The organism is Acidovorax sp. A1169 (assembly GCF_030704685.1).
Classification (GTDB): Bacteria; Pseudomonadota; Gammaproteobacteria; order Burkholderiales; family Burkholderiaceae_C; genus Acidovorax.
The window spans coordinates 57,438-115,108 of the sequence record NZ_JAUZDX010000008.1 but is presented as its reverse complement, the minus strand read 5'-3'; the positions used below and the strand labels follow the sequence as shown (position 1 = coordinate 115,108).

Genomic DNA, 57,671 nt, shown 5'->3' with positions numbered 1-57,671 from the left:
TCAAACTCGTCGTAGACCAGTTGGAACACGCGGCGGCCGGTTTCCGGGTACTGCTCGATCACCTGCACCACCCGGCGGATCTCGGCCTCCAGGGCGCTGCCGTTGATGCTGGTGGAGTCAAAGCCCATCACGCAGGCGCCCATGCGGTCGATCAGCTGGCGCGCGGGATGGTCCAGGTTGCTGAAGAACTCGGGCTCGGCCAGCGCCACGCGCAGCACCGGTACCTGCAGGCGCGCGAACCATACGCGCACGGCGGGCGGGATGCGGTCTTCTGCCAGGATGCTCTGGAACATCAGGGCCACCACCTCGATGATGGCTTTTTCACCGGCGGTGGAGGCCTTGTTCTTGAACTCGGTGGAGCGCTCGCGCACCGCTCCGGCCAGTTGCACCACGGCCGCCGGGCTGTAGTCTTCCATCAACGTGGCGATGCCGCTGTAGTAAGTGTCGGCCTGCACGCGCTGCGCCGACAGGGCGTGCGCCAGGGCGGCCGAAGCCGGCGGCGCCTTGACCATGTCGAAGCCCGTGGCCGGCTGCGTGAGCAGCCGGCGCAACTGGCCCATGACGCCCTGAGCGCGCTGGCGCGCCCGGATCAGCGGCGTCATGCCGGTTGCAAAGCCCATGCCCATGCCACCAGGGGGCATGGGGTAACCCTGGCCTTGGTGCATGCGCGCCTGCATGTGCTGGGGGTGCATCTGTTGCGGGTACATGCCTGCTGCCGCCTGGCGGCCTGCAGCCATCGCCTCGCGCGACTGGGCCAGCGCCTGCGACGCCAGGCCACCGGTACCGGAATCGCCGCCCATGCCACCACCTCCGCCCGTAGCGCCACCGACCGTGCGCTTGACACGCGAGCGCAGGTCGGACGGCACGGCCACGCCCTGCTCCACGTAGAAGGCATTCACGGCCTGGTACTGCTTTTGCAGCACATTCGCCAGCTCGCGCTGCAGGGGGTCGACCACGATGAGCAGGTCGGTGCGCGGCAGCCCCGCCTCCACCCACTGCTGCACCAGCAGAAGACAGATGGTTTCGGGGCGCAGGATGTCATTGCTGTCGATCTCCTGGCCTTCCAGCGACTGGGTGCGCTGGCGCAACGCATCGAACTGAGCTCCCGCCTGTTCGGCCACGGTCAGCGCCATGCGCGAAGCGACAATCTTGTTTTCCACCACGTCGTCGCTGAGCAGCTCGAACGACAGGTTGTTGTTGCTGCCAGCCGAAGACGTCAGGCCAGACCGCGCGCTGGCATGGGGCGCGAGCGCCTCCTGCCAGGCGTGGGTGGTGGCAGACACCCACTTGGCGTGAAGTTGCTGGTACAGCATCCAGGTGTCGCGCCGGGACTGCATCTCGCGCGCCGTGCCGGTCTGCGCGATCAGGGCGCCCAGGAAATCAGCGACGGTCTTGTCCAGCTCCGCCATCCCTGCACCCATCCCCTCGACGAACCGCTGGCGTGCCAGGCGTGCCAGGCGGCGCTGCGGCGAGGGAGCAGGGGAGTTTTGCATGCGCCGATATTAGCGGTTCAGACGGTGGCCCCGGCGTTGGGATCGTTGGGATCGCCGTCCTTTTTGGTGGTGGTGGTCTTGATCAGGTCTTCGCGCTTGACGCCCAGCCACATGGCGATTGCCGCAGCCACGAACACCGACGAGTAGATACCGAACAGGATACCAATGGTCAGCGCGAGTGCAAAGTAATGAAGGCTCGGGCCACCGAAGAAGAACATCGACAGCACCATCGCCTCGGTGGAGGCGTGGGTGATGATGGTCCGGCTCATGGTGCTGGTGATGGCGTGGTCGATCACCTCGTGCGTCGTCATCTTGCGGTATTTGCGGAAGGCCTCGCGGATCCGGTCGAAGATCACGACCGACTCGTTGACCGAATACCCCAGCACGGCCAGCAAGGCGGCCAGCACCGACAGCGAGAACTCCCATTGGAAGAACGCGAAGAACCCGAGGATGATCACCACGTCGTGCAGGTTGGCGATGATGGCCGCCACCCCGAACTTCCACTCGAAGCGGAAGGCCAGGTAGATCATGATGCCCACCACCACCATGCCCAGGGCCATCAGGCCTCCATGCACGAGTTCCTCGCCGACCTGCGGGCCGACGAATTCGGTGCGGCGCAGCGTCACCTCGGCATCGGCTGCCTTGAGGGCCTTCAGAACGCCCTCGCTCTGCTGAGCCGAGGTCACGCCCTTTTGTACGGGCAGGCGGATCATCACGTCCCGTGCGGAGCCGAAGGTCTGCACCTGCACGTCCGGGTAGCCCAGCGCCGAGACCGTCTCACGCACCTTGGACAGCTCGGCCGGCTGGCTGTAGGCCACTTCCATGACCGTGCCGCCCGTGAACTCCACCGACAGGTGCAGCCCGCGCGTGAGCAGGAAGAACACGGCCAGCGCAAAGGTGATGAAGGAGATCGCGTTGAAGATCAACGCGTGCTTCATGAAGGGGATGTCTTTTTTGATGCGGAAGAATTCCATGGCCTTTGCCCCTTAATTCGTTTTGGCCACAGCGGTATCGGCGTCCGGCTTCCAGATCTGGCCGATCGATACGCTCTTGAGCTTCTTCTGGCGCCCGTACCACAGGTTCACCAGGCCGCGCGAGAAGAACACGGCAGAGAACATGCTGGTCAGGATGCCGATGCAGTGCACCACGGCAAAGCCGCGCACCGGGCCGGAGCCGAAGGCGAGCAGCGCCAGGCCGGCGATCAGCGTGGTCACGTTGGAGTCCAGGATGGTCGCCCAGGCGCGCTCATAACCCGTATTGATCGCTGCCTGCGGCGACATGCCGGCGCGCAGTTCCTCGCGGATGCGCTCGTTGATCAGCACGTTGGAGTCGATGGCTACACCAATGGCCAGTGCCATGGCCGCAATGCCGGGCAGTGTGAGCGTGGCCTGCAGCATGGACAGCACGGCCATCAGCAGCAGCACGTTGACCCCCAGCGCAATGCTGGAGAACACGCCGAACAGCATGTAGTAGAAGCACATGAAGGCCGCGATGGCCGCCAGGCCCCAGACCACGCTGTGGATGCCGCGCTCGATGTTGTCGGCGCCCAGGCTCGGGCCGATGGTGTATTCCTCAATGATCTCCATGGGCGCGGCCAGCGAGCCGGCGCGCAGCAGCAGAGCCGTGTCGTTGGCTTCGGCCGTGGTCATGCGGCCCGAGATCTGCACCCGGCCGCCGCCGATTTCGCTGCGGATCACGGGGGCCGTGACCACTTCGCCCTTGCCCTTTTCGAAGAGCACGATGGCCATGCGCTTGCCGATGTTTTCGCGCGTGATGTCGCGGAAGATGCGCGAGCCCTTGGCGTCGAGCGTGAGGTTCACGGTGGGCTCCTGGGTCTGGCCGTCGAAGCCGGGCTGGGCATCGGTCAGGTTTTCGCCGGTCAGGATGACCTGCTTCTTGACCACCACGGGCTGGCCGTTGCGCTCGGGGTAGCGCTCGGAACCGAACGGCACCGGGCCCCGGCCCGATTCGGCGGCGCGGGCTTCGGTGCCCTCGTCGACCATGCGCACTTCGAGCGTGGCGGTGCGGCCCAGAATGTCCTTGGCCTTGGCCGTGTCCTGCACACCGGGCAACTGCACCACAATGCGGTCCAGCCCCTGCTGCTGGATCACGGGCTCGGCCACGCCCAGTTCGTTGATTCGGTTGTGCAGCGTGACCATGTTCTGCTTGAGCGCCTGCTCCTGCACGCGGCGCGTGGCCTCGGGCTTGATGGTGGCGCGCAGCTTGAATTCGCCGCCGTCCGGCACGCTGGTGCTCACCAGGTCGGGAAACTGGTCGCTGATGAGATTGCGGGCGGCCGTGAGCGTGGCTTCGTCGCGCAGGCGCACTTCGACGGTCTGGCCATCGCGGCTGATGCCGCCGTGGCGGATGCTCTTATCGCGCAGCAGGGTGCGCAGGTCGCCGGCATACGACTCGGCCTTCTTGGTCAGCGCCGCCTGCATGTCCACCTGGAGCATGAAGTGCACGCCACCGCGCAGGTCCAGGCCCAGGTACATGGGCATGGCGTGGATCGAGGTCAGCCACTTGGGGGACAGCGAGAACATGTTCAGCGCCACCACGTAGGAGACGTCGGACTCATTGGGAACCAGGACCTTCTGGATCGCGTCCTTGGCCTTGCCCTGCGTCTCCACCGAATCGAGCTGCGCCCGCACGGAATTGCCTTCCAGGCTCACCGACACCGGAGTGATGTTGGCCGCCTTGAGCGCCTCTTCCACGCGCTGCAGTACGGAGGTGTCCACCTTCACGGCAGAGGGTTTGGCGGACGACACCTGCACCGCAGGCGCCTCGCCGAAGAAATTGGGCAGGGTGTACAGGGTCCCCACCAGCAGCACGATCACCAGGATCGCGTACTTCCACACCGGATATCGGTTCATGATCGCGCTCTTGCCTCTTGGAAAGCTTCAGGGGGCGCCGCCCTTGCAGGCCGGGACGCCCCGGATACAGGGGGCTTGAAGGCCTTACTTGACCGAGCCCTTGGGCAGAACCTGCACCACGGCGCTGCGCTGCAGCTGCACTTCGACGCCGCTGGCGATCTCGATGTGCAGGAAACCTTCGGACAGGCGCGTGACCTTGCCCACGATGCCACCGGCCGTCGCCACTTCATCGCCCTTGGCAATGGCGTCGATCATGGCGCGGTGCTCCTTCTGTTTCTTCATCTGGGGGCGGATCATGACGAAGTACAGCACCACGAACATGAGCACCAGGGGCAGCATGCCGGTGAGCGAGGACATCATGTCACCACCGCCCGCAGCGGCGGCGGGAGCAGTCTGGGCAAAAGCAGAAGAAATAAACACGGACGAAACTCCACAACGGATGGTCAAAACACACTGAAAACCGCCTGCAGCGAGCGCCAAGGCGCGCGCTGGGCGCAACAGGACATTGTATGCGGGCCCTTGCCACGCCCCCAAGGGGTATGACCCAAGCCGGCAGCGGGTGTTTGTTGCCTGCCACCGCCCTGCCGGGCACCGCTACCGCAATCTCCAGCGCAATGGCGTTTTTAGCAAGCCAGCACTGGAGTTGAAGCTACATTTCTGATAGCAAAAAGCCCGCGCAAGCGCGGGCTCTGCGAGAAAGGTGCGGCCACGCCGCCCAACTTCAAGCGGCCTGGCGCTCGGACCGCACGGCACCGCCCTGGCGCCATTGGGCCATCAGACCGTCCCACTTGGGGCGTGCCGTGGCCAGGTGGCGCTCCTTCACATGGCCATAGCCGCGAATGTCTTCGGGAATGCGCGCGATGTCGACGGCCAGCCCCAGGTTGTCGGCCGTCAGGCCCTGCAGCAGCTCGTCGATCGAGGCGCGGTATTCCACGATCAGCGCACGCTCCATGCGGCGCTCTTCGGTACGGCCGAACACATCGAACGCGGTGCCGCGCAGGCCCTTGAGCTTGGCCAGCACGCCGAAGGCGCTGCGCATCCACGGGCCGAACGGCTGCTTGACCAGCTCGCCGCGGTCGTTCTTCTTGGCGGTCATTGGGGGCGCCAGGTGGTGCACCAGCTTGTAGTCGCCTTCGAACATGTTCGCGATCTTGTCCGTGAAGGCCTTGTCGGTGTGCAGACGCGCCACCTCGTACTCGTCCTTGTAGGCCATGAGCTTGAACAGGTAGCGGGCCACCGCCTCCGACAGGCGGGTGCCGGCGCCCAGCTTGCCCTCGGCGGCCCGCACCTTTTCCACGAAGGCCGTGTACTCGCAGGCGTAGGCGGCATTCTGGTAACCCGTGAGGAAGTCCACACGCTTGGACAGCATCTCGGTGAGCGACGGCTTCTTGACGAACTCAATCACCTGCGCGGCCTGGAACAGCGACTGCACGGCCTTGAGGTCATGGGCGCAGCGGCGGCCCCATTCGAAGGCGGCCTTGTTGTTGTCCACCTGCACGCCGTTCAGCTCCATGGCACGCATCAGCGAGGCGAACGTCAGCGGCACGCGGCCCTTCTGCCAGGCATAGCCCAGCATCAGCGGGTTGGTGTAGATGCTGTCGCCCAGCAACTGGGTGGCCACCTGCTCGGCATCGAAGCTGCCCACGCCGCCTGCGCCCACGGCGGCCGCGATGGCGCTGTCGCAATTGGCACCGGGGAACTGCCAGTTGGGATTGGTCACGAAGGCCGCCGTAGGCGTGCCGTGGGTGTTGAGGGCCACGAAGGTGCGGCCCGGCTGCATCACGGCCAGGGTGTACTTGTGCGCAGCGACGATGGAATCGCAGCCGATCACCAGGTCGGCCTTGGCGGTGTCGACCTTGGTGGTGTAGATGGCTTCGGGGCGGTTGGCGATCTGGATGTGGCTCCAGGTGGCGCCGCCCTTCTGGGCCAGGCCACCGGCGTCCTGGGTGATGACGCCCTTGCCATCCAGGTGCGCTGCCATGCCCAGCAGCGAGCCGATGGTGATCACGCCCGTGCCGCCCACGCCGCCGACCACGATGCCCCAGGCCGTCTCGGCCACCGGCAGTACCGGATCCGGGATGGCTGGCAGGCTGGCCAGATTGCCCTTCTTTTCCTTCTTGGGCTTTTTGAGCTGGCCGCCCTCCACGGTGACGAAGCTTGGGCAGAAGCCGTTCACGCAGGAGTAGTCCTTGTTGCAGGTGCTCTGGTTGATGCGGCGCTTGCGGCCGAATTCCGTCTCCACCGGCTCCACGCTCAGGCAGTTGGACTTGGTCGAGCAGTCGCCGCAGCCCTCGCACACCAGGTCGTTGATGACCACGGTCTTGTCGGGCGTGGCCAGGGTGCCGCGCTTCCTGCGGCGGCGCTTTTCGGTGGCGCAGGTCTGGTCGTAGATGATGACCGTGCAGCCCTTGATCTCGCGGAACTGGCGCTGCAGCGTATCGAGCTCGTCGCGGTGGTGCACCGTCACGCCTTCGGCCAGCGCCACACCGTCGTACTTCTGCGGCTCATCGGTCACGATGATGAGCTTGACCACGCCCTCGGACTTCAGGCTGTTCATGATCTGCAGCACCGAGTGGCCTTCGGGCCGCTCGCCCACCTGCTGACCGCCGGTCATGGCCACGGCGTCGTTGTAGAGCACCTTGTAGGTGATGGTGGTGCCCGCGGCGATGCTCTGGCGGATGGCCAGCAGCCCGCTGTGGAAGTATGTGCCGTCGCCCAGGTTGGCAAACACATGCTGGTCGGTGGTGAACGGTGCCTGGCCCACCCAGGTCACGCCCTCGCCACCCATCTGCGTGAAGGTGGAGGTGTTGCGGTCGGGCATCCAGTTGGCCATGTAGTGGCAGCCGATGCCGGCCACGGCGCGCGAGCCCTCGGGCACGCGGGTACTGGTGTTGTGCGGGCAGCCGCTGCAGAACCAGGGGGCGCGCTCGCCCGTGTCCACCTTGAGCTCGGCCATCGCGCGCTCGCTGGCCTCGATGACGGCGATGCGCGAATCCATGCGCGCGATGATGTCGCTCGACACGCCCAGCTTCTTGAGGCGCTTGGCAATCGCCTTGGCGATGATGGCGGGCGTCAGGTCGGCCTTGGCGCGCAACAGCCAGTTCTGGCTGGGGTTGGGCATGGACCATTCGCCGCCCGTGGCATCGCCCTCGGGCTCGTCGAACTTGCCCAGCACGTGGGGGCGTACGTCCGAGCGCCAGTTGTACAGCTCTTCCTTGAGCTGGTATTCGATGACCTGGCGCTTTTCCTCGACCACCAGGATCTCCTGCAGGCCCTGGGCAAAGTCGCGCGTGATGGTGGCTTCGAGCGGCCAGACCACGTTGACCTTGTGCACGCGGATGCCGAGCTGGCGGCAGGTGTCGTCGTCCAGCCCCAGGTCCACCAGGGCCTGGCGCGTGTCGTTGTAGGCCTTGCCGCTGGCGATGATGCCGAAGCGGTCGTTGGGCCCCTGGATCACGTTGTAGTTGAGCTTGTTGGCGCGCACATAGGCAAGGGCTGCGTACCACTTGTAGTCCATGAGGCGCGCCTCCTGCTCCAGCGGCGCGTCGGGCCAGCGGATGTGCAGGCCGCCGGGCGGCATCACGAAGTCCTCGGGCATCACGATCTTCACGCGGTCCGGGTCCACCGAGATGCTGCTCGACGACTCGACCACTTCCTGGATGGTCTTCATGCCCGACCACACGCCCGAAAAACGGCTCATGGCAAAGGCGTGCAGGCCCATGTCCAGGATTTCCTGCACGCTGCTCGGAAAGAACACCGGCGTGCCACAGGCCTTGAAGATGTGATCGCTCTGGTGCGCGGCCGTGCTGCTCTTGCTGATGTGGTCGTCGCCGGCAATGGCGATCACGCCGCCATGCTTGGCCGTGCCGGCCATGTTGGCGTGCTTGAACACGTCCGAGCAGCGGTCCACGCCCGGGCCCTTGCCGTACCAGATGCCGAAGACGCCGTCGAACTTCTTGCTCTGCGGGTACAGGTCCAGCTGCTGCGTGCCCCATACGGCCGTCGCACCGAGCTCCTCGTTCACCCCGGGCTGGAAGACGATGTTGTTCGCCGCCAGGTGCTTCTTGGCCGCCCACAGGGATTGGTCGTAGGTACCCAGGGGGGAGCCGCGATAGCCGCTGATGAAGCCGGCCGTGTTGAGCCCCTCCATCGCATCGCGCTGGCGCTGCAGCATGGGCAAGCGAACGAGGGCCTGCACCCCGCTCATGAAGGCCCGGCCACTGTCTAAGGCGTATTTGTCATCCAGAGTGACAGTTTCTAGGGCCTTGCGGATGTGCTCGGGCAGTGGGGCGTTCATGGCTATGTCTCCAATGGCTTTTTTGTGGGGTACGCCCTTTGTGAGGGCGGTGTTCACGGCCGCGCCGCACGTTTAGTGCAGCGCCTCCAATGTGAGATAAGTGTATGCCTGCTCCGCTGATAAGTCTTTGCGTTGTGTGCCGTATTTGGGCTATTCTGAGAAAGGATCTTTCTCAAACTGGCCATTTTGTGAACACTCTCGACAAATTCGACATTGCCATCCTCAACGAGCTGCAGACCGATGCCCGGCTGACCAATGCCGAGCTGGCCCAGCGCGTGGGCCTGTCGGCCGCGCCATGCTGGCGCCGCGTGCGCGCGCTGGAGGAGGAAGGCTTCATCAAGGGCTACCGCGCCGAGATCGACCGTAACAAGATCGGCCTGGGGGTGCTGGCCTTCGTGCGCCTGGACGCCGACCGCAGCACGGGCAACCTCACGCGCGAGATGGAAGACGCCATCGCCCAGATCCCCGAGGTCGTGGCCTGCCACTACATCAGCGGCACCGGCACCTTCGAGTTGCAGGTGGTGGCGCGCGACCTGGAGAGTTTTTCGCAGTTCGCGCGCAACGTGCTGCTCAACCTGCCGAATGTGAAAGACATGCACACCAGCTTCTCGCTGGGCGAAGTCAAGGCCAGCGGGGCCTTGCCGCTCACCCACCTGGCTCGCCCTCGCAGCTAGTCGTGCTATACATTCAATAGCAAATTCTGCCCATGCCCGAGCGCGGGCCTAGGTTGTCGGACGACCCGCCGGCACTTGGCAGCCGTCCCGCGCACAATAGGGGTGCATGCCACCATTGCCGTCCCACGAAAGCACGCGCAGCGTCGCACCCGAGTCCTCCCCCACCAGCGAGAGGGCCAGCGCCGCGCAGGGAACGGAGGAAAGCGCAGCCACCCCGCCCGGGCCGACGGCCGAGCAACGGGCCTCGCTGTCCACCCTGGCGCCACTTTCGGTGCCAGTGTTCCGCATGCTCTGGCTGACCTGGGTGGCGGCCAACACCTGCATGTGGATGAACGACGTGGCGGCCGCCTGGCTCATGACCTCGCTCACCACCTCACCGATCCTGGTGGCGCTGGTGCAGTCGGCCTCCACCCTGCCGGTGTTCCTGCTGGGCCTGCCCAGTGGCGCGCTGGCCGATATTCTGGACCGGCGGCGCTACTTCATGGCCACGCAGTTCTGGGTGGCTGCCGTGGCGCTGGTGCTTTGCGCGACCGTGCTGGCCGGTGGCATGACGGCGCCGCTGCTGCTGGCGCTGACCTTTGCCAACGGCATCGGGCTGGCGATGCGCTGGCCGGTGTTCTCTGCCATCGTGCCCGAACTGGTCAGCCGCGCCCACCTGCCTGCGGCCCTGGCCCTCAATGGCATCGCCATGAATGCCTCGCGCATCATCGGGCCGCTGGTGGCTGGCGCCATCATCGCCAGCGCCGGTAGCGCCTGGGTCTTCGTGCTCAACGCCGTGCTGTCGGTGGGCTCGGGCCTGGTGATCATGCGCTGGAAGCGGGACCACGTGCCCAGCCCCCTGGGCCGCGAGCGGCTGCCCAGCGCCATGCGCGTGGGCCTGCAGTTCGTGCGCCAGTCGCCGCGCATGCGCGCCGTGCTCTGGCGCATCTCCATCTTCTTCCTGCACGCCACCGCCCTGCTGGCCATGCTGCCCCTGCTGGCCAAGGGGCTGGAGGGCGGCGGCGCGGGCACCTTCACGCTGCTGCTGGCGTCCATGGGCGCGGGGGCCATCGTGGCCGCCATGTTCCTGCCGCGCCTGCGCCAGGCCATGCCGCGTGACGTGCTGGTGCTGCGCGGCACCCTGCTGCAGGCAGCCGCCACCGGCGTGATGGCCGTGGCCCCCAATGTCTACGTGGCCGTGCCTGCGATGCTCGTGGGTGGCATGGCCTGGATCACCACGGCCAACTCGCTCAGTGTGTCGGCCCAGCTGGCACTGCCCAACTGGGTGCGGGCGCGCGGTATGTCCATCTACCAGATGGCCATCATGGGCTCCACCGCCCTGGGGGCCGCGGTGTGGGGCCAGGTGGCCACGCTCACCAGCGTGCACACCAGCCTCGCACTGGCCGCCGTCACGGGCACCATTGCCATGGTGGTCGTGCAGCGCCTGGTGGCCGACCGCAGCATCGAGGAAGACCTGAGCCCCTCGCAGGCCTTCAAGGCCCCCGTGGCGCCCACCCCGCCCGAACGCGGGCATGTGGTGGTGACCATCGAATACTTCATCGACCCGGCGCGCGCCACCGACTTCCGCGCGCTGATGCAGGAAAGCCGCCGCAGCCGCCTGCGCCAGGGCGCGCTCTCGTGGCAGCTGCAGCACGACATCGCCGACCCGGCCCGCTACATGGAGCAGATCGAGGACGAATCGTGGACCGAGCACCTGCGCCGCTTCGACCGCGTCACCACCTCCGACGTGGCGCTGCGCGAACGCAAGCTGGCCTTCCACCTGGGCGACGCCCCACCTGTGGTCTCGCGCTTCGTGGTGGAGCGCTGATCTCTCGGTCTGCTTGCGGCGCTATGCCCCGCCCTGCGCAGCCGGCCTGAAACTGCGCCGCAGAACCCCTAGCAGCATGGAGCGCAGTAGCGGCAGCAAGGGGTCGGCCGGGGCAGAGCCGGCCTTGAGCGCCCCATCCAGGGATGCGCCGTGCACTGCCACGGTTGCCGTCACCTCGGCACGCCAGCGTTCCGCGAGCTGCCTAAAATCCTGCATCGGCACGCGGGCCTGGTGCGCGATGACCAGGTAGCGGGTGCAGGCCGCTTCGGCCAAATGCAGCAACACCTCCTCGGCCGCGCCTTTCTTCTGGAAACTGCGCAACACCCAGGCGGTGGTGCCGCCGAGCAGCGCCCCCAGGGCCGTGCCGACCCCCAGCGTCATGCCGCCAGAGCCTATGTCGATCAGCGCTCCAACCTTGGCACCCGCCGCAGCGCCTGCGGCGGCGCCGGCGGATGTGCCAAGGACCATCGCCGTTCCATCCGCTTTGCGCGCCGGCACCCCGTGGGGGCCAGAAGGCGCCGGCCCTTGTGGCACGGCACCATGCCCATGGAGCGACCACAGCACGGCATCGAGCGCCTGCACCTGCTGCGCATAGCGCGCGGCGTGGTCATTCGCGCCCCCACCCCCGCTGAGGCTGGCAGCATCGCGCAGGTGCTGCGCCAGGGCCTGCAGCGATGTTTCAAAGCGCTCTTCATTGCGCGCCACCCAGGCCTGGCAAAGCCTCCCCAGCGCCGGCTGGTGCCGGGGCAGCAAGGCGCCCAGGCGGTCGAACAGCGCCGGCTCCAGCACCCAGCTCTCGGCGAACTCCTGCCAGCGCAGTTCCAGCACGGGCGCTGCCTGCCAGGCAGGGGGAACAGGTGCGCCGCCCGGCGCGCTGCCCCAGGCCAGTACCGCATCGACCGGCTGGCTGTCGGCGGTGCCGGCGGCGTCAACGAAGCGAAGGCGATCACCCTGCGCACTGTGCACCACCCCCTGCTGCGCGTGCCAGGCCACAATGCCGTGCAGGGCGGTGGCTTGCGTGGCGTCCGAGGACTGCAGCCCGACAAGGATGTCGCTCGGCATCCCCTGGCGCACAGTGTCGAAGGCAGTGTCCTGCGGGTCGATGCGCAATGACCGGGTCAGCCGGGCCTGTTGCCAGCGCGCCCAGGCCACCAGGGCCAGCCGAGGCAGCACCACGACGAGGGCCAGCAAGCCCACGTACATCCACACCCAGCGGCTGCCTGCGACGCCTTCGCCCGCAAAGTCCTGGGTGGCGGCGATGTCTTGCAGCGAGAACGGCGCCAGGCCGACCAAAGCGGTGAGCGGCCAGAAAAGCACCGTGACGATGGCGTGCACATGCCCGGCATCGAGGAAGGTGCTTTCCCAGCCGAACTGGTAGCGAACGACCAGACCCCGCAGCAGCAGCGAGGACGCGATGCCCGCTGCCCAGGCCGCCGCACACAGGTGCAACACGCCTGAAGTGCGCTGCGCGAAAAGTCCTGCGGTGTGGGCGAACCATCGCTGGTGGAATTGCGCCGCGATGCGGGCCGTCAGGCTCCGCCGCCCCGTGCGTGCGCTGGGCGCGCATACCCAGTGGCACAACGCCGGCATCGCCCGCATCACCCGCTCGCCATCGACCGGTGGACGCGCGGCACGGTAGGCAAGCAAGCAATACAGGGCCAGGTTCCAGGCAAGCACCAGCAGCAGCGGGGGCGAGAGCAGGTCCACACGGTGCGCGTTGGCAATGCGGTCGATGGCCAGCCCCAGCAGCAGGGCGGCCAGGGGCAGGGCGCGGGCCAACCACTGCAGGCGCACGCTGGGCCGCTCCAGCGCCGCAATGGCGGTGTCCCTGCCACTGGCACGCGAGACGATGGCGGCAGTCCGGTCGAGCACAATGTCGCCCACGTCCACGCGCTGCACGCCACGCTCGCGGGCCGCAGCGATGGCGCTGCGTGTGGCATCGTCGATCTCGGCCTGACCGATGAGCGTGCGCTCGGTGTCGACATGCTCGATCGCCTGGGCCAGCACCACCGTGCGCAGTTGCTGCCCGGTCACGCGCATGCCGCTGTATCCCCCTTGGTTGGAGCGGGGCAAGGCATGGAGATGCCTATTTTGGCCAGAGCACCCACAGCCGCAGCCCCTGCTTGAGCCGGCCGGCGATGTCGCCGGCCTCCTGCCCCCAGCCCGTGAAGTAGTCGGCCCGCACGGCGCCCAGGATGGCGCTGCCGGTGTCCTGCGCCAGCACCAGCCGGTTCAGTTGCACCTGCGGCCCCGTGGAGGCCAGCCACACGGGCGTACCGTAGGGAATGCTCTGGCGGTCCACCGCGATCGAGCGGCCCGGCGTGAGCGCCACCCCCTGCGCGCCCTTGGGGCCGAAGCCGGCTTCCATGCCGTCGAGCGTTTCTTCGCGGAAGAACACGTAGCGCGGGTTGGCCCAGAGCAACTCGTTGGTGCGCTGAGGGTTCTGCGCCAGCCAGGCGCGGATGCCAGGCCAGGTGGCGTCGCGCGTGGCTCCCTGGTCCAGCAGCCAGCGGCCCACGCTCTGGTAGGGCTGGTCGTTGGTGCCGGCGTAGGCCACGCGCACCAGGGTCACCGAGCCATCGGGCTCGGCCACGCGCAGGCGGCCCGAGCCCTGGATGTGCAGCACCATCGATTCGACCGGGTCGCGCAGCCAGGCGATGGCACGGCCCTGCAGCGCGGCCTGCGCCTCGGGCAGGGTGTCGATCTGCTGGCGCGTGTACCAGGGCTTGCGCGCACCATGCCCCGCCGGCAGGCGGTACACCGGCACGGTAAAACCATTGCCGGGCTGGCGCGCGGCGTCGATCATGGGTTCGTAGTAGGCGGTGAGCAGGCCCTCGGGGTTGCCCTCGGCCGACTCCACGCGATAGGGCTGCAGGCGTGCCACCATCCAGGCACGCTGCTCCTCGGGCGTGGCGATGCTCAGCTGGCGCACCTCGCCGCACAGCAGCGTGAACTGCGGCGCGGGGCGCTCGCAGCTCTTGATCCAGGCGTTCCAGGCCTCGTGCAGCGCATCGTTGGCAAAGCCCGGCAGCTCGGCCCAGCGCACCGGGATCCAGCGGCTCTTGGGCTGCGCCATGGCCTGCGGCAGGGGGCCGTTGTCCCCTGGGACGACCACGGCACCAGGCACCGGCGCGGGGAAGATGGCCCCAGGCGCAGAGGGGCTTGTGGGCACCGGCCGGGAGGCGCAGGCGGCCAGCGTTCCTACAATCAGCGCCGTCATCACAAGGCGCAGGAGTGTCAATTTCATGGGTCTGATTTTGCTTGAAGCGCTGCTGGCGCTTGTGTTGCTGGTGGCCATTGTCTGGTGGACCATGTTTTCGGGGCGCCGCAGCGGCGAACTCAAGGCCCCGGAACCGGAGGAAGGCAAGGACGCCAGCGCGCCGACACCCAAGGACTGAACGCGGGTATCAATGCCCCAGGCGCAGCAGGTTGGCCAGCTCCACGGCTGATTTCACCTGCATCTTGTCGAACACCCGCGCGCGGTGCACTTCCACCGTGCGCACGCTGATGTCGAGTTGGTCCGCGATGAGCTTGTTGGGCAGGCCCGCCACCACCAGGTCCATCACGTCGCGTTCGCGCTCGGTCAGGTCCGCCAGGCGCACCTGCAGGTCGCTGCGCTCGCGCAGCGCGGCCAGGTGGGCGGCTGATTGCGCCAGCGCCTGCTCGATGCGGTCCACCAGCGCGTTGTCGGAAAACGGTTTTTCGCAGAAGTCGAAGGCGCCGCGCTTGACCGCATCGACGGCAGTGGGCACATCGGCATGGCCGGTGAGAAAGATCACCGGCATGGTCGCCAGGTCGCCGCGCACGATCAGCAGGTCGAACAGCGCCAGGCCGCTCATGCCCGGCATGCGCACGTCCAGCAGCAGGCAGCAGGGCTGGCGCTGCGCTGGGCGCGACTGCAGCGCGGCATCGAAGGCTTCGGCGCTGTCGAAGGACTCGCTGGGCAAGCGGCGCGAGCGCAGCAGCCAGGCCAGCGCTTCGCGCACGCCCGCATCGTCGTCGACGATGTACACGGTGGCATTGGAGACGGGTTCCATCAGGAGGGTGCAGGTTGGTAGACAGGCAGCGTGAAGGTGAATACCGTACCACGCGGTTCGTTGGCGGTAAAACCGAGAAAACCGCCATGCTGCTCGATGACGGTGCGGCACAGGCTCAGGCCCAGCCCCATGCCCTCGGCGCGCGTGGTAAAGAAGGGGGTGAACAGGCGTTCGGCCACGTCGGGTTCGATGCCGGCACCCAGGTCGGCCACGGAGAACTCGATCCAGGCCTGGTGCGCGTTCGATGCGGCGCGGCGCGCCCGGATCTCCAGCACCCGCTTGGAGATGCCCGGCACGTCCATGGCCTGCATGGCGTTGCGCGCCAGGTTGAGCAGCACCTGCTCGACCATGGTGCGGTCGCACAGCGCAGCGGGCAGCTCGGGCTCCATCACGGTGTGCACCCGCACGCCGATCTTGCGCGCCTGCAGGCTCACCAGCGGCATGATGGCGTCGAGCAATTGCTGCGCCGTGACGGCCTCGCGCGCCTGGTCGCGGCGGCGCACGAAGTCGTGCACGCTCTTGATCACCTTGCCCGCACGCTCGGCCTGGCGCGCAATCTGCTGCATGGCCATGCGCACGTCCTGCAGGCTTTCGGGCGGCGGCACCTCACCTGCGCCAGCGGGTGCCTGCAGCAGGTTCATGGAGCCCGTGGCATAGCTCGATATGGCCGCCAGCGGCTGGTTCAGTTCATGGCTGAGCAGCGAGGCCATCTCGCCCACGGTGGCCAGGCGCGCCGTGGCCTGCAGGCGCTCCTGCGAGGCGCGCGAGAGTTCCTCGATCCGGCGCTGCTCGCTGATGTCGAGAAAGGCGCTCATCCAGCCGGTGTGCAGCCCCTGGGCATTGATCAGCGGCGCCTCGATGATGAGCACCGGAAAGCGCGTGCCATCCTTGCGCATGAACTCCGACTCGAAGCCTTCGCGCGGCGGCATGTAGCCGGCAAAGCGGATGGCCTGGCGCTGCTGGTATTCCTCCACGCGCTCGGGCGGCCAGTAGGGGGCCGATACGCTCAGGCCCAGCAGCTCCTGCGGCGCAAAGCCCACCATGTCGCAGAACGCCGGGTTGACGTAGGTGATGCGGCCCTCCAGGTCGCGCGCGCGCAAGCCCGTGACCAGCGAATCCTCCATGGCCTTGCGAAACGCCAGCGCGTCCCCCAGGTCGCGCTCGGCGCGCAGGCGCCGGCGGTTGTCGCGCACCAGCACCACCATCACTGTGACCAGCGCGATGGACATGGCCGTGACCAGCGCCGTGAGCACGTTGGGGAACAGGCTCGGGGCGCTGTGCCAGGTGTCCATGCGCAGCACCAGGGTGGCGCCGGGCAGGTCCAGCAGGTGCGTGGCGGTGAACATGCGCGAACCGCGCCGCGCCGCGCCCAGCACCGCCAGGCGCGTGCCGTCGGCTTCGGTGAAGGAGGCCTCCTGGCTGCGCGTGAGGCTGTGCCCCACCAGGTCTTCGAGCATGGCGTTGAGCGCATAGGTGGCCACCAGGAAGCCGGTGCTGCGCCCGCCCGAGGTGATGGGCAGGCACAGCTCCATCATCTCCGAGCCCAGCCCGTCGCCATGCGGCTGGAAGTAGCTGCTGGAATACGCCGGCCCGCTCAGCCGGCGCGCATTGGCACAGGCCAGCGAGGCATCGGAGTGGGCGCTCTCGCGCGTGCCCCGGTCCCAGTACACGGGGCGGTACGGTGTCTGCACCTGCGAGCGCAGCCGCAGGCCGGTGTCGCGCCACTCCAGGCGCACCAGTTCGCGGTGGCCGCGCAGCAGCTCGGAAGCATTCACCTCCCAGGCCAGAATGCCCGGGTCATCGGCATGCAGGGCCTGCAGGCTCTGCAGGTTGCGCGTGAGGGCCACGCGCACGTCCGAGACGGCGTCAGCCGTGTCGCGTTCGAGCCGGCTTTGCACCTGGCTGGCTTCGTAGCGCCCGGCCAGCCAGACCACGGTGACCAGCATGGCCACCACCAGGGCCACCAGCAGCGTCCACAGCGACCAGCGCCGCCAGGCACCGCGCCAGCGCTGCCACAGGGTTCGGCGCGGCTTGTTCACAGCACGCGGTGGCCCAGGGCAGGCAGCTGGCTGCGCACCTCGCGCAGGCGCGCCTTGGCCAGCGTGCCCAAGGCGATGCCGGCACCCTCTGCATGCACCGCTGCGATCTCGCCCCAGGGGTCGACCAGCATGCTGTGACCCCAGGTGCGCCGGCCATTTTCGTGCACACCGCCCTGGGCTGGCGCCAGCACGTAGGCCAGGTTCTCGATGGCGCGGGCACGCAGCAGCACCTCCCAGTGCGCCTGGCCTGTGGTGTGGGTGAAGGCGCTGGGCACCAGCAGCAGGTCGGCCCCGGCACGGGCATGGGCCCGGTAGAGCTCGGGAAAGCGCAGGTCGTAGCAGACGCTCAGGCCCACGTGCCAGAGCTCGCCCTCGCGCGAGCGCAGCTCGAACTGCACCACCTCGTCCCCAGGCTCGATCACCCGGCTCTCGTGGAACTGGTCCTCGCCATTGTCGAAGTGGAACAGGTGGATCTTGTCGTACCGCGCAACGCAGGCACCCTCGGGGTTGAAGGCCAGCGTGGTGTTGCGCACGCGCACGGGGTCGTTGCCGCGCAGCGGCAGGGTGCCCCCCACCACCCACAGGCCGAGCTCGCGCGCCGCCCGTGCGAGAAAGTCCTGGATCGGTCCCTCGCCAGGCGACTCCTGCAGCGCCAGCTTGTCCGTGTCCTTCCTGCCCATGATGCAGAAGTATTCGGGCAACACGGCCAGCTCGGCGCCCTCGCGCGCTGCCTGCTCCAGCAGGGCCCGCGCGGCGCTCAGGTTGTCGTCGAGGTGGGTGCCGGAAACCATCTGCAGGGCGGCGACTTTCATGAGGGCTCTCCGGTTCGAGGGGCGGGGGGTGGCGGCCCGGTGTCCGCCGCAGTGCCCGACACGCGGGTACGCCGGGGCACGCGCACCACGCGCGGGTCGGACCAGGAGCCATCGATGCGGAACTCCTGGGTCGCCGCCTCGATGAGCGGGCCGCGCAGGAACACCTGGGCCAGGAAGCTGCCCAGGCCGATCACCGGGTTGATGGCGGTCGCCACCAGCGAGGCCGTCATGGCATTGATCTCGGGCACCACCACCACGCGCAGGTCCTGCGTTTCGCGGTCGATGTCGGCACTGCCCTCCATCAGCACGGCGGCGTTCACGCCCTTCATCTGCAGGTTGTTGGTGGTGGCCACGCCCTGCTCGATGCGCAGGTCGCCGCGCACGAAGTCGAAGGCAAAGCCTTCGCTGAAGACATCGCGGAAGTCGAGCGTCAGGCGCCGCGGCAGCGACTGCAGGCTGAGCACGCTGAGCAGCTTGGCCAGGCCCGGATCGGCCTTGAGGAACTGGCCGGCCTCAATATTCACGTTGACCAGCCCCGTCATCGAGCGGTAGTCGGGGCTGAACGGAGCACCCAGCCAGGCCACCTGGCCTTCCATGCGGCCTTTGCCGCGCCGCAGCACGCCCGGCATGGAAAAGCGGGCCAGCAGGTCGCCCGAATCGCGGATGTCGAGCCGGAAATTGAGCACCGTGCGCCGCTCGCCGGCCCCGCTCCCTGCCATCCGCGCCTGGTTGAGCAGGGCCCAGTTGCCGCTGGCCGTCAGGCTGCCTTCGGGCGAGGTGATGTTGAACTTGGACAGGCGCCACTCGCGCGGCGTGGTGTCGCTGCCCCGGTTCTGCGCCTCGATCTCCACCCGGCCCAGCCGGCGGCCACGCAGTTCGAAGTCGTCGACCACGATGTCCAGTGCGGGCAGCGACCCGGGCTGTTCCTCCAGCAGTGCTTCGACCTGGTTGGCATCGCTTTGCGGCATGTTCAGCCGCGACAGGCGCGCAAACAGCCGCCCGTTGCCCGAGTCGCCCCCCCCGCCCTCGCGGAACTCCACGAAACCGCTGAGCTCGCTGGCGTCGATGTTGCCCTTCCAGACCGGGCCGTCGCGCTGCCCGCCCGCCACCACGTTGTGCAAGGTGCGCCCTTGCGCCGACAGCTCCTTGGCGCGCAGCGCCACGGTGGTGGGCAGGTAGTCGAGCGTGGTGCTGGTCAAGGTGGAGGGTGTGCCTGGGGTGCGTGCTGCACTGCCTGCCGGGCGCGTCGGGCTGAGCAGGTCCTCCCAGGCGTCGATGTCCAGTTTGGCCAGCTGGATGTTGGCCGTCACCCCTTCGCTGGGCATGGGCGCCGACTCCCCGGGCGCCAGCCCCATGCCGATGGCCCCGCGCAGCACGCGCGGCTGGGCGCCGCTGACGTCTCGGTGGTAGGTGGCCGAGCCCAGGGCCCCGAGGTCCAGCGTGATCTGGTCGCGCAGGGGGGGTGGCGTGCCCGCGGCGGTCACCGTGCCGGTCAGCGATTCGCGCGCCAGCGAGTTGTCGTAGCGCAGCGGCAGGGTGGTCTCAGCCGTCTTGCCCAGCGGCGCCGGCAGCGCCAGCGCCATGCCCTGCAGGCTGGTCGTCACCTGCACCTCGGGCACCCCGCGGCGAAAGGCCAGTGCCAGCGTGTAGGGCGCGCTGCCCGTGGCCTGGCTGGCCAGTTGCGACAGCAGCCCCATCTGCGGCGCCTGCTGCAGCCCCTCGGCCGTGGCCGTGCCTTGCGCACGCAGCTGGATGGCGGCCTCCGTGGCCGGGGCATTGGCGGCCAGGGCGCGCATGCCCCCTTCGAGGCGCACATCGCCGCCCAGCGCCCGGGCCTGCACGCCGACCAGCGAAAAACCCGTCTCGCTGAACTGCACCGCGCCCCGCGCACGGCCGAGCATCGGCGTGTCGGGGGTGATGCGCACGTCGTTGCCGGCCAGTGTAATACCGCCCTGCACCCGGGATTTGTCGATGTTGCTGATGGGCAGGGTCAGCTTGAGCTGCAGGTCGGCCTGGCCGGTGCCGCTGGCCTGCGCCAGGGCATTGCCCGTCAGGCGCGAGAGCGGCGAGTTGTTCACCACACTGAGCAGTTCGGACAGCGGCCCGCGCGCGTCGGCATTCACGCCGACCACGGTGTGCGAAAGATCGGGGATGGAGGCCTCTACCCGCGACACGCGCACGCCGGACGTGCCCGCAAAGCTGCCACTGGCGCCACGCACCTGCATGGACGAGCGCTCGAAGATCAGCTCGCCCTGCAGTTGCGTGAGCGCCGGCCAGCGCAGCGGATCGTTCGGGTGCAATTGGGGTGGCACGAAGGCATAGGTCACGTCCTTGACGCGCGCGGCAATGCGGAATTCGCCCAGGCGCGGGTCGTTGAAGGGCAGGTCGTGCAGGTCGCCCTTGACCTTGAAGTCGACCCCGCTGGCCGTACCGGCCACCACGCCGTCGCGCACGTAGTGGCGGGCATCCTCGGGGATGGACAGCGGCAGGTAGCGGTGCACGCGCGTGCCGTCGGCCCGCGTGAGCTTTCCCGACAGGTCCAGCACCCCCGGAAATCGCGAGCGGTGGGGTGGCTTCGTCGCATCGGCGGTATGCCAGGTGGCCCGCGCCTCGCCCTGGGCATCGGCATTGGCGAACTTCACGTCATTGACCTGCACCGCGATGCGCTCGCCCTCCAGCTGCCAGCGCACCTCGGCGCTCAGGCGGTCCAGCGGCAGCAGCGGGTCTTCGAACACACCGGGCAGCAATAGGGCACCGGATTCGATGGCGAGCTGGGCCTTGCCGCCACCCTGCGTCATGTCCAGGTCCACCGTGGCACCGCGCAGCCCCAGGCTCTGGGCGGCTCCGTTGTTCAGCTCCCCCGCCAGCGCCAGGCCCTGGATGCGGCCGCGCACCTGGTACTGCTGCAATGCGTCGAGCGGCCCCTTCCAGGTAGCCTGGATCTCGTTCACCAGGCCCTTGGGTGCGTACTGGCGAACGGCATCGTGCGCCGTGCTGCCCAGGGGCAGGCGGCTGGCGATCTGCGCCAGGGCTGCCAGCTCCAGCCGGTCGGCACGGAAATCGCCCTGTGCGGGCGCCTTGGCCGTGGCATCGGTGTACACCAGCTTCACGTTGCCCCCGGGCCAGCGCAGGCCGTCGTCGGTGGTGAACTGCAGGCCCTGCGTGGAAAACTCGAAGCCGCCCTTGAGCTGGCGCCCGCCCAGGCGCCCGGCAACGGACGGCAGCACCAGCGGCTCCAGCTCCGGCCCCAGGGTGGCGTTCACGTCCGCCAGCGCCAGGTCGGCCGTGCCGCCCACGACCTGGCCGCTCTTCACGTCGGCCCAGGCCCTGAGAGCCCCCCGGCCCTGGGCCACGTCCACCCCCAGGTCTGCATGGAGGCGCAGCCGGGACATGTCCACCCGTGCGAAGTCGGCGTAGACCTGGCCGTTCCAGTGCTGCCAGTTGCCGTCGCGCGCGCGCAGCAACGGCGCGCGGAACAGGCCGACCAGGGTGAAGCGGTCGCCCCAGTCGGGCGGCGGCGTGGCATCCACGCGCATGCGGTGGCTCCAGTTGCCGTTGCGCACCACCAGGTTGACCTCGGTGAGCGCCAGCTGCGGTGCATTGCGCATCTCGTCGGTCCAGCGCAGGGTTCCGCCCTTGATGAGCACCTCGCCCTGCGAGAAGAACCAGTCGGCCGCGCTGCTGCTGTCGCTGCCGCTGTCCTTCATGGCCAGGCCGGCCACGGTGATGCTGCCATCACTGGCACGGCGGATGTCCAGGTCCGGCTTTTCTATATAGAGCTGCTCGAAGCCGAAGTTCAGCAGCGAGCGCGGCGACAGGGCCACCACCACGCGCGGCAGGCGCAGTGCCTCGCGGCCGGCGCTGTCCAGCAGCGCCACATTCACCAGCTCCACGGAGGGGATCAGCCCCTCCGAGCGGGCGCTGATGGCTCCGATGCGCACGGGAACCCCTAGCGCCCGTGCGGCATGCGCTTCCAGCTGCGGGCGGAACTCGCCGATTCGCGGCACAATCCAGCCATGAAGGGCCCCCCAGGCGATGGTCAGCAGCAGCCAGAAGGCCAGCAGCAACCCCAGTGACCACCGCGCAAAGCCTGCCACTGTCTTGAGCAGGCGTGAGGGGTGCGGGGTGGGATCGATCATGGTGGGATTGAATGTGGCAGGAATTATGACCCGCGGTTTCCTTGTGGGTTCAATGAGAACCAGTGTCCTTGTGTGTGCAGCAGCCCTTGGCCCCGTGCCCGAGGCCCGCTGCGGCACCCGCCACACCCATGTCCGTCACCATGCCCCTACCCTGTAACGACCCCTTCCAGTGCGGCGAACCGCTGGCCGGGCATTCCCGCTTCCTGCAGCGCCTGCACCGGCGCTACGGCGGTGATTTGACCCTGCTCCCCGCCGGGGCACCCCGGCGCGCGGCGATGGATGCGGTCTGCGACGCCCTGCTGGCACGCGGCAACGACACCGGAACGGCGCTGCGCGTGCTTCGCCAGCTGGTCATGGAACGCCTGATCCAGCTCGACTGCGATGGCCAGGCGCCGCTGCCCGACATCACCTGCGCCGTCACCGAGCTGGCCGAACTGGCCCTGGACCGTGCCTGCCGGCAGGCCCGCCAGGAGCTCGACACGCGCCACGGTGCGCCCCAGGGCCCCGAGGGCCAGGCCGTGCAGCTGTGGATCATCGGCATGGGCAAGCTCGGTGCGCGCGAGCTCAACGTGTCCAGCGACATCGATCTGATCTACGTCTACGAGCATGACGGCGACACCGCCGGCACGCCGGACGGCCGGGGCAAGATCTCCAACCACGAATACTTTGCCCGCGCGGTCAAGGCCATCTACAGCCTGGTGGGCGACACCACCGAGCACGGTTTCGTGTTCCGTGTCGACCTCGCCCTCAGGCCCAACGGCAACTCCGGCCCGGCAGCGGTCTCGCTGGCGGCGCTGGAGGAATACCTGCAGGTGCAGGGCCGCGAATGGGAACGCTTTGCCTGGCTCAAGAGCCGGGTGGTGGCTCCACGCGACTGCATTGCCAGCACCGAGGTGCAGGCACTGCGCGGCGTGGTGCTGCCCTTCGTGTTTCGCCGCTACCTGGACTACAGCGTGTTCGATGCGCTGCGCCTGCTGCACAGCCAGATCCGCGACCACGCCGCCAAGCGCAGCGCGGGCCATCCTGAGCGCGCCAACGACGTCAAGCTCTCGCGCGGGGGCATCCGCGAGATCGAATTCACCGTGCAGCTGTTGCAGGTCGTGCGCGGCGGCCAGTTCCCCGAACTGCGCCGGCGCCCCACGCTCGACGCCCTGCAGCGCCTGGCCCAGGCGGGCCTGATGCCGCAGCCGACGGCCGATGCCCTGGCGCGGGCCTATGTCTTCCTGCGCCGCGTGGAGCACCGCATCCAGTACCTCGACGACCAGCAGACCCATGTGCTGCCCACGCGCGACGACGACCTGGCCTGGATCGCCCGCACCATGGGCTACCCCGACTGCTGCGCCTTCCTGCACGAGCTCGACGCGCACCGCGAGCTGGTGGCGCAGGAGTTCGACACCCTGCTGGGCGGCAACGGCAAGAAGCAGTGCAGCAAGGGCGGCTGCGGCGGCCCGCGCGCGGCCGCGCCCCCGCCGCCCGAACTGGAAGCCTTGCTGGAGCAGTTGCCCCCCGGTTTCCGCGAGCGCGTGGCCGAGTGGCGCAACCACCCGCGCGTACAGGGCCTGCGCGACGAAACCCGTGCGCGGCTGTTCCGCCTGGTGCAGCGCACCGCCCAATGGCTCACAGAGGGCCGGGTGACCGAAGAGGCCGCCGTGCGCATGGCCAACTGGCTCGAACCCCTGCTGCGCCGCGACAGCTACCTGGCCCTGCTGCTGGAACGCCCCTCGGTGCACGAGCAGATGCTGCACCTGCTGGGCGCCGCCCGCTGGCCCGCGCGCTACCTGCTGCAGCACCCCGGCGTGATCGACGAGCTGGTGGGCGACGCCCTGCTGGCCGAGCGCTTCGCGGTGGCCGATTTCGAGCGCGAGCTGGCCATGCGCCTGGCCTCGATCACATCCACCGGAGAAGACGACGACGAGACCCTCTTGAACCTGCTGCGCCGGGCGCAGCACGCAGAGACCTTCCGCACGCTGGCACGCGATGTGGAGCACCGCATCACGGTCGAGCAGGTGGCCGATGACCTGAGCGCCCTGGCTGACAGCGTGCTGCGCGTAACCGCCCAGTGGTGCTGGAGCCGCCTCAAGACGCGCCACCGCGAGGTGCCGCAGTTCGCGGTGATCGGCTATGGCAAGCTCGGCGGCAAGGAGCTGGGCTACGGCAGCGACCTCGATATCGTGTTCGTCTTCGACGACGACGACGAGCGCGCGCCCGAGGTGTATGCCGCCTTCGTGCGCAAGCTGATCAACTGGCTCACGGTGAAGACCGGCGAGGGCGACCTCTACGAGATCGACACCGCGCTGCGCCCCAACGGCAGCTCGGGCCTGCTGGTAACGCGTTTCGAGGCCTATGCCAATTACCAGGAACGGCGCGGCAGCAACACCGCCTGGACCTGGGAGCACCAGGCCATGACACGCGCGCGCTTCGTGATGGGAACGCCCGCGCTGGAAGCGCGCTTCGACGCCGTGCGCACCGCCGTCATCACCTCGGCGCGCGACCCGGCGCTGCTGCGGGGCGAGATCGTGGCCATGCGCGAGAAGGTGCGCCAGGCCCATCCCACGCGCGACGGGAAGTTCGATGTCAAGCACAGCGTGGGGGGCATGGTGGACGCAGAATTCGCCGTGCAGTACCTGGTGCTTTCGCAATCGGCGGCGCACCCCGAACTGGTGGCCAACGTGGGCAACATCGCCCTGCTGCAGCGCGCCGAGCAGGTCGGCCTGCTGCCGGCCGGCGTAGGGCACGCAGCCGCAGACGCCTACCGCGAGCTGCGCCGAGTGCAGCATCGCGCACGCCTGGACGAAGCCCCCACCCAGGTCACGCCCCCGGCCCTTCAGGCCGAGCGTGACGCGGTGCTGGCGCTGTGGACGGCAGTGTTCGGCAGCGGGCGCTGATCCCCCGGTCCTGGCGGGCGGCGGCCTGTTGCCGATTGTCACGCTAATTTAAACACTTGTTTGAATTATGGTGGTTTAATCCACCGCCATGCGCTCCACCCCGCCCGTTTCCCAGCCTGCCGCCAAGCGCGCAGCGCGCCCCGCCCGTGCCGCGCGCAGCGATGGCGACGACACGCGCGCGCGCCTGCTGCAGGCCGCCCTGCGGCTGTTTTCCGAGAACGGCTTCGCCCGCACCTCGGTGCGTGCCATCGCCGTCGCGGCCGGCACCAACGTGGCCGCCATTGGCTACCATTTCGGCGACAAGGCGCAGCTGTACACGGCCACCTTCTATGAGCCCTTTGACAGCGGCAGCGACCTCATCGAGGTGTTTGCCGCGCCAGGGCTCAGCCTGCAACAGGCCCTGCAGCACTATTTCACGGGGCTGCTGGAGCCGCTCAAGCACGACGATCTGGTCCGGCAAGCCACCCGCCTGCATGTGCGTGAGCTGCTCGAACCCACCCACGTCTGGCCCGAGCTGATCGAGCGCGAATGCAAGGCCCCGCACATGGCGCTGGCGCGACTGCTGTGCGAGCACATGGGCGTGCCCGCCATCGACGACGACATGCACCGCCTGGCGTTCTCGATCGGCGGGCTGGTCATGCTGCTGTGGACCCAGCGCGACGCCATCGCTGCCATTGCCCCCCAACTCGCAGGCCCCGCCACCGCGGACGCCTGGGCCGAGCGCCTGACCGGCTATGCCATGTCCATGATCCAGGGCGAAGTGGCACGCCGCCAGGCACTGCGCGACAAGCGCGGACACAACAACAAGGAGGAAGAGGAATGACATGGTTTGTTCGAACCCTGGGCGTGTGCAGCGTGCTGCTGCTGGGCGCCTGCAGCACCGCGCGGCCGCCCCAGGCGGTCCCGGTGCAAGCGCCTGCGGGCTGGGCCGCGCCCCTGCCGCATGGCGGGCAGATGGCCGACCTGGCCCAGTGGTGGCGCCAATGGAATGACCCGGCCCTGGTGCCGCTGATCGAGGCCGCGCAGGGCATCAGCCCCAGCGTGGCCCAGGCCCGTTCGCGCCTGCTGCAGGCCCGCGCCACGCAGACCACAGCCCGCGCAGCCCTGCTGCCCACGCTCGATGCCCAGGCGACAAGCAGCCGCGGCGCCAACGCGCAGATCGGTGGCCTGGCCACCACCAGCCAGGCCGGCCTGCAGGCCGCCTGGGAAGTGGACCTGTTCGGCGCCGCCGCCACCACGCGCGACGCGGCCAGCGAGCGGCTGGCCGGTGCCCAGGCCCTGTGGCACGAGGCGCGTGTGAGCGTGGCCGCCGAGGTGGCACTGCAGACCAGCAGCCTGCGCACCTGCCTGCAGCAGTTGGACGTGGCCGAGCGCGATGCGCGCTCGCGCTCCGAGACCTCGCGCCTGTCGGCCCTGAGCGAGCGCGCGGGCTTCACCGCGCCGGCCACTGCCGCCCTGGCACGCGCCAGCGCGGCCGAGGCCACGGCCCGCGCCTCGCAGCAGCGCATGCAGTGCGACGTGGAGTTCAAGACCCTGGTGGCCTTGACCGGACAGGAAGAGGCCGCGCTGCGCCAGCTGATCACGGCCACGCCCGTGGTCCCGGCGCCCGACAGCCTGTTCGCCATTGCCGCCCTGCCAGCGCAAGTAATCTCCCAGCGCCCCGACGTCTACAACGCCGAGCGCGAGGTCGCCGCCGCCAGTGCCGAAGTGGGCAACGCCCAGGCCCAGCGTTATCCCCGCCTGTCGCTCAGCGGCAATATCGGCAAGGCCTGGGTCCGCACGGGCGGCACCACGACCGATGTGGACGCCTGGACCCTGGGCCCGCTGGCCCTGAGCCTGCCGCTGTTCGATGGCGGGCGCCGCGCTGCGCAGGTCGATGCGTCCCGCGCGCGCTACGAGGAGTCGGTGGCGCTGTACCGCGCCCGCGTCCGCCAGGCCGTGAGCGAGGTGGAGCAGGCGCTGGTGCGCCTGCAGAGCACGGCCGAGCGCAACACCAGCGCCCGCGCCGCGGCCGAGGGCTACCGCATCTCGTTCGACGCCACCGACGCGCGCTGGCGCGGCGGCCTGGCCAGCCTGGTCGAGCTGGAGGATGCGCGCCGCACGGCGCTGGCCGCACAGAACGCGCTGCTGGCCCTGCAGCACGAGCGCCAGTCCGCCTGGATCGCACTGTACCGCGCGGCAGGAGGCGGCTGGGACAGCTCGGCCCCCGACATGGCGCAGAGCGCCCAGGCCGGCACCCGCTGACCCCGGCCCCCCATTTTCCTGACACCTTCCGGATGAACGGACCCATTTTCATGAACCAGTTCAAGCTCTCTCCTTCCACGCTGGCCGCCGTGGCCGCCTGCGTCCTGGCCGCCACCGGCGTCCTCCTGTTCTCGGGCGCCTCGCGTGCAGCCGACGAGCCCAAGGCCAACCAGCCCCGTCCGGCATTGACGGTGACCACGGCCCAGCCCCAGCGCATCGCCGTGCCCCTGCGCCTGGCCGCCAACGGCAATGTCGCCGCCTGGCAGGAGGCCATCATCGGCGCCGAAAGCAATGGCCTGCGCCTGACCGACGTGCGCGTGAACGTGGGCGACGTGGTCAAGCGCGGCCAGGTGCTGGCCACCTTCTCGGCCGAGACCACACAGGCCGAAGTGGCCCAGGGCCGTGCCAGCGTGCTCGAAGCCCAGGCCACGGCGGCCGAGGCCGCCGCCAATGCCGAACGCGCCCGTTCGCTGCAGGCCTCGGGCGCTTTGAGCCAGCAGCAGATCCAGCAGTACACCACCGCCGAGAAGACCGCCCAGGCGCGCGTGGAAGCGGCCCAGGCCCAGCTCAACGCGCAGCAGCTGCGCCTGAAATACACGCAGGTGGTGGCGCCCGACAGCGGCGTCATCTCGGCCCGCAGCGCCACCGTGGGCGCCGTGGTGGGCGCCGGTACCGAGCTGTTCCGCATGGTGCGCAAGGGCCGCCTGGAGTGGCGCGCCGAGGTCACATCGACCGAGATCGCACGCATCCAGCCCGGCGCCAAGGTCAGTGTGACGGCCGCCAGCGGCACCACCGTGCAGGGCACCGTGCGCATGGTTGGCCCGACGGTGGACCCGCAGACGCGCAACGCCCTGGTCTATGTGGACCTGCCCGCCACGGCGATGGACACACCCACGGATGCCAGGACCTCGCTCTCGGCCATCCTGCCCGGCATGTTCGCGCGCGGCGAGTTCGCCCTGGGCAGCAGCGATGCCCTGACCATTGCGCAGGAAGCGGTGGTGGTGCGCGACGGCTTTTCGTACGTGTTCGCGCTGGGCACTGACCAGCGCGTGCAGCAGCGCAAGATCCAGACCGGCCGGCGCGTGGCCGACCGGGTGGAAGTGCTCTCGGGCCTGGAGGCTGCGACCGCCATTGCCGTGCGCGGCGCTGGCTTTCTGAATGATGGCGATCTGGTGCGCGTGTCGAACGCTGCGCCCGCCGCTGCCGGCGCACCGGCCGCCCCGGCCTCGGCCACCAAGTAAGAAGGAGCATTCACCATGAATGTGTCTACCTGGTCGATCAAGAACCCCATACCGGCGCTGATGCTGTTCGTGCTGCTGACCTTCGGCGGCCTGCTGTCGTTCAACGGCATGAAGGTGCAGAACTTTCCCGACATCGACCTGCCCACCATTTCGGTGACCGTGTCGCTGCCCGGTGCCTCGCCCGCGCAGCTCGAAAACGATGTGGCGCGCAAGGTCGAGAGCGCGATCGCCACGCTGCAGGGACTGAAGCACATCTACACCAAGGTGCAGGACGGCGGCGCCACCATCACCGCCGAGTTCCGCCTGGAAAAGCCCACACAGGAAGCGCTCGATGACGTGCGCTCGGCCGTGGCGCGCGTGCGCGGCGACCTGCCCGGCGACGTGCGCGACCCCATCGTGACCAAGATGGACCTGGCGGCACAGCCGGTGCTGGCCTTCACCATCGCCTCGCGCCGCATGGACGACGAGGCCCTGTCCTGGTTCGTCGACAACGACATCGCCAAGAAGCTGCTGGCCGTGCGCGGCGTGGGGGCAGTGAACCGCGTGGGCGGGGTCGACCGGCAGGTGCATGTGGCGCTCGACCCCATCAAGCTGCAGGCGCTGGGCGCCACCGCGGCCGACGTCTCGCGCCAGCTGCGCCTGGTGCAGACCGAGAGTGCGGGCGGCCGCACCGACCTCGGCGGCAGCGAGCAGCCCGTGCGCACCCTGGCCACCGTGCAGTCGGCCCAGGAGCTCGCGGGCCTCACGTTGTCCCTGTCCGACGGCCGCCATGTGCGCCTGGACCAGGTGGCCACGGTGTCCGATACCTTTGCCGATCCGCGCGCCATGGCCCTGCTCAACGGCAAGCCCGTGGTGGGTTTCGAGGTGGCCCGCAGCAAGGGCGCGAGTGAAGTGGAAGTGGGCGGAGCCGTACAGGCTGCCCTGGCCGAGATGCGCCTGCAGCACACGGACCTGGAGATCACCGAGGCCTTCAACTTCGTGACCCCCGTGCAGGAGGAGTACGACGGCTCCATGCACCTCTTGTACGAAGGCGCACTGCTGGCGGTGCTGGTGGTGTGGATCTTCTTGCGCGACTGGCGCGCGACCTTTGTCTCGGCCGTGGCGCTGCCGCTGTCGGTGATTCCGGCCTTCATCGGCATGTACCTGCTGGGCTTTTCCATCAACGTGATCACGCTGCTGGCGCTGTCGCTGGTGGTCGGCATCCTGGTGGACGATGCCATCGTGGAGGTGGAGAACATCGTGCGCCACCTGCGCATGGGCAAGACGCCCTACCAGGCGGCCATGGAAGCGGCCGACGAGATCGGCCTGGCCGTGGTGGCTACCACGTTCACGCTGATCGCCGTGTTTTTGCCCACCGCCTTCATGAGTGGCATCGCCGGAAAGTTCTTCAAGCAGTTCGGCTGGACGGCGGCGCTGGCGGTGTTCGCCAGCCTGGTGGTGGCCCGCGTGCTGACCCCGATGATGGCGGCCTATATCCTCAAACCCATCGTGGGCGAGCACAAGGAACCGCGCTGGATGGGCGTCTACCTGCGCTGGGCGGCCTGGTGCATCCGCCACCGCTGGATCACCTATGTCGCCACGGCGGCCTTCTTCATCGGCTCGCTGGCGCTGATCCCGCTGCTGCCCACGGGCTTCATCCCGCCGGACGACAACTCGCAGACCCAGGTCTACCTGGAGCTGCCGCCCGGCGCCACGCTGGCGCAGACCCGCACGGTGGCCGAAGATGCGCGCCAGCGCGTGGCGGCGGTGAACCACGTCAAGAGCGTGTACACCACCATCGGTGGCGGCTCGGCGGGATCCGACCCCTTCATGGGCAGCGCCAACGCCGAGACACGCAAGGCCACGCTCACCATCCTGCTGGCCGACCGGGGCGACCGACCGCGCAAGCAGGGCATCGAGAACCAGATCCGCGCCGCGCTGGAGAGCCTGCCCGGTGTGCGCAGCAAGGTGGGCCTGGGTGGTTCGGGTGAAAAATACGTGCTGGTGCTCACGGGCGACGATCCCCAGGCCCTGCAGACGGCGGCCCTGGCGGTCGAGAAGGACCTGCGCACCATCCCGGGTCTGGGCAGCGTGTCGTCCACCGCCAGCCTGATCCGCTCGGAGATCGCCGTGCGCCCCGACTTTGCGCGCGCCGCCGATCTGGGCGTGACCAGCAGCGCCATCGCCGAGACCCTGCGCATCGCCACCGTGGGCGACTACGACGTGTCGCTGCCCAAGCTGAACCTGGCCTCGCGCCAGGTGCCCATCGTCGTCAAGCTGCAGGACGATGCACGCAAGGACCTGTCGCTGCTCGAACGCCTGGCCGTGCCCGGCGCCAAGGGCCCGGTGATGCTGGGCCAGGTGGCCACGCTGGAATTCAGTGGCGGGCCGGCCGTGGTGGACCGCTACGACCGCGCGCGCAACGTGAACTTCGAGATCGAGCTCTCGGGCCTGCCCCTGGGCGACGTGACCAAGGCCGTGGATCTGCTGCCGTCCATCAAGAACCTGCCGCCCGGCGTGCGCCAGATCACCATCGGCGACGCCGAGGTGATGGGCGAGCTGTTCGCCAGCTTCGGCCTGGCCATGCTCACCGGCGTGCTGTGCATCTACATCGTGCTGGTGCTGCTGTTCAAGGACTTCCTGCACCCGGTGACCATCCTGGCGGCGCTGCCGCTGTCGCTGGGCGGGGCCTTCGTGGGCCTGCTGATCGCACAGAAGAGCTTCTCCATGCCCTCGCTGATCGGGCTCATCATGCTCATGGGCATTGCGACGAAGAACTCCATCCTGCTGGTGGAATACGCCATCCTGGCGCGGCGCGAGCATGGCATGACGCGCTTCGAGGCGCTGATCGACGCCTGCCACAAGCGCGCCCGCCCGATCATCATGACCACGCTGGCCATGGGCGCGGGCATGCTGCCCATTGCCGTGGGCTTCGGCGCGGCGGATGCGAGCTTCCGCTCGCCGATGGCGGTGGCGGTGATCGGCGGGTTGATCACCTCGACCTTCCTGAGCCTGCTGGTGATCCCGGCCGTGTTCACGGGCGTGGACGACGTGGGCCAGTGGTTTGGCCGCATGCTGCGGCGCCTGCGCGGCCTGCCCCCCAAGGCCCCGGCATCCAGGCCGCAGGAGGCGCCGGCGATTCCCTGACGGCGGGGGCGCGTACGCCGGCCCCGAATCCCTGCAAAAAGGGCGCCAACCACCCGGGTTTGCGCCCTTTAACGGGGCCGGCACGGCGGGATAATGGCGTACTGCTATGAACCTCGTCACCATCAACGTCGATTCCATCCAGCTCGGCCACCCCCTGCCATTCGCGTTGCGGGGTTCCGACGGCGCGCTGCTGGCCCAGAAGGGCTTCGTGGTGCAGTCGCAGGATGAGCTGGGCACCATGCTGGCCCGGGGCCGGCAGCTGTGTGTGGACGTGGAAGAGTCCGGCGAGAGCTACCGCGCCTACGTCGCCCAGCTGCAGCGCATGCTGCGCCAGGACACCAACCTCGGGCAACTGGCGTCCATCAAGATGACTGCCGGTGCCCAGGCCTCCCCGCGCGAGCGCGATGCCCCGCCCTATGTGGTGGACTGGCCCGCCCTGCAGGACCGCGCGACCCGGCTGCTGCGCAGCCCGCATGCCGCAGATTTTCCGGACCGCTTCCAGCCCCTGCATGCCGAGCTGGCGCGCAACTGCGAACAGTCGCCCGATGCCACGCTGCTGGCGCTGATCTACCTGTCGGCGCAGGAGACGCGCATGTACAGCGGCACCCACGCCATGCTGGTGGCCTGCGTCTGCATGGTGGTAGCCAGGGAAATGCTGCGCTGGCCCCCGGCCCAGGTGCAGGTGGTGGGGCAGGCAGCCCTCTCCATGAACATCGCCATGACCGAGTTGCAGGACCAATTGGCCCAGCAGACCCAGCCCCTGACCTCGGCCCAGATCACCGCCGTGGAGGACCACGCGGCCCGGTCCGAGGCCCTGCTGCGCGACCTGGGCGTGCACAGCGAGTTGTGGCTGGAGGCCGTGCGCCACCACCACCACCGCACCCCGGGCGCGTTCGGCCAGAAGAGCCCCGGCCTGCAGATGGCCCGGCTGATCCAGCGGGCCGACGTCTTCGGTGCCCGCCTGGCGCCGCGCGCCGCGCGCTCGCCCATGCCGGTGACCGCCGCCATGCAGGCCAGCTACTACGACGAGGAACAGAAGGTCGACGAGGCCGGCGCCGCCCTGGTCAAGGCCCTGGGCATCTACCCGCCGGGGGCCTTCGTGAAGCTCGCCAGCCAGGAAGTCGCCGTGGTGCTGCGCCGTGGCGCCAGCGGCACCACGCCACGCGTGGCCGTGGTCACCAACCGGCTGGGCATGCCCACCGGTGAGCTGATCCCTAGGGACACCTCCCAGCCCCAGTGGAAGATCGTCGGCGTGGTGGCGCACAAGGACGTGCGCGTCCAGCTATCGCTCAATCGGCTGCTCCCTCTCGTCTGAGCCTGCGGCGCAGGCCAGCCCCCGCAGGGCCTGCGCGGCCTTGGCGCCACAACCACACCATTCATCCATGGCTGGACGGCAACCCTGCCGAGGTCCACTATGGCTTTCGCCTCCCCCTACCCAGTCCTCTGAGCGCACCGGGCCCGAGCGCACATCCAAATGGCGCCGGGCCGCGTATTACTGTCTACGCAGGCCGTGCCCGCAACACTGCGGTTTTCCCGCCCCTATGCTGGCAAAGCAGAGGGCTCAACTGGAAATTCCACGTAAATACCGATCAGTACAAATAAAAACTTATGTGGACAAAATATGATTCATTGGTTAAATTGACCCCATCCAACTTGGCAGGTGTCCCCATGACCCAATTCCCGCGCTTTCTGGCCCTGGCCCATGCCACGGGTGCCCTGTTGTTTTTCGGCTTCGCTCCATCCGCCTTCGCGGCCCCGCCCGAATCCTGCCCGGCCACGCTGCAGCACACCTTCCCCCGGCTGCAGGATGAAAAGCCGCAATCGCTGTGCCAGTACAGCGGCAAGGTCGTGCTGGTGGTCAACACGGCCAGCTTCTGTGGTTTCACGGGGCAGTACAAAGGCCTCGAAGATCTCTATGCCCGCTACAAGGACAAGGGCCTGGTGGTGCTGGGCTTTCCCAGCAACGACTTCTCGCAGGAAAGCGGCAACAACCAGCAGATTGCGGATTTCTGTGAAAACACCTTCGGCGTGAAGTTTCCGATGTTCGCCAAGAGCGTGGTGACCGGTGCCGACGCCTCGCCGCTGTTCCGCCAGCTGGCACAGATGTCCGGCCCGCCACGCTGGAACTTCCACAAATACCTGCTGGGCCGCGACGGCAAATTGGTGGACAGCTACACCAGCCTCACCGCGCCGGACAGCAAGGGACTGGTCCGGGCCATCGAACAACAGCTGGCCACTGCACCAACTCGGTGAACGTAATGTTTTCTTTACATTTCTTCAAAAAAATGCAGGAGAAGCTCTGGAACTTCTGCAGAACGCCCTTACTCTATCCACAGCAAGGACGTGTTGAGCGTCCCCCCGTTTTAACGTTGCGAAGCCTTTCGGTCCCACGGGTTCCGACTGTTCTCCTGGAGCGCTTCTCCTCCCTCCCTCTCTTATTCGTTTCGGGACGCTTCGCAACTTTTTTATTCAGCCTGCCGGCCAGAGGGAGCCGGCCATGAAGATCGCCATCATCGGGTCCGGCATTTCCGGGTTGGCCGTGGCCCACCGGCTGCGTGGCCAGGCCGACATCACCCTCTACGAATCGGGCAGCTATTTCGGCGGCCACACCCATACGTTGGACGTGACCCTGCCGGGCCCAGACGGCGACGCCGTGCACTGCGGCGTCGACACGGGTTTCCTGGTCTTCAACGAGCGCACCTACCCGAACCTGATCCGCCTGCTGGCCGACCTGGGCGTGGAAACCGCCAAGTCCGACATGTCGTTCTCCGTGCAGGTGCCGCAGGCCCTGGGCGGCGGGCGCACGCTGGAGTGGAGCGGCACGAACCTGTCCACCGTATTCGCCCAGCGCGGCAACCTCGTGAACCCGCGTTTCCTGGGCATGCTCTACGACCTGCTGCGCTTCAACCGGCTGTGCACGCGGCTGGCCGAAGCCCAGGCCGATGCCGCGCTGATGCAGCCCCTGGCCGACTTCCTCAAGGAGCACCGCTTCGGCGACGCGTTCCGCGACTGGTACTTTCTGCCCATGCTGGGCTGTATCTGGAGCTGCCCCACGGACCAGATGCTGCAGTTCCCGGTGGCCACGATGATCCGCTTCTGCCACAACCACGGCCTGATCCAGGTGAGCGACCGGCCCCAGTGGTGGACGGTGGCCGGTGGCGCGCGCCATTATGTGGACAAGATCGTGGCGGGCATCGAAGACAAGCGCCTGGACACCCCCGTGCGCCGCATCGAGCGCGACGCTGCAGGCGTGCGCGTGGTGACTACCGGCAACACCGAGCGCTTTGACCAGGTGGTGCTGGCCACCCATTCGGACCAGGCGCTGGCGCTGCTGGCCCAGCCCACGCTGCAGGAGCGCGCCGTGCTGGGTGCCATCCGCTACCAGGCCAACCGCGCCGTGCTGCACACCGACACCTCGGTGCTGCCCGAACGCCGTGCCGCCTGGGCCGCGTGGAACTACGAACGCGCACCCGAGCGCAGCCGTGAGTCGGCGCGCGTGTGCCTGCACTACCTCATCAACCAGCTGCAGCCCGTGCCCTTCGCGCAGCCGGTCGTTGTCTCGCTCAACCCGGTGGGCCAGATCGCCGCAGACCAGGTGATCGACAGCTACGACTATGCCCATCCGGTCTTCGACCTGGCGGCCATCCGTGCGCAGAAGGGCGTCGCGCAGCTCCAGGGCCGCGAACGCACCTGGTTCTGTGGCGCCTGGACGGGCTATGGCTTCCATGAAGACGGGCTGAAGTCGGGCCTGGCCGTGGCCGAGCACCTGCTGGCCCGCATGCCGGCACCGCTGGCGGAGGCCGCCTGATGGACACCCGCACCGCCGAGCCGCTGCTGGGCTTTGGCCAGGTGCGCCATACGCGCCTGCGCCCCCAGCGGAATGCATTTGCCTACCCCACCTTCTTCCTGATGCTGCCCATGCGCTCACTGCGCGCGCAGGCAGCCGGGCTGCTGGCCGTGAACCGCAGGGGCACCATCAGCTTTCACGATAGCGACCATGGCGATGGCCGCAGCGACGCCCAGGGCGGCGCACTCGCCTGGATCGACGAATTGCTGCGCACCGAAGGCATCGCGGACGCCACGGGCGAGGTCTGGCTGCACTGCTACCCGCGGGTGCTGGGCTACACCTTCAAGCCCGTGAGCTTCTGGTACTGCCACCGCCCGGACGGCAGCCTGCGCGCCATCGTGGTCGAGGTCAACAACACCTTTGGCGAGCGCCACTGCTACCTGCTGGACCAGCCGCGCTACGGCGCCGAGCAGCATGCGCGCAAGGTGTTCCATGTCTCGCCGTTCTGCGACATCAGCGGCGGATACCGTTTCCGCTTCCTGCGCGCGGTGCAGGGCGGGCTGGAGCGCACCGTGGTACGCATCGACCACGACGACGCCAACGGCCCGCTGCTGCAGACCAGCGTGAGCGGCACGCTCTCGCCCATCACCCGCAAGACCCTGCGCCAGGCGCTGTGGGGCTACCCGGCGATGACGCTGGCGGTGATCGCCCGCATCCACTGGCAGGCCCTCCGTCTGTGGGCCAAGCGGGTGCGCTTTCACCGCAAGCCCGCAGCACCCGCCTCCGCCGTGACCCGCTGAGCCCGGCACGCACCGTCCCGAAACCCCTCTTCCATCCGGCCCGCCATGAACAGCACCACCCTCGCACCCGCCCTGCCAAGGGGCACCCCTGCCGCCGCCCGCACGGCCCTGCGCCTGATGCAGCGCCTGCAACACGGCAGCCTCACGGTGCAACTGCCCGACGGCACGCTGCAGCATTTCGGCAACCACCATGGCGACGGGCCGGCAGCAGCCATCACGCTCAAGAACTGGAACGTCTGCAAGGCAGCCCTCAAGTCCGGCGACATCGGCGTTGCCGAGAGCTACATCGCCGGCGACTGGACCACGCCGAACCTCACGGACCTGCTGCGCGTGTTCATCGCCAACCGCCAGCAGGTGGAGGGCGTGATCTATGGCAGCTGGGCCGGGCGGCTGCTGTACCGCATCAAGCACCTGCTCAACCGCAACACGCGCGCCAACAGCCAGAAGAACATCCACGCCCACTACGACCTGGGCAATGCCTTCTACACGCTGTGGCTGGACGACACGATGAACTACTCGTCGGCCTGGTTCGAGGGCGATGCCGGTGGCGACATGCGCATCGCCCAGCATGCCAAGGTGCGCCGCGCCCTGCGCATGGCGGGCGTGCAAGCGGGCGACCGGGTGCTGGAGATCGGCTGCGGCTGGGGCGCGCTGGCCGAGATGGCCACCACCGAGTTCGGTGCCTCGCTGACCGGCGTGACGCTGTCCACCGAGCAACTGGAGTTCGCGCGCAAGCGCATGGTCGCGAGCGGCGTGGGTGCCCAGGCCGATCTGCGCCTGCAGGACTACCGCGACATCACCGACGGGCCCTACGACGCGGTCTGCTCCATCGAGATGATCGAGGCCGTGGGCCGCGAGTACTGGCCGACCTATTTCCAGGCCGTGCGGCGCCTGCTCAAGCCCGGGGGCAAGGCCTGCATCCAAAGCATCGTGATCGACGACGGCCTGTTCGAGCGCTACATCAGCTCCACCGATTTCATCCAGCAGTACATCTTTCCGGGCGGCTGCCTGCCCTGCCCGCGCGAGTTCCGCCGCGAGGCCGAGGCCGCCGGCCTGCGCGTGGTGGACGAGTTCGCCTTCGGCCAGGACTATGCCGAGACCCTCAGGCGCTGGCGCGAGCGCTTTCTGGCCCAGCGTGCGCAGATCCTGCAGCTCGGCTTCGACCAGCGCTTCCTGCACATCTGGGAGTTCTACCTGGCCTATTGCGAAGCGGCCTTTGCCATGGCCAACATCAACCTCGTCCAGTACACCCTGGTGCGTGACTGAGCCATGGCCATGACGCAAGCCGCCATGCTCATCCTGGCCCTGGCATTGCTCTGCCCGGACCTGGCCCTGGCGCAGGCGCCGACTGCAGCGCCGCTGGCCGGCCTGCGCCAGGCCGGCCAGGGCACGCTGCGCTTCCTGGGATTTGAAATCTACAGCGCCCAGCTGTGGGTGAGCCCGGGCTTTGACGCCAGCGACTACACCGCCCAACCCCTGGTGCTCCAGCTGGCGTACAAGCGTGATTTCACGGCCGAAGCGATTGCCGGGCGCTCCATCCAGGAAATGCGCCGCGTGGGCCGCTTCACCCCCGCCCAGGCCACACGCTGGCAACAGGCCCTGCAGGCCGCCCTGCCCGACGTGAAGGCGGGCGACCAGCTCACCGGCATCTACCAGCCCGGGGCGGGCGCCGTGTTCCAGATGGGCGGACAGGTCGTAGGCGAGGTCAAGGACCCCGAGTTCTCGCGCCTGTTCTTCGGCATCTGGCTGTCGCCGCGCACCTCCGAGCCGGCGCTGCGCCAGGCGCTGATCGCTGCACCCTCTGCTGCGGGGACGCCTTGAACGCCGGCGCGCTGCTGCCCTGGCGCCAGGGGCTGGCCTATGGCCTGCTCGGGCTGCCGCTGGCCTTCGTGGCCCTGCCGCTGTACGTGCTGCTGCCCAACCACTACGCCCGTGAGTTCGGCATGCCCCTGGCCACGCTGGGCGGCGTGCTGCTGGCCGCGCGCCTGTTCGATGCCGTCTCGGACCCGCTGCTCGGCCGCTGGGCCGACCGGCTGTTCGAGCGCTCGCCGCTGGCGGTTCTCTCCACGGGGGCGGTGTCGGCCGTGGTGCTGGCCGTCGGGCTCACCGCGCTGTTCTTCCCCAAGGTGCAGGGCCAGGGCGCGCTCGCGGCCTGGGCCCTGGTCTGCCTGTTGGTCACCTACCTGGCCTACAGCCAGCTCGGCATTGCGCACCAGTCCTGGGGTGCGCGCCTGGGCGGTGACGAGCTGCAGCGCAGTCGCATCGTCGCCTGGCGCGAGGGCGCGGCCCTGGTGGGGGTGGTGCTCGCCTCGGTACTGCCCGCGCTGCTGGGTCTGCCGGTGATGCTGGGCGTGTTTGCGGCCGCCCTGGTGCTGGGCTGGCTGGCGTGGCTGCGCGCACCCCGGCCTGCTCCAGTTGCGCCTCTCGCTACGAGCCGCGCGGACCTGTGGCGGCCCTGGACGCGGCCCGCCTTCCGCCGCCTGCTTGCGGTATTCGTGCTCAACGGCATTGCCAGCGCCGTACCGGCCACGCTGGTGCTGTTCTTCATCCAGGACCGGCTGCAGGCGCCGCCGGGCCAAGAGCCGATGTTCCTGGCCGCGTACTTCCTCTGCGCAGCGCTCTCGATCCCGCTGTGGCTGCGCGCCGTGGCGCGCTGGGGCCTGGCCCGCACCTGGCTGGCGGGCATGCTGCTGGCCGTGGCCGTGTTTGGCTGGACGGCTGGGCTCGGAATGGGCGACAGCATGCCCTTCCTTGCCGTGTGCGCGCTTTCGGGCGTGGCCCTGGGCACCGACCTCGCCTTGCCCGGTGCCCTGCTGGCCGGGGTGGTGGCGGCCGAAGGCGACAGCGGCCGGCACGAGGGCGCCTACTTCGGCTGGTGGAACTTTGCCACCAAGCTCAACCTGGCACTCGCCGCGGGCCTGGCCCTGCCCTTGCTCGACGCACTGGGCTACACGCCCGGCACGCGCAGCGCAGAGGGCCTTCAGACCCTGGGCCTGGCCTATGCCGTGCTGCCTTGTGCCTTGAAGCTGGTGGCCGCTGCAGCGCTGTACTTCCTGATCCTGCGGCAACCCCTTGCCGCAGCCATTCCATCCCTCCAAGGCAAACCATGATGCAGCGACGCTTGTTACTCCTTTCGGCGGCCGCCGTGGCCGCCCCCGTGGCGCTGTCGGGCTGCGCGGGCCAGAACCTGGCCGACTACGCGGCCGAAAAGCCCGTGCTCGACCTCGCGCAGTATTTCAATGGCGTGATCGACGCGCACGGCATGTTCCAGGACCGCAGCGGCAAGATCGTCAAACGCTTCACTGTGGTCATGAACTGCCAGTGGACCGGCAACCAGGGCGTGCTGGACGAGGCCTTCACCTATTCGGACGGCAGCACGGAGCGGCGCATCTGGCGCCTCACCCGTGAGGCCGATGGCCGCTACACAGGCACGGCCGGCGACGTGATCGGCCAGGCCGTGGGCCAGGTGCGTGGCAACGCCTTCCGCTGGAACTACACGCTGGCCCTGCCCGTGGATGGCACGGTCTACCACGTGGACCTGGACGACTGGATGTACCTCATGGACGAGCGCGTGATGCTCAACCGCGCCACCATGAGCAAGTTCGGCGTGCGGCTGGGCGAGATCACGCTGTCGTTCACCCGGCGGGCGCCATGAGCCTGAATCCCCGCCTGCGCGACTGGCAGGGCCGCCGGGCCTGGCTGGTGGGTGCCTCCAGTGGCATCGGCAGGGCCACGGCATCGGCCCTGCATGCGCGCGGGGCCGAGGTCATCGTCTCGGCCCGCAGCGAAGCGGCGCTCAATGCGTTCGTCGTGCAACACCCCGGCAGCGTGGCCCTGCCGCTGGACACTGCCGTACCCGACGCCGTGAAGGCGGCCGCAGCCCAGGTGCTGGCGGGTGGACCGCTTGACCTTGTGTGCTACTGCGCAGGCACCTACCACCACATGCGCGCCACGGAGTTCGACCTGCCCGTGATGCTGCGCCACGAACAGGTGAACTACACAGGCGTGCTGCACCTGCTGGCCGCCGTGCTGCCAGACATGCTGGCCGCCGCACATGCGGGCCGCCCCGGGCATGTGAGCCTGGTCAGCAGCGTGGCCGGCTTTCGCGGGCTGCCCAAGAGCCTGGCCTACGGCCCGACCAAGGCGGCGCTCATCAACCTGGCCGAGGCACTGTACCTGGACCTGCACGGCCTGGGCATGGGCGTGAGCGTCGTCAACCCCGGCTTCGTGGCCACGCCGCTCACCGAAGGCAATGACTTTCGCATGCCGGCGCTGATCACGCCCGAAGAGGCGGCCACGGCCATCCTCAAGGGCTGGGGGCAGGGCGCGTTCGACATCCACTTCCCCAAGCGCTTCACGCGTGTGATGAAGATGCTGCGCGTGCTGCCGTATGGGTGGTACTTTCCGGCCATCCGCAAGTTCACCGGACTTTGAGCCCCATGCCGCCGCCAGACACCACCCCATCCACCGAAGAGGCCGTCACCCGCGTGATCGCCTTTTTCGAGACCCTGGCCCCGGCCGACGTGGCGGCACTGGGCCGCCTGTATGCGGCCGATGCGCGCTTCAAGGACCCGTTCAACGAGGTGCAGGGACTGCCCGCCATCCGGCACATCTTCGAGCACATGTTCGTGGCGCTGGACCAGCCGCGCTTCGTGGTGACGGGCCGCGTGGTGCAGGGGCAGCAGTGCTTCCTGACCTGGGAGTTCCTGTTCGCCTTCCGCAATTTCCACAAGGGCGTGGCGCAGACGGTGCGCGGTGCCTCGCACCTGGTGTTGGACGACCAGGGCCTGGTCACGCTGCACCGCGACTACTGGGACGCGGCCGAGGAGCTGTACGAAAAGCTGCCCGTGGTGGGTGGGCTCATGCGCTGGCTCAAGAAGCGCGCCAACAGCTGAGCACAGCCGTCGTCACGGACGCGCTTGCAGGCGCAGATGCCCAGGCAAGGGCACGGCACGCTGCAGCACCCCTTCGGCCAGCCACACCGCGCTGTTCCACGCCCGGCCGGCCACGTAGGGCAGGGGCAGTTGCTGGTAGTCGTCGTTGAAGACCTCGAAGCTGTAGTCGCCGCGGTAGCCCATGCCGTCGAGCTTGCGCACCAAATCGACCAACGCCTGGCTGTGCACGCCCTCGCCCGGGAACACCCGGAAGTGCCGCGCCGTGTCGATGCGCTCCTGCACCGTGCGCGTCTCCTGCCACATGAAGTCCGACAGCTGCACCAGGTAGATGCGCTCCGGGTCCACGCCCTCCAGGGCTTCGAGCGGGGTGCTGGTGGCGAACTGGTGGTACGAGTCGATGGCCAGGCCCAGGTTGGGGCAGTCGGCCCGTTGCACCGCGGCCCAGGCCTGGTGCACCTCGTTGATGTGCCGGCCCCAGGACAGGCCTTCGAACGCGATGCGGATGCCGTGGGGCAGCGCCAGCATGGCCAGCTTGCGCAGGTCGCGCGCAATCGCTTCGGGGTCTTCTGTGGCGTGCAGCGAAGTGGAGCTGCAGGCCAGCAGCACCCGGGTGCCAAGCGCGCGCGCCATGAGGATCATCTGCTGGGCGATGCCCAACTTGTAGCTGTGCAGGTGGCCCGACAGGCCCTCGAAATCGCGCAGCACCTGAAAGCCCGTGACGCGCAGGCCGCTGCTGCGCACCGCCTGCACGGCGGCGTCAATGCCCTCGGGGTGGCCGACCAGGTCGCGTGCGGCCAGCATGATCTGGCCGAAGCCGGCGGCCTTCACGGCGGCGAGCTTGGCCTCCAGCGGACCGGCGAGGCTGATGGTGTCCATGCCGAAATCGGCGACGTTGCGTTGCATGGCCTGGGCGCGCATGGGAAGTATCGGTTTCATCGCGGGTCGAGCACCAGCTCGAAGCTAGCGCCGCCGGCGTCGGCGCGGGTCAACGCCCCCCGCACCTCACTGTGCACGCCCGTTGGGGACTCCACGAAATCCACACCTTGCGCACGCAGGGTTGCCACCGTGGCCAGCACGTCGCCCGTGCCGAAGGCCACGCGCTGCAGCAGCTCGCCGGGGTTGGCATCGAGCGCGTCGATCAGCGGCTCGATGAGCTGCCAGTACAGCGTGCCGCAGGGGCTGGCGAGGATGCGCCCTTGCGTCAGCACGCCGAAGTTCTGCTCGGGCGGCAGCTCGGCAAAGCCGAACAGCTCGCCGTAGAAGGCGGTCCAGTCGGCCAGCCGATCGAGGCCGATGTACTGCACCAGGCCGAACAGGTGCAGGCCGTGCTGCGCTGGCGGGCGCGGGTCCACCCCCGGTATCGGTACGAAGTCCACGTCGTAGATCGAGAACTCGCGGTGCCGGTCGACGAAGTAGATGCGGCTCGTGCCCACGCCGTGGATGGCCGGGATGTTGAGTTCCATGACCTCGACCTCGGTATGCACGGCCCAGGCCCCGAGTTCCAGCACGCGCCGGTAGGCGGCGGCAGCATTGCCGACGCGAAAGGCAATGGCGGCCAGCACCGGGCCATCACCAGGGGCCTGCGCGCCATGTGCCGGCTCTTCGCCCTGGTGGGCGTTGACGATGATGTTCATGCCGCCCTGGCGGTACAGCAGTACCTCGCGCGAGCGGTGGCGCGCCACGGGCTTGAAGCCCATGCGCTCCAGCGCCTGGCCCAGGGCCTGGGGGCGGGCCGTGGCGTATTCGATGAACTCCACGCCCTGCAGGCCCAGGGGGTTGGGCAGGGTGCCCAGGGATTCACGGTCGGCCGTCATCGGGGTGCTCATGGGCGGGGCTCCTTGAGAAATGGTGAGCGCACCAGGTCAGCGACTGGTGACCAGTTGGCGAAAGTGCGCATCCATGCGCGCAGGATCGGGGGCGACGCCGGTGAACAATTCGAACGCCCCGACCGCCTGGCCCACGGCCATGCCACCGCCGTCCGAGACGCGGCAACCCAAGGCGCGCGCAGCCTGCACCAGGGCCGTTTCGAGCGGGAAGTACACCACCTCGGACACCCACATGGCAGGGCGCAACAGGCCCACGTCCAGCGGCAGGCCCGGCAGCTTGTCCATGCCCGTGGGCGTGGCATGGATCAGCCCCGTGGCCGGGGCCATGGCGGTGGCAATGTCACTGGCCTGGGCGCGCGCGCCGTAGAGCGCGTTGACATCGGCCGCCAGTTGCTCAGCGCGTTCGGGCTGCGCATCCACGATGGCCAGGCGCTGCGCGCCCAGCCGCAGCACGGCATGGGCAATGGCCGCGCCGGCACCGCCTGCGCCCAGCAGCACCACATGGGCCAGATCGGCCTCTGGCAATGCACGTTGGAAACCCCAGGCCCAGCCCGAGCCATCGGTGTTGTGCCCCACCAGCCGGCCATCCTGCACCACCACGGTGTTCACGGCGCCCATGGCCCGCGCCTCCTCGGACAGGTCGTCGAGATGCGGGATCACGGCCTGCTTGCAGGGATAGGTCACGTTGCAGCCGGCATAGCCCATGATGCGTGCCGCCGACAGCAGGGTGGGTAGCTGCTCGGGCGAAGATGCGGAACGGTCCAGATCGATCAGCTGGTAGTGCAGGCGCATGCCATGGTGCCGCGCTTCTTCTTCGTGCAGCGCAGGCGACAGCGATTGTTGGATGCCTGCACCGATCAGCCCGATCAGTACCTTGCGGGGGCTTGTGGAAGACATGGTGGGCGGGGGGTCGAGAAGCAGCAGGGTGTCCATGGAATGCGGGCCGTCCTGCATGGCCCGGGCTGAAGCCGCCGGGCCATGCGGGTTGCGGTGTTACTTGCCGCCGCGCAGCTTGGCCAGCGTGGCGTAGACCTCCTGCACCGTCTCGGCGCCGACCTTGTCGCTGTGCTTTTCCACCACGGGCTTGACCTTGGCGCGCAGCTTGTCGACCTCGGCGGGCGAGAACTCGGTGACCTGCATGCCCGCCTTCTTGAGCTCCTCCAGCGCCACGTCGGCCTGCGAGCGCGAGACGCTGCGCTGGAAGGTGGTGGCCTCTGCCATGGCTTCGGTCACGGCCTTCTGGTCAGCGGGGTTCAGGCTGTCCCAGAACTTCTTGCTGACGATGACGGCCTGCGGGTTGTACATGTGGCGCGTGATCGTGAGGTGCTTTTGCACCTCGGCGAACTTGGACGAGAGGATGGTCGAGAACGGGTTTTCCTGGCCGTCCACCGCCTTTTGCTCCATGGCGGTGTAGAGCTCGGGGAAGGGCATGGGCACCGCGTTGGCGCCCAGTGCGTTGAACATGTCGATGTAGATCGGCGACTGGATCACGCGGATCTTGAGGCCCGCGATGTCCTCGGCCTTGGTGATGGGCTTCTTGCTGTTGGTCAGGTTGCGAAAACCGAGCTCCCAGTAGCCCAGGCCCACCAGGTTCTTGGCCTGCAGCTTGTCGAGCAGTTTCTTGCCGAAGGGGCCGTCGGTGACAGCATCGGCTTCCTGCGGCGAGGCGAACAGGAAGGGGAAGTCGTAGATGCCGAATTCCTTGGTCTGGGCCGAGAGGATGCCCGCGTTGAGCACGGTCATCTCCACCGTGCCGCCCTGCAGCGCCGAGACGGTCTGCAGGTCGCCGCCCAGCGTGCCGCCGGGGAAGAGCTTGACCGCGATGCGGCCATTGGTCTTGGCGGCCACGAGGTCGGCGAACTTCTGCGCGCCCTGGGCCTGCGGGTGCTCCTTCTGGTTCTGGAAGGCGAACTTGATGGTGCGCTCCTGCGCGTGGGCACCGGACAGCAGCGATGCGGCAACCAGGGCCGTGGCGAGCAGGGTCTTCACGAGGGTCATGATGAAAGTCTCCTTGATGTAGTGGGTAGCGGAACAGAACGACGACGGTGTAAATTTCAGCCGGTGAGCCAGCGCAGCGGCACCATGACGATGGAGGGGAACACCACCAGCAGGAACATCACGAAGAACTGGGCCAGCATGAAAGGCAGCACGCCACGCGTGACCTGGTCCATGGAGATGCGCCCCACCCCGGCCACGACATTGAGCACCGTGCCCACCGGCGGGGTGATCAGCCCGATGGCGTTGTTGATGATGAACAGCACGCCGAAGTACACGGGGTCGATGCCGGCGGCCTTGACCACCGGCATCAGTACCGGGGTCAGGATCAGAATGGTGGGCGTCATGTCCATCGCCGTGCCCACCACCATCACCAGCACCATGATGGCCACCAGCAGCAGCGTCTGGTTGCCCATGAAGGGCTCCAGCATGCCGATGACCTTGGTGGGCAGGTCGGCCACGGTGATCAGCCAGGCCGAGACCATGGCGGCAGCCACCAGGAACATCACGATGGCGCTGGTGCGGGCCGAGGCCTGGAAGATGCCTGCCAACTGGCGCACGCCGATCTCGCGGTAGACGAACATCGCCACCAGCAGGGCGTACACGGCCGCGACCACGGCCGCCTCGGTCGGGGTGAACACGCCCATGCGCAGGCCCACCAGGATGATGAGGGGCAGGCCCAGGGCCCAGACAGCTTCGCGCAGCGCCTTGAGGAGTTCGGCGCGCGAAGCCTTGGGCGGGGGCTGCACCTTCTCGTTGCGCACCAGCCACCACCAGGTGACCGCGAGCGACAGGCCCAGCAGCAGGCCAGGCACGATGCCCGCGAGGAACAGCTTGCTGATGGACACGTTGGCGGCCACGCCGAAGATCACGAAGCCGATGGAAGGCGGGATGACCGGGGCGATGATGCCGGCCGATGCGATCAGGCCGGCAGAGCGGGCCTTGTCGTGCCCGGCAGCGACCATCATCGGCAGCAGCAGCGAGGCGAGGGCTGCGGCATCGGCAACGGCCGAGCCCGAAACGGCGGCCAGGAGCACGGCGGCCATGATGGTCACGTAGCCCAGGCCGCCGGGCATGTGGCCCACCAAGGCCAGCGCCAGCTTGACAATGCGCCGCGACAGGCCTCCGACATTCATGATCTCGCCGGCCAGCATGAAGAAGGGCACGGCCAGCAGGGGAAAGCTGTCGGCACCGTTGATGACGTTCTGCGCCAGGATCTGCGCGTCGAACAGGTCCAGGTGCCACATCAGCGCAGCGCCGCTGAGCAGCAGCGCATAGGCGATGGGGATGCCGATCGCCATGGCGAGCAGCAGGGAGCCGAGGAAGATGGCGACGGTCATGGGCGGGTGTCCTGTGGGCGTGAGGTGCGGCGGATCAGGAGCGCTTGGCAGGCAGATCGGAATCGACCCCATTGCGTTGGGCCAGCGCGGACAACTCCTCACTCTCCTGCACCATGACCAGCTCCTGTTCGGACAGTGGGGTGAACAGCGTGCGCAGCAGATCGCGCAGCAGGATCGCGATGCCCGAGGCGCCCATGAGCACGCCGCTGGCGTAGAAGATCGCCACCGATGCGCCGGTGACGGGGGCCTCGGTCTCCCAGTTGATCAGCATCTGCGCCCAGCTGCCCGACAGCAGCAGCCAGGAGACGAACAGCATGGCCACCTGGGCCAGTGCCAGGCAGGCGCGCTTGCCGGCGGGCGGCAGGCGCGAGACCAGCATGTCGGTGCCCAGGTGCCCGTGCTCGCGCAGCGCCACGATGGAGCCCATGAAGGTGAGCCATACGAACAGCCAGCGCGAAAGCTCTTCGGAGATGGTGATGCCCGAGTTGAGAGCATAGCGCGCCACCACGTTGCCGAAGACCAGCACCACCATCAGGGCCAGGCAAACGCCTCCCAGCATGTCGAGCAGGCGGGTGTATCGCCCCAGCAGGCGGTCGGTCCATTCCAGCATCGCTAGTCTCCGGTCGTTGTGATCGAGATTTTGTACGAACTGGTTAGTATTTAATCCGGGTACAAACCCTGATCTCCGCAGCCGGGGTGTGCTTGCCGCGAAAGCTCAGGGGCGCAGGAAGCGCACGATCATCTCGACAATGGATTCGCGGCGCTCGGCCATGGCGGCCGGCGAGTCGAGCGTGCGCTTGAAGATGGCGCCGAAGGTGTGGCGGTTGGAGACGTTGAAGAAGCACAGCGCCGAGATCGACATGTGCAAATCGACAGGGTCCACGTCGGGGCGAAAGACCCCGGCGGCCACGCCGCGCTGGTAGACCTTGTGCACCGCATGGATGACCGGGATATTGAGCTCCTGGATGGTCGTGGAGCGGCTGATGTACTCGCCGCGGTGCATGTTCTCGTTCATCACAAGGCGGATGAAGTCGGGGTTGGCCAGCTGGTAGTCAAAGGTGAAGCCGACCAGGGTGCGCAGGGCCTGCTCGGGCGCCAGGTCCTCCAGGTGCAGCTCCGACTCGATCTGGCGGATGCGGCGGTAGGCCTCTTCGAGAACCTTGACGTACAAGCCTTCCTTGCTACCGAAATAGTAGTAGATCATGCGCTTGCTGGTGCTGGTGAGCGCGGCGATCTCATCGATGCGGGCACCGGCCAGGCCTTTGTCCGCGAACTCCGCCGTGGCCACCTGCAGGATGTTGGCCATGGTGCGGTCGGGGTCGTTCACGCGCACGCGCTCGGCACCAGGCGTCGCCGCTGCCGCGCGCGCCGCGCGCTGCCGCGCCGGGCGGCTGTCACTGGCGGAAGGCGGGGAGTTTTGAACCGTTTCGTCCATTGCGCCAAGCATACGGCAAGGGCCAGCCCCGCTGGCCCCTCCGGTGCGGTCAGGAGGGCTTGGTGTCGGCAAAGCTCGGGCGCTGCATGAGCTTGTCCAGCAGCCTGCCCAGGTTGGGGTATTCGCTGCGCCAGCTGACCTGGGGGAAGCGGAACTCCAGCCAGCCCAGGGCGCAACCCACGGCGATGTCCGACAGGCTCAGGTGGATGCCGCTGCAGTAGGGTTTGTCGCCCAGGCCCTGGCTCATGGACTTGAGGCTGTCGTTGACCTTGCGCATCTGGCGGTCGATCCAGGCCTGGCTGCGCTCGCTGTCCTTGCGGTGGGCCCAGGTGGCTTCGAGGCGGGCGAGAATGGCAGCGTCCACCACCCCATCGGCCAGTGCTTCCCAGGTCTTGACCTCTGCACGCTCACGGCCCTGGCTGGGGATGAGCTTGCCCACGGGGGACAGCGTGTCCAGGTACTCGACGATCACGCGCGAGTCGAAGACCGCCTCGCCGCCTTCCATCACCAGGCAGGGTACCTTGCCCAGCGGGTTGGAAGTGGCAATGGTCGTGTCGTCGGCCCAGACGTTTTCCTGCACGAACTGGTAGTCGAGCTTCTTTTCGGCCATGACGACGCGCACCTTGCGTACATAAGGGCTGGCGGAGGCTCCGATCAATTTCATGGGGTGGTTTCCAGTGCGCGGGATAAGCTGACGTTACACGACCGATTCTATCGGCTGCGACCCCTGGCGCCTGTCCCGCAAGCCCCCCGCATGGGGGATACCAGAGCGCGCAGGAACTCCTGTAGCGGCCTGCCACCAGGGCTGCAGCGCACTGGCGCAGATTTGCAACAGCTTGTCTGCAGCGCACCGGGCCACCGGATGCACTGGGCGGATTGGGGTTTCCCCGTGCGTGCAGCCTACAATCTGGCCCCATGAGCCTGTCCACCATCACCGCCCTGTCGCCGCTCGACGGCCGCTATTCCAACAAACTCGCCGCCCTGCGCCCCATCATGAGCGAGCACGGCTACATGCACCGGCGCGTGCAGGTGGAAGTGGCCTGGTTCATCGCGCTGTCGGATGCAGGCTTTGCCGAGTTCAAGCCGCTGACCACGGGCGCGCGCGCCTACCTGCTGGGCCTGGTGAAGAATTTCTCGGAGGCCGATTCGGCTGCCATCAAGGACATCGAGAAAACCACCAACCACGACGTGAAGGCCGTGGAATACTGGATCAAGAGCAAGTTCGAGGCGCGCCCCGAGCTGGAAAAGGCCGCCGAGTTCGTGCACTTTGCCTGCACCAGCGAAGACATCAACAACACCAGCCATGCACTTCAGCTGCGCTCGGGCCGCGACCAGGTCGTGCTGCCAGGGCTGGACCGCGTGGTGCTCAAGCTGCGCGAGATGGCCCATGCCTATGCCGACGTGCCCATGCTCAGCCGCACCCACGGCCAGACGGCCAGCCCCACCACGGTGGGCAAGGAAATGGCCAACGTGGTGGTGCGCCTGCAGGCCGCCTGCGAGCGCATTGCCGGCGTGAAGATTCTGGGCAAGATGAATGGCGCCGTGGGCAACTACAACGCCCACATGTCGGCCTGGCCCGATTTCGACTGGGAGGCGTTCAGCAAGAAGGTCATCGAGACCCCCGAGCCCCTGGGCCTGGGCCTGACTTTCCAGCCCTACAGCATCCAGATTGAGCCGCACGACTACATGGCCGAGCTGTTCGATGCCGTGGCACGTGCCAACACCATCCTGGTCGACCTGTCGCGCGACATCTGGGGCTATGTGAGCCTGGGCTACTTCAAGCAGCGCCTGAAGGCCGGCGAGATCGGCTCCAGCACCATGCCGCACAAGGTCAACCCCATCGACTTCGAGAACGCCGAAGGCAACCTGGGCCTGGCCAACGCGCTGCTGCGCCACCTGTCGGAAAAGCTGCCCGTCAGCCGCTGGCAGCGCGACCTGACCGACAGCACGGTGCTGCGCAACATGGGCGTGGCCCTGGGCTACGCCGCCCTGGCGTATGCCTCGCTGCTGACCGGCCTGAACAAGCTGGAGCTCAACGAGGAAGCCCTGGCCGAGGATCTGGACTCATCCTGGGAAGTGCTGGCCGAGCCGATCCAGACGGTGATGCGCCGCTTTGGCGTGCAGGGCGCGTACGAGAAGCTCAAGGAGGTCACGCGCGGCAAGACCGTGACGGCCGAGGCGCTGCACGGTCTGATCCAGTCGCTGGAGATCCCGCAGGCCGAGAAGGACCGGTTGCTGGCGATGACGCCGGGCAGCTACACGGGCAAGGCAGCAGCGCTGGCCCGTCGGGCCTGAGCAGTTTCTGCCGCAAGCCCTGAGCCCAGTGGCCCAGGCGCGGCATGCCCGCGACGAAAATCACCTGTGCCCTGTGGCGCATGGTGATTTCCTTTTTTCACGGCCTCTGTTGCCTGCACACGGGCATGGGCAGCGGTCAATTGTTGTTCAGTGAGACCGCATGGCCATCAAATCCACCATCTTCAAGGCGAATCTGCAGATCGCCGACATCGACCACGGCTACTACGCGGACCATGCGCTGACGCTGGCGCGGCACCCGAGCGAGACCGACGAGCGCATGATGGTGCGCCTAGCGGCGCTGGCCATCCACGCGCACGACCTCAACGACATCTGCAATGGCGACGGCACGTTGGCCTTTGGCGCCGGGCTGTCGGACCCGGACGATCCGGACGCATCGCTGACCGATTTCACCGGCCGCAAGCGCGTCTGGATCGAGGTCGGCCAGCCCGAGGACAAGCCGCTGACCAAGGCCTGCAGCAAGTCCGACAGCGTGGTGGTGTACTGCTTCAACCACGCGGCCGAGATCTGGTGGAAGGGTATCGAGACCAAACTCTCGCGCCTGGAAAAACTGCAGGTCTGGCGCATTCCCACCGAAGCTTCGCAGGCCCTGGCGGCCCTGGCCGAGCGCAGCATGCAACTGCAGGCCACGGTGCAGGAAAGTGCCCTGACGCTGAGCAGCAATCTGGGCAGTGTGGTCGTGGAGCCGGTGCGCTGGAAGTAACCGCCGCATCCTGGCCGCGCAGCAGCGGCAGGCAAAGGGGCTGAAGCTCAGTCGCGCGGCATCAACACGCCGCAGTGCCAGCACTGCTCGAAGCCACCCTCCACCGTCTCACCGCAACGGCACACCCAGTGGCGCTGTGGCAGGTTCTGCAGGTCATGGAGCAGGGTGCGTGCGCGGCTGGCGTGCTCGTCGTATTCGAGCCAGATCTCCGGCAGGCACTGGTCAGGCGGCAGATGGCCGGCGGCAGCGCCCAGGTACTGGCGCTGCACCGAGGCGGTCATGCCGGCCTCGCACAGGATGTCGGCCCAGAGCGTGGCAATCGCGATGTTGGGGGCCTGGGTCAGTCGCAGCATGGCCCCACCATACCGGTTTGCAAGCGCGGCGTACAGGGGCGGCTATGCCTGGCGGAGCCGGCTGCGTGCCGGGGGCACCGGTGAGGCCGCAGAGGCCTGCGGCACCGGGGGCTTCGCCGATGGCCCTTCTGCCGCGCGCTCCGAGTACCGGTTGAAACGCCACGCCGAGTGCTCCAGCGTGATGCGGCGCCACACACTGCGCTTTTCAGCTGCGGTGTAGGCGAGCCAGTGCTGCACCTCGTCGAAGCTGCGGCCGCAGCCCTTGCATTGGTCATCGCCCTGGCTGGTGGAGCAGATGGCGATGCACGGGGTGTCCGGCGTCGTGTCGTACCAGGCCTTCCATGCAGCCATGGCCTCTGGCGGAAAGCTGGCCTCGTCCGCCTCGTCCTCGTGCCAGTAGACCATCAGCGCATACACCTCGGCCAGGGCCCGGATCTCCGGCGCCAGGGTCATGCCATCGGGCGAGGGGGAGCGCTCGCGCCAGTGGTTGATGGCGGCTTCGATGTCGGTGATGTGGATGGACGAGGGGGGCATAAAAAAAGAGCCCCCGCCAGGTTCTAACCGGCAGGGGCCCGGAGCATAACCGGCCTTGCCTGGCATGCGGGCAAGGAGGTTAATCGGCTCAGTTGTTGCCCAGCGCAATGCCCTCACGCCGTGGATCAGCACCGCCGGCGTAAGTACCCGCTGCGGGGTTGCGCGAGAGCAGGCCGGCATTGCCGTTGGCGCGCACGCCGTTGAACACCACGCCGTGCAGCCCGCTGGCAAAGGTGTCGGTCTGCGCCACGGTGTGGCCACGCGCCCTGAGGCCGTCGCGGATGGCCGCCGTGTCGATGACCGAGCCCTTCTCGATCGAGGTGGTGGCGTTGGTCTGCGCGCCGAAGTTGGGCAGGTTGATGGCCTGCTGCACGTTCAGTCCCCAGTCGGTCATGCCCAGGATGCTCTTGGCGGTGTACTGGATGATGGCGCTGCCGCCGGGCGAGCCGATGGCCCCTTCGAAGTCGCCGGTGGCGGCGTTGAAGATGATGGTCGGCGCCATCGAGCTGCGCGGCCGCTTGCCAGGCTGCACGCTGTTGGCGATGGCCTTGCCGGCGGAGTCGGTGGCGGTGAACGAGAAGTCGGTGAGCTGGTTGTTCAGCAGAAAACCGCGCACCATCTGCAGACTGCCGAAGCCGTTCTCGATGGTGGTGGTCATCGACACGGCATTGCCCGAAGCATCCACGATGGACAGGTGGGTGGTGGAGGGCAGGTTCAGTGAGCTGTCGGCACCGCGGGTTGCCACCACGCCGGGCGGCGTGCCGGCCACGGGCGTGCCGATGCTGCGCTGCATGTCGATCAGGCGCGCACGGCCCTTGAGGTAGTCGGCATTGATCATGCCGGCCTGGGGCACGGCAACGAAGTCCGGGTCGGCCACGTACAGCGCGCGGTCGGCATAGGCCAGGCGGTAGGCTTCGGAGACCACGTGCACCGAGTCGAGCGTGTTGGGCTTCATCGCCGCCAGGTCGAAGCTCTCCAGCATGCCCAGGGTCTGCAGCACGGCGATGCCGCCCGAACTGGGCGCGGGCATGCCGCAGACACGGTACTTGGTGCGGTACACGCCGCACACGGGTTCACGCACCTTGGCGGTGTAGTTGTTCAGGTCGGACAGCGCCAGCTTGCCGGGGTTGGTGGGGTGGCCCGAGACCTTGGCCACGATGTCGGCGGCGATGGCGCCCTTGTAGAACGCATCCGCGCCGCCAGCGGCGATGGTGCGCAAGGTGGCTGCCAGTTCGGGGTTCTTGAGCAGGGTGCCTGCGTCTTTGGCCGAGCCGTCGGCCTTGAGGAAGTAGCTGGCGCCGGGCTCGCCCTGGGCCTTGATGCGCGCGGCCGAGCCGGCGATGGAGACGCTCATGCGCGGGGAAATGGCAAACCCGTCTTCGCTGAGCTTGATGGCCGGGTCGAACAGGTCCTTCCAGGGCAGCTTGCCATGCGCCTTGTGCGCGGCTTCGAGCATGCGCAGCACGCCGGGCGTGCCGACGGACAGGCCGCCGTCCACCGCGGTCAGGAAGGCCAGCGGGTTGCCATCGGCACCGATGAACAGGTTGGGCGTGGCAGCCATGGGCGCGGTCTCGCGGCCGTCATAGGCCAGCAGCCGGTTGGCGCCCTTGTCGAAGTGCAGCATGAAGGCGCCGCCGCCGATGCCCGACGATTGCGGCTCCACGAGGTTGAGCACCATCTGCACGGCGATGGCCGCATCGATGGCGCTGCCGCCCTTGGCCAGGATGGCGGTGCCAGTCTGCACGGCCAGCGGGTTGGCCGCAGCGACCATGTCCTTGTTGGCATAGGCGATGGTCTTGGGCGTGTAGCCCGAGGGCGGCTCGGGCGGTACGTACTGCTCCACGGGCTCGGCGATGGGGGTGTCGTTGCTGCCTCCGCAGGCAGCCAGTGCGGCCACGGCGGCTGCGCTGAGCAGGGCGAGCTGCCAGCGGCGCCCGGTGGTGGAGATGGTCATGGGTCTCGGTCCTCAATCCAGTGGGGAAGGCGGGGATGCAGCCTGCGGGTGGTGCAGATGCATGGCGAAACATATGATAGTCACGGTTTTGTCACACCGTAAAGGCAAAAAAATTCCGAACGAAATGCGCGGTGGCATGTGCCCGTTCTCTCGTGGGTGCCAGCCGACCGCGTTCTGCGGGGCTTGCGTTCACGGCCGGGCGATGGTCCAATTGCGGCTTCGAAGGGGAGTAGCTCCCGCCACGCATCCGCACTGCGCCCCCGGGGCACAATTAGCGCGTGGCATCGGATCTGTCGTCAGTACGAAGCGAAACACCGCTTCCGGCAATCCGGATCCAGCGCGCATGGAGGGCGCTGGGTCGAGCAAGACCTTTGATGGGCCCTCTGTGGGCTGATCAAGGCCGCCCTCCCGATTCGACGCTCCGCGCAACGCGGGCGAGCCCTTGATCCTCCGACCGCAGGCCCTCTATCCCCCAGGTGGACTTGGCGCTACATTGGCGCCAAGCCCTCCTTTTGCCTACCGATATTGAGGAATTTATGGACTTTTTGGCTTCGCCCGAATTCTGGCTCGCGCTGGGACAGATCATCATCATCGACATCCTGCTGGGTGGCGACAATGCGGTGGTCATTGCCCTGGCCTGCCGCAAGCTGCCACCCGCCCAGCGTACCAAGGGCATCATCTGGGGCACGGCAGGCGCCATCATCCTGCGCGTGATCCTGATCGCCTTCGCCATGACGCTGCTGGCGCTGCCGTTCCTCAAGTTCGTGGGCGCAGTGCTGCTGGTGTGGATCGGCGTCAAGCTGCTGGCGCCCGATGAAGACGGCCACGGTGACGTGCAGGGCAGCGACAAGCTGCTGGCCGCCATCAAGACCATCATCGTCGCCGACCTGGTGATGAGCGTTGACAACGTGATCGCCATTGCCGGCGCTGCACAGAACGCCGGCGAGCACCAGTTCCTGCTGGTGGTCCTGGGCCTCTTGATCTCGATCCCGATCATCGTCTGGGGCAGCCAGCTGGTGATCAAGCTGATGGAGCGTTTCCCATTCATCATCACGCTGGGCGGGATGCTGCTGGGCTGGATCGCCGGTGGCATGCTGGTGACCGACCCGGTCTTCTCCAATCCTGACAAGTGGCAATGGATGTTCAAGATCCCTCAGACCGACATGATCAGGTATGGTGCGAGCGTGGCAGGTGCCCTGCTGGTGCTGGCGCTTGGCAAGATGATCCTGGCACGCCGTGCTGCCACAGCCGCCCCCGTGGAACACGGTTGAGCGGACTTCAATGACCCCATGGGCTGACTGCGGGGCGCTCGCCGAGCGCCTTTGGCGGCAGCCCCCGACCAGGGAGCTTACGCATATGGACAAAGTCATCGTGTACGTGGACGACGCAGCCCATGCACAGCAGATCCTCGCGCCCCTGTTTGCGCGCGGTTCAGCTGGCAATACGCACTGGGTGCTGGTGGCGTGCGCGCCACGCATGACCCATCGCATCAGCAAGTGGGTGAGCCACAGCGCGCGCGAGAACTGGCGCGCCAAGTGGGCCGACAAGCTGTTCGCCCAGGTGGTGCCAGGCCTCAGGGCGCACCCCGACCACGTCACCATGGTGCTGGCCAAGGGCCCGCTACCTGAGCTGACGGACCGGCTGCAGGCCGACATGGGCAGCACCAAGGCCCAGGTGGTGGACGCGCGCCGCCCCAAGCTGGATGCAATACCCGACGCGGCCACTACCGTGCCGAGCGGCAATCGCTGGTCACTGCCCGGCACGCTGAGCAGCCTGTTTGCCAGCGTGGGTTTGCTGATGGTGCTGGGCACCGAGTAACCAGGCTTCGAGGGGAAGGTGGTCGGAGTGGTCCGACCGCCTGCGCCCCCCTCCCTCTTGCCACAGGCCAATGCTATCCTGTGGCCCATGATCCGACTTCTTCTGAAATGGCTGCTCAGCGCCGCATCGCTGCTGTTCGTGGCCTATGTCTACAGCGGTGTGGTGGTGCAGAGCTTCCCGTCGGCGCTGATCGCGGCCTTCGTGATCGGTCTGTTCAATGTAATCTTGCGCCCCATCCTCGTGGTGCTGACACTGCCCGTGACGATCGTGACGGTCGGGCTGTTCCTTTTTGTCATCAACGCGCTCATGTTCTGGGCTGCGGCCAGCGTGCTCGATGGCTTCCAGGTCACCGGCTTTGCTGCCGCGCTGATCGGCTCGCTGATCTATTCGCTGCTCGGCGTGGTGATCGAATCAGCGCTCGGCGGCCTGTTCACGAAGAAGTGATTCCATGGCCTTGAGGCGGGTGTCGATGATAGACGCCTCGAAGTGGTCCGCCGACGCACCGCTGCGCTTGGCCAGGTCCTGCCCCGCCTTGAAACGGTCCACCGCTGCGGCATAGTCATAGCGCGTGGCATGGGCCTCGGCCTCGGCGCGGACAGCGCGCAGGGGCTGGCCGTTGGCCTGCCACACCGTGGCCATCAGCTGCCACACGGTGGCGTCCCGCGGGTGGTTGGCGATCCAGGTCTGCAGCGCCCCCGTGACCTCGCCCGAGCGGCCGAGCTTGAGCAACGCGCGGGTGCGCAGCAGCAGCTCCGGCCGGTGGTCGCTGGCGCCTGCAGGCAGCGCAGCGATGGCCGCGTCGGCATCGCCGGCGGCCAGCTCGATTTCGGCCTTGAGCAGTTGCGCCAGCCGCTGGGCTGGCAGGTCGCCACGGACCTGCGCCTCCAGCAGCGCCCAGGTCGCGCGTGCCGACTTCGCATCGCGCAGTTGGCTGCTGCCCAGGGCCGAGGCATACAGGATGGCGGCCTTGCGCGCCGCGCTCTGGCCGGCAAAGCCGGTGCTGGCCGGTTCGGCGATCCACTGGCGCTGGGTGTCCACCCCGGGATTGGAGAGCACCCGCGCCCGCGCGGAGGCCATGGCGTGCTCCTGCGTGGAGGCGGGTACGGGCTGCTGCGCCTTGCCCGGCGGCAGGCGCGACTGCATGTCGGCCATGCGCTGCGTGGTCAGCGGGTGGCTGCGCAGGTAGGGCCAGGAGCCGTTGTCGTTGATGCGGTTGGCCTGCTGCAGCTTGTCGAACATGCTCACGAAGCCCTGGGGAGCGAATCCTGCGGGCTCCATCAGCCCGTAGCCGACGCGATCGGCCTCGCGCTCCATGTCGCGCGAGAAATTGAGCTGCGTCTGCATGGCCAGCGCCTGCCCCCCGACCACCATGGCCTGCGCGGCACCTGGGTTCTTGCTCGCAGCCAGGGCCCCGAGGATCATGGCGCCCAGCAGCAAGGGTGTCTGCTTGCTCTGCTGCGCGATCAGCCGCGAGATGTGGCGCTGTGTGACGTGGCTGAGCTCATGGGCCAGCACCGAGGCCAGTTCATCGCGCGAAGTCACCACGCCGATCAGGCCCAAGTGCACACCCAGGTAGCCGCCCGGCAACGCAAAGGCGTTCACCGAGCGGTCGCGCCCGAGCAGAATCTCCCACGCAAAGCGCTCGTCCAGCTCCGGCGAGAGTTCACCGCGCTTGCGCGCCGCCGCCATCAAGGGCAGCCACAGGCTCTGGACATACTCGGACAGCACGGCATCGTCGATGTAGTCGGGGTCGCGGTACAGCTCGCGGATGATGCGGTCGCCCAGGCGCCGCTCGCCGCTGGTGGTGAGCTCGCTGCCATCGCCCAGGGTGGGGAGTTGGGCATGGGCCAGACGCACAGGGAGAATGGCCGTACTGGCCAGGGCGAGCACCAGGGATGTCACCACCGCGCGCGGACGCCAGAGGCGGTGCGCCCGGGGGACCTGGCGCCCGGTCCCCACGCGGACTTCCCTTGAAGCCAGCGTGTGGGCCACACCAGTATGGTTGCCCGCTGCCGGGCCACAAACAGGTTGAAGAGGCAGGGTGGGGAGGGTCGCCACGCTTGGGATTTTCCGCATGGACCGTATGATGCCCTGACCCTCCAGTGTTTCCCCAGCGATTCAACTGGTTACCAAGAAATTGCAGCCCCCTGCCGACAGCCCGACTCCAGCGACCCCCTCCATGTCCATCCCGACCACAACGCCAACGCTCACCCATTTCGACGCCCAAGGCCAAGCCCACATGGTGGACGTG

47 protein-coding genes (2 of these 47 cut by a window edge) are annotated in these 57,671 nt (G+C 68.0%); 24 read left to right on the top strand and 23 right to left on the bottom strand.

Translation table 11 applies throughout. The features are described 5' to 3' along the window. The 5 genes from QYL93_RS15115 to QYL93_RS15095 all read right to left on the bottom strand — a co-directional run. Nucleotides 1–1,493 carry the 5' portion of a DUF1631 family protein gene (locus QYL93_RS15115; protein WP_305744405.1) on the bottom strand. The gene continues 901 nt to the left of window position 1, outside the view, so only the first 1,493 of its 2,394 coding nucleotides appear in the window; its start codon is at nt 1,491–1,493; its stop codon lies beyond the left edge, outside the window. A gap of 17 nt (nt 1,494–1,510) precedes the next feature. Beyond that, nucleotides 1,511–2,467: a protein translocase subunit SecF gene (secF, locus tag QYL93_RS15110; protein ID WP_305744404.1), complete on the bottom strand. Its 957-nt coding sequence runs from the start codon at nt 2,465–2,467 to the stop codon at nt 1,511–1,513. Between the two features lie 12 nt (nt 2,468–2,479). After that, nucleotides 2,480–4,366: a protein translocase subunit SecD gene (gene secD, locus QYL93_RS15105; RefSeq protein ID WP_305744403.1), complete on the bottom strand. Its 1,887-nt coding sequence runs from the start codon at nt 4,364–4,366 to the stop codon at nt 2,480–2,482. Between the two features lie 84 nt (nt 4,367–4,450). Beyond that, nucleotides 4,451–4,786, bottom strand: coding sequence for a preprotein translocase subunit YajC (gene yajC, locus QYL93_RS15100; protein WP_057200655.1), 336 nt, complete (start codon nt 4,784–4,786; stop codon nt 4,451–4,453). 301 nt (nt 4,787–5,087) lie between these two features. Next, entirely contained in the window at nt 5,088–8,663 is a 3,576-nt protein-coding gene (locus tag QYL93_RS15095; RefSeq protein ID WP_305744402.1) for an indolepyruvate ferredoxin oxidoreductase family protein, read from the bottom strand. Nucleotides 8,664–8,851: 188 nt separating this feature from the next. Between QYL93_RS15095 and QYL93_RS15090 the strand changes: the two genes are divergently transcribed. Next, a complete protein-coding gene (locus tag QYL93_RS15090) occupies nt 8,852–9,337 on the top strand; it encodes an Lrp/AsnC family transcriptional regulator (RefSeq protein WP_305744401.1) in 486 nt (161 codons plus the stop codon). A 106-nt stretch (nt 9,338–9,443) separates the two neighbouring features. Continuing rightward, nucleotides 9,444–11,144 (top strand): MFS transporter, encoded by a 1,701-nt coding sequence (locus QYL93_RS15085; protein WP_305744400.1) that lies wholly within the window; start codon nt 9,444–9,446, stop codon nt 11,142–11,144. 21 nt (nt 11,145–11,165) lie between these two features. On the opposite strand, the gene QYL93_RS15080 is transcribed toward QYL93_RS15085, so the two are convergent. Then, entirely contained in the window at nt 11,166–13,184 is a 2,019-nt protein-coding gene (locus tag QYL93_RS15080) for a DUF2868 domain-containing protein (RefSeq protein WP_305744399.1), read from the bottom strand. Nucleotides 13,185–13,230: 46 nt separating this feature from the next. Continuing rightward, nucleotides 13,231–14,457, bottom strand: coding sequence for a murein transglycosylase A (locus tag QYL93_RS15075; protein WP_305744398.1), 1,227 nt, complete (start codon nt 14,455–14,457; stop codon nt 13,231–13,233). On the opposite strand from QYL93_RS15075, the gene QYL93_RS15070 reads away from it, so the two are divergent. Next, nucleotides 14,390–14,542, top strand: a complete 153-nt coding sequence (locus tag QYL93_RS15070; RefSeq protein ID WP_305744397.1) for a hypothetical protein — start codon at nt 14,390–14,392, stop codon at nt 14,540–14,542. The two genes, QYL93_RS15075 and QYL93_RS15070, sit on opposite strands and share 68 nt — an antisense overlap. Before the next feature lie 9 nt (nt 14,543–14,551). On the opposite strand, the gene QYL93_RS15065 is transcribed toward QYL93_RS15070, so the two are convergent. From QYL93_RS15065 to QYL93_RS15050, 4 genes are read right to left on the bottom strand one after another with little or no spacing between them, the layout of a single operon-like run. Beyond that, nucleotides 14,552–15,181: a response regulator transcription factor gene (locus QYL93_RS15065; RefSeq protein WP_057200647.1), complete on the bottom strand. Its 630-nt coding sequence runs from the start codon at nt 15,179–15,181 to the stop codon at nt 14,552–14,554. Continuing rightward, on the bottom strand, nt 15,181–17,220 hold the full coding sequence (locus QYL93_RS15060; protein WP_305744396.1) for a nitrogen regulation protein NR(II): 2,040 nt from the start codon (nt 17,218–17,220) through the stop codon (nt 15,181–15,183). The genes QYL93_RS15065 and QYL93_RS15060 overlap by 1 nt, the downstream gene beginning before the upstream one ends. Next, nucleotides 17,217–18,032, bottom strand: a complete 816-nt coding sequence (locus tag QYL93_RS15055) for a carbon-nitrogen hydrolase family protein (RefSeq protein WP_305744395.1) — start codon at nt 18,030–18,032, stop codon at nt 17,217–17,219. Before QYL93_RS15055 ends, QYL93_RS15060 begins: the two co-directional genes overlap by 4 nt. Next, nucleotides 18,029–22,171 carry a YhdP family protein gene (locus QYL93_RS15050; RefSeq protein ID WP_305744394.1) on the bottom strand — a complete coding sequence of 1,381 codons (4,143 nt, stop codon included), beginning with the start codon at nt 22,169–22,171 and terminating at the stop codon, nt 18,029–18,031. Before QYL93_RS15050 ends, QYL93_RS15055 begins: the two co-directional genes overlap by 4 nt. A gap of 140 nt (nt 22,172–22,311) precedes the next feature. Here QYL93_RS15050 and glnE point away from each other — a divergent pair, with 140 nt between their 5' ends. The 15 genes from glnE to QYL93_RS14975 all read left to right on the top strand — a co-directional run bounded on the left by glnE (nt 22,312) and on the right by QYL93_RS14975 (nt 41,149). Then, the gene (gene glnE, locus QYL93_RS15045) at nt 22,312–25,056 is read left to right on the top strand and encodes a bifunctional [glutamate--ammonia ligase]-adenylyl-L-tyrosine phosphorylase/[glutamate--ammonia-ligase] adenylyltransferase (protein ID WP_305744393.1); all 2,745 of its coding nucleotides are present in this window, start codon (nt 22,312–22,314) and stop codon (nt 25,054–25,056) included. Nucleotides 25,057–25,144: 88 nt separating this feature from the next. Continuing rightward, entirely contained in the window at nt 25,145–25,879 is a 735-nt protein-coding gene (locus tag QYL93_RS15040) for a TetR/AcrR family transcriptional regulator (protein ID WP_305744392.1), read from the top strand. After that, on the top strand, nt 25,876–27,300 hold the full coding sequence (locus tag QYL93_RS15035) for an efflux transporter outer membrane subunit (RefSeq protein ID WP_305744391.1): 1,425 nt from the start codon (nt 25,876–25,878) through the stop codon (nt 27,298–27,300). Before QYL93_RS15040 ends, QYL93_RS15035 begins: the two co-directional genes overlap by 4 nt. 50 nt (nt 27,301–27,350) lie before the next feature. Next, the gene (locus QYL93_RS15030; protein ID WP_370876981.1) at nt 27,351–28,541 is read left to right on the top strand and encodes an efflux RND transporter periplasmic adaptor subunit; all 1,191 of its coding nucleotides are present in this window, start codon (nt 27,351–27,353) and stop codon (nt 28,539–28,541) included. A 15-nt stretch (nt 28,542–28,556) separates the two neighbouring features. Next, complete coding sequence (locus QYL93_RS15025; protein ID WP_305744389.1) at nt 28,557–31,667, top strand: efflux RND transporter permease subunit; 3,111 nt, start codon at nt 28,557–28,559, stop codon at nt 31,665–31,667. Nucleotides 31,668–31,773: 106 nt separating this feature from the next. Then, the gene (locus QYL93_RS15020; protein ID WP_305744388.1) at nt 31,774–32,982 is read left to right on the top strand and encodes an HD-GYP domain-containing protein; all 1,209 of its coding nucleotides are present in this window, start codon (nt 31,774–31,776) and stop codon (nt 32,980–32,982) included. Nucleotides 32,983–33,335: 353 nt separating this feature from the next. Continuing rightward, nucleotides 33,336–33,920, top strand: coding sequence for a glutathione peroxidase (locus QYL93_RS15015; RefSeq protein WP_082604041.1), 585 nt, complete (start codon nt 33,336–33,338; stop codon nt 33,918–33,920). Between the two features lie 244 nt (nt 33,921–34,164). Then, the gene (locus tag QYL93_RS15010; RefSeq protein WP_305744387.1) at nt 34,165–35,475 is read left to right on the top strand and encodes an NAD(P)/FAD-dependent oxidoreductase; all 1,311 of its coding nucleotides are present in this window, start codon (nt 34,165–34,167) and stop codon (nt 35,473–35,475) included. After that, nucleotides 35,475–36,254 carry a DUF1365 domain-containing protein gene (locus QYL93_RS15005; protein WP_305744386.1) on the top strand — a complete coding sequence of 260 codons (780 nt, stop codon included), beginning with the start codon at nt 35,475–35,477 and terminating at the stop codon, nt 36,252–36,254. The genes QYL93_RS15010 and QYL93_RS15005 overlap by 1 nt, the downstream gene beginning before the upstream one ends. Nucleotides 36,255–36,299: 45 nt before the next feature. Next, a complete protein-coding gene (locus QYL93_RS15000; RefSeq protein WP_305744385.1) occupies nt 36,300–37,520 on the top strand; it encodes a cyclopropane-fatty-acyl-phospholipid synthase family protein in 1,221 nt (406 codons plus the stop codon). A 9-nt stretch (nt 37,521–37,529) separates the two neighbouring features. Beyond that, nucleotides 37,530–38,075: a chalcone isomerase family protein gene (locus tag QYL93_RS14995; RefSeq protein ID WP_305744384.1), complete on the top strand. Its 546-nt coding sequence runs from the start codon at nt 37,530–37,532 to the stop codon at nt 38,073–38,075. Next, entirely contained in the window at nt 38,072–39,364 is a 1,293-nt protein-coding gene (locus tag QYL93_RS14990; protein ID WP_305744383.1) for an MFS transporter, read from the top strand. Before QYL93_RS14995 ends, QYL93_RS14990 begins: the two co-directional genes overlap by 4 nt. Next, nucleotides 39,364–39,909 carry a DUF3833 domain-containing protein gene (locus QYL93_RS14985; protein WP_057200634.1) on the top strand — a complete coding sequence of 182 codons (546 nt, stop codon included), beginning with the start codon at nt 39,364–39,366 and terminating at the stop codon, nt 39,907–39,909. Before QYL93_RS14990 ends, QYL93_RS14985 begins: the two co-directional genes overlap by 1 nt. Continuing rightward, complete coding sequence (locus tag QYL93_RS14980) at nt 39,906–40,688, top strand: SDR family oxidoreductase (protein ID WP_305744382.1); 783 nt, start codon at nt 39,906–39,908, stop codon at nt 40,686–40,688. Before QYL93_RS14985 ends, QYL93_RS14980 begins: the two co-directional genes overlap by 4 nt. Nucleotides 40,689–40,693: 5 nt before the next feature. Next, on the top strand, nt 40,694–41,149 hold the full coding sequence (locus QYL93_RS14975; protein ID WP_305744381.1) for a nuclear transport factor 2 family protein: 456 nt from the start codon (nt 40,694–40,696) through the stop codon (nt 41,147–41,149). Nucleotides 41,150–41,161: 12 nt separating this feature from the next. On the opposite strand, the gene QYL93_RS14970 is transcribed toward QYL93_RS14975, so the two are convergent. From QYL93_RS14970 to QYL93_RS14935, 8 genes are all read right to left on the bottom strand, one after another. Then, a complete protein-coding gene (locus QYL93_RS14970; RefSeq protein ID WP_305744536.1) occupies nt 41,162–42,067 on the bottom strand; it encodes a sugar phosphate isomerase/epimerase in 906 nt (301 codons plus the stop codon). A gap of 14 nt (nt 42,068–42,081) precedes the next feature. Further along, nucleotides 42,082–42,975, bottom strand: a complete 894-nt coding sequence (locus QYL93_RS14965) for a 4-hydroxyphenylpyruvate dioxygenase (RefSeq protein WP_305744380.1) — start codon at nt 42,973–42,975, stop codon at nt 42,082–42,084. Between the two features lie 36 nt (nt 42,976–43,011). Then, nucleotides 43,012–43,872 carry a shikimate dehydrogenase gene (locus tag QYL93_RS14960; RefSeq protein ID WP_305744379.1) on the bottom strand — a complete coding sequence of 287 codons (861 nt, stop codon included), beginning with the start codon at nt 43,870–43,872 and terminating at the stop codon, nt 43,012–43,014. A gap of 96 nt (nt 43,873–43,968) precedes the next feature. Continuing rightward, nucleotides 43,969–44,973: a TRAP transporter substrate-binding protein gene (locus tag QYL93_RS14955; protein ID WP_305744378.1), complete on the bottom strand. Its 1,005-nt coding sequence runs from the start codon at nt 44,971–44,973 to the stop codon at nt 43,969–43,971. A gap of 56 nt (nt 44,974–45,029) precedes the next feature. Next, a complete protein-coding gene (locus QYL93_RS14950) occupies nt 45,030–46,310 on the bottom strand; it encodes a TRAP transporter large permease (RefSeq protein ID WP_305744377.1) in 1,281 nt (426 codons plus the stop codon). 34 nt (nt 46,311–46,344) lie between these two features. After that, nucleotides 46,345–46,920 (bottom strand): TRAP transporter small permease, encoded by a 576-nt coding sequence (locus QYL93_RS14945; RefSeq protein WP_305744376.1) that lies wholly within the window; start codon nt 46,918–46,920, stop codon nt 46,345–46,347. A 105-nt stretch (nt 46,921–47,025) separates the two neighbouring features. Further along, nucleotides 47,026–47,745, bottom strand: coding sequence for a TetR/AcrR family transcriptional regulator (locus QYL93_RS14940; protein ID WP_305744375.1), 720 nt, complete (start codon nt 47,743–47,745; stop codon nt 47,026–47,028). Between the two features lie 49 nt (nt 47,746–47,794). Next, entirely contained in the window at nt 47,795–48,409 is a 615-nt protein-coding gene (locus tag QYL93_RS14935; protein WP_305744374.1) for a glutathione S-transferase N-terminal domain-containing protein, read from the bottom strand. A 251-nt stretch (nt 48,410–48,660) separates the two neighbouring features. On the opposite strand from QYL93_RS14935, the gene purB reads away from it, so the two are divergent. Continuing rightward, a complete protein-coding gene (purB, locus tag QYL93_RS14930) occupies nt 48,661–50,040 on the top strand; it encodes an adenylosuccinate lyase (RefSeq protein ID WP_057200624.1) in 1,380 nt (459 codons plus the stop codon). Nucleotides 50,041–50,200: 160 nt separating this feature from the next. After that, nucleotides 50,201–50,761, top strand: a complete 561-nt coding sequence (locus tag QYL93_RS14925; protein ID WP_057200623.1) for a YaeQ family protein — start codon at nt 50,201–50,203, stop codon at nt 50,759–50,761. Between the two features lie 47 nt (nt 50,762–50,808). Here QYL93_RS14925 and QYL93_RS14920 read toward each other — a convergent pair whose 3' ends face one another. From QYL93_RS14920 to ggt, 3 genes are all read right to left on the bottom strand, one after another. Then, nucleotides 50,809–51,114, bottom strand: coding sequence for a hypothetical protein (locus QYL93_RS14920; RefSeq protein ID WP_057267066.1), 306 nt, complete (start codon nt 51,112–51,114; stop codon nt 50,809–50,811). Nucleotides 51,115–51,156: 42 nt separating this feature from the next. Next, entirely contained in the window at nt 51,157–51,648 is a 492-nt protein-coding gene (locus QYL93_RS14915) for a DUF3717 domain-containing protein (RefSeq protein ID WP_305744373.1), read from the bottom strand. An 88-nt stretch (nt 51,649–51,736) separates the two neighbouring features. Further along, the gene (gene ggt, locus QYL93_RS14910) at nt 51,737–53,602 is read right to left on the bottom strand and encodes a gamma-glutamyltransferase (protein ID WP_305744372.1); all 1,866 of its coding nucleotides are present in this window, start codon (nt 53,600–53,602) and stop codon (nt 51,737–51,739) included. A gap of 536 nt (nt 53,603–54,138) precedes the next feature. Between ggt and QYL93_RS14905 the strand changes: the two genes are divergently transcribed. The 3 genes from QYL93_RS14905 to QYL93_RS14895 all read left to right on the top strand — a co-directional run bounded on the left by QYL93_RS14905 (nt 54,139) and on the right by QYL93_RS14895 (nt 55,864). Beyond that, nucleotides 54,139–54,873: a TerC family protein gene (locus QYL93_RS14905; RefSeq protein WP_305744371.1), complete on the top strand. Its 735-nt coding sequence runs from the start codon at nt 54,139–54,141 to the stop codon at nt 54,871–54,873. Between the two features lie 85 nt (nt 54,874–54,958). Further along, nucleotides 54,959–55,420, top strand: a complete 462-nt coding sequence (locus tag QYL93_RS14900) for a hypothetical protein (protein WP_305744370.1) — start codon at nt 54,959–54,961, stop codon at nt 55,418–55,420. 90 nt (nt 55,421–55,510) lie between these two features. Then, a complete protein-coding gene (locus QYL93_RS14895; RefSeq protein WP_057200825.1) occupies nt 55,511–55,864 on the top strand; it encodes a phage holin family protein in 354 nt (117 codons plus the stop codon). Here the strand turns inward: QYL93_RS14895 and QYL93_RS14890 are convergent. Continuing rightward, nucleotides 55,832–57,325 (bottom strand): M48 family metalloprotease, encoded by a 1,494-nt coding sequence (locus QYL93_RS14890; protein ID WP_370876979.1) that lies wholly within the window; start codon nt 57,323–57,325, stop codon nt 55,832–55,834. The two genes, QYL93_RS14895 and QYL93_RS14890, sit on opposite strands and share 33 nt — an antisense overlap. Before the next feature lie 274 nt (nt 57,326–57,599). Between QYL93_RS14890 and moaC the strand changes: the two genes are divergently transcribed. Next, nucleotides 57,600–57,671, top strand: the 5' end (the start) of a protein-coding gene (gene moaC / locus QYL93_RS14885; RefSeq protein ID WP_305744369.1) for a cyclic pyranopterin monophosphate synthase MoaC. The gene runs 444 nt beyond the window's last position; only the first 72 of its 516 coding nucleotides appear in the window; the start codon lies at nt 57,600–57,602; the stop codon falls past the right edge of the window.

Coding starts and splice junctions, on each gene's coding strand:
- QYL93_RS15065 (WP_057200647.1), bottom strand. CDS start 15,181: ATGGAACCCGTCTCCAATGCCACCGTGTACATCGTCGACGACGATGCG.
- QYL93_RS15050 (WP_305744394.1), bottom strand. CDS start 22,171: ATGATCGATCCCACCCCGCACCCCTCACGCCTGCTCAAGACAGTGGCA.
- secF (WP_305744404.1), bottom strand. CDS start 2,467: ATGGAATTCTTCCGCATCAAAAAAGACATCCCCTTCATGAAGCACGCG.
- secD (WP_305744403.1), bottom strand. CDS start 4,366: ATGAACCGATATCCGGTGTGGAAGTACGCGATCCTGGTGATCGTGCTG.
- QYL93_RS15040 (WP_305744392.1), top strand. CDS start 25,145: ATGCGCTCCACCCCGCCCGTTTCCCAGCCTGCCGCCAAGCGCGCAGCG.
- QYL93_RS15055 (WP_305744395.1), bottom strand. CDS start 18,032: ATGAAAGTCGCCGCCCTGCAGATGGTTTCCGGCACCCACCTCGACGAC.
- QYL93_RS14970 (WP_305744536.1), bottom strand. CDS start 42,067: ATGCGCGCCCAGGCCATGCAACGCAACGTCGCCGATTTCGGCATGGAC.
- QYL93_RS15085 (WP_305744400.1), top strand. CDS start 9,444: ATGCCACCATTGCCGTCCCACGAAAGCACGCGCAGCGTCGCACCCGAG.
- QYL93_RS14955 (WP_305744378.1), bottom strand. CDS start 44,973: ATGACCCTCGTGAAGACCCTGCTCGCCACGGCCCTGGTTGCCGCATCG.
- QYL93_RS15005 (WP_305744386.1), top strand. CDS start 35,475: ATGGACACCCGCACCGCCGAGCCGCTGCTGGGCTTTGGCCAGGTGCGC.
- QYL93_RS14995 (WP_305744384.1), top strand. CDS start 37,530: ATGACGCAAGCCGCCATGCTCATCCTGGCCCTGGCATTGCTCTGCCCG.
- QYL93_RS14920 (WP_057267066.1), bottom strand. CDS start 51,114: ATGCTGCGACTGACCCAGGCCCCCAACATCGCGATTGCCACGCTCTGG.
- QYL93_RS14905 (WP_305744371.1), top strand. CDS start 54,139: ATGGACTTTTTGGCTTCGCCCGAATTCTGGCTCGCGCTGGGACAGATC.
- QYL93_RS14925 (WP_057200623.1), top strand. CDS start 50,201: ATGGCCATCAAATCCACCATCTTCAAGGCGAATCTGCAGATCGCCGAC.
- glnE (WP_305744393.1), top strand. CDS start 22,312: ATGCCCCTACCCTGTAACGACCCCTTCCAGTGCGGCGAACCGCTGGCC.
- QYL93_RS15080 (WP_305744399.1), bottom strand. CDS start 13,184: ATGCGCGTGACCGGGCAGCAACTGCGCACGGTGGTGCTGGCCCAGGCG.
- QYL93_RS15035 (WP_305744391.1), top strand. CDS start 25,876: ATGACATGGTTTGTTCGAACCCTGGGCGTGTGCAGCGTGCTGCTGCTG.
- QYL93_RS15095 (WP_305744402.1), bottom strand. CDS start 8,663: ATGAACGCCCCACTGCCCGAGCACATCCGCAAGGCCCTAGAAACTGTC.
- QYL93_RS15010 (WP_305744387.1), top strand. CDS start 34,165: ATGAAGATCGCCATCATCGGGTCCGGCATTTCCGGGTTGGCCGTGGCC.
- ggt (WP_305744372.1), bottom strand. CDS start 53,602: ATGACCATCTCCACCACCGGGCGCCGCTGGCAGCTCGCCCTGCTCAGC.
- QYL93_RS14950 (WP_305744377.1), bottom strand. CDS start 46,310: ATGACCGTCGCCATCTTCCTCGGCTCCCTGCTGCTCGCCATGGCGATC.
- QYL93_RS14960 (WP_305744379.1), bottom strand. CDS start 43,872: ATGTCTTCCACAAGCCCCCGCAAGGTACTGATCGGGCTGATCGGTGCA.
- QYL93_RS14965 (WP_305744380.1), bottom strand. CDS start 42,975: ATGAGCACCCCGATGACGGCCGACCGTGAATCCCTGGGCACCCTGCCC.
- QYL93_RS14900 (WP_305744370.1), top strand. CDS start 54,959: ATGGACAAAGTCATCGTGTACGTGGACGACGCAGCCCATGCACAGCAG.
- QYL93_RS15025 (WP_305744389.1), top strand. CDS start 28,557: ATGAATGTGTCTACCTGGTCGATCAAGAACCCCATACCGGCGCTGATG.
- QYL93_RS14935 (WP_305744374.1), bottom strand. CDS start 48,409: ATGAAATTGATCGGAGCCTCCGCCAGCCCTTATGTACGCAAGGTGCGC.
- QYL93_RS15070 (WP_305744397.1), top strand. CDS start 14,390: ATGGGTCTGATTTTGCTTGAAGCGCTGCTGGCGCTTGTGTTGCTGGTG.
- purB (WP_057200624.1), top strand. CDS start 48,661: ATGAGCCTGTCCACCATCACCGCCCTGTCGCCGCTCGACGGCCGCTAT.
- QYL93_RS14985 (WP_057200634.1), top strand. CDS start 39,364: ATGCAGCGACGCTTGTTACTCCTTTCGGCGGCCGCCGTGGCCGCCCCC.
- QYL93_RS14975 (WP_305744381.1), top strand. CDS start 40,694: ATGCCGCCGCCAGACACCACCCCATCCACCGAAGAGGCCGTCACCCGC.
- QYL93_RS15015 (WP_082604041.1), top strand. CDS start 33,336: ATGACCCAATTCCCGCGCTTTCTGGCCCTGGCCCATGCCACGGGTGCC.
- QYL93_RS15000 (WP_305744385.1), top strand. CDS start 36,300: ATGAACAGCACCACCCTCGCACCCGCCCTGCCAAGGGGCACCCCTGCC.
- QYL93_RS15020 (WP_305744388.1), top strand. CDS start 31,774: ATGAACCTCGTCACCATCAACGTCGATTCCATCCAGCTCGGCCACCCC.
- QYL93_RS14940 (WP_305744375.1), bottom strand. CDS start 47,745: ATGGACGAAACGGTTCAAAACTCCCCGCCTTCCGCCAGTGACAGCCGC.
- QYL93_RS14980 (WP_305744382.1), top strand. CDS start 39,906: ATGAGCCTGAATCCCCGCCTGCGCGACTGGCAGGGCCGCCGGGCCTGG.
- QYL93_RS15030 (WP_370876981.1), top strand. CDS start 27,351: ATGAACCAGTTCAAGCTCTCTCCTTCCACGCTGGCCGCCGTGGCCGCC.
- QYL93_RS14945 (WP_305744376.1), bottom strand. CDS start 46,920: ATGCTGGAATGGACCGACCGCCTGCTGGGGCGATACACCCGCCTGCTC.
- QYL93_RS15075 (WP_305744398.1), bottom strand. CDS start 14,457: ATGGTCCACCAGACAATGGCCACCAGCAACACAAGCGCCAGCAGCGCT.
- QYL93_RS14915 (WP_305744373.1), bottom strand. CDS start 51,648: ATGCCCCCCTCGTCCATCCACATCACCGACATCGAAGCCGCCATCAAC.